At 62.9% G+C, this 57,671-nt stretch carries 46 protein-coding genes and 7 pseudogenes (1 of these 53 running past the window's edge); 21 read left to right on the top strand and 32 right to left on the bottom strand.

Going from position 1 to position 57,671, the window contains the following annotated elements; all coding sequences use genetic code 11:
• Nucleotides 1–210, top strand: the 3' portion of a protein-coding gene (locus tag EYZ64_RS02465) for a S9 family peptidase (protein WP_135451703.1). The gene continues 2,019 nt to the left of window position 1, outside the view; the window shows 210 of its 2,229 coding nt (coding positions 2,020–2,229); its start codon lies off the left edge, out of view; it ends in the stop codon at nt 208–210.
• Here EYZ64_RS02465 and EYZ64_RS02460 read toward each other — a convergent pair.
• A pseudogene (locus EYZ64_RS02460) lies at nt 171–931 on the bottom strand (helix-turn-helix domain-containing protein). The gene EYZ64_RS02465 and the pseudogene EYZ64_RS02460 sit on opposite strands and share 40 nt — an antisense overlap.
• Nucleotides 932–994: 63 nt before the next feature.
• Here EYZ64_RS02460 and EYZ64_RS02455 point away from each other — a divergent pair.
• Both EYZ64_RS02455 and EYZ64_RS02450 read left to right on the top strand, forming a co-directional pair.
• Entirely contained in the window at nt 995–2,881 is a 1,887-nt protein-coding gene (locus EYZ64_RS02455) for a S9 family peptidase (protein WP_135451702.1), read from the top strand.
• A gap of 44 nt (nt 2,882–2,925) precedes the next feature.
• Nucleotides 2,926–3,564 (top strand): annotated as a pseudogene (locus EYZ64_RS02450) (DUF3159 domain-containing protein).
• Nucleotides 3,565–4,040: 476 nt separating this feature from the next.
• On the opposite strand, the gene EYZ64_RS02445 reads toward EYZ64_RS02450, so the two are convergent.
• Nucleotides 4,041–4,736, bottom strand: coding sequence for a CPBP family intramembrane glutamic endopeptidase (locus tag EYZ64_RS02445; RefSeq protein WP_167857681.1), 696 nt, complete (start codon nt 4,734–4,736; stop codon nt 4,041–4,043).
• A gap of 443 nt (nt 4,737–5,179) precedes the next feature.
• On the opposite strand from EYZ64_RS02445, the pseudogene EYZ64_RS02435 reads away from it, so the two are divergent.
• Nucleotides 5,180–6,091 (top strand): annotated as a pseudogene (locus tag EYZ64_RS02435) (IS3 family transposase).
• A gap of 328 nt (nt 6,092–6,419) precedes the next feature.
• Here the strand turns inward: EYZ64_RS02435 and EYZ64_RS02430 are convergent.
• Nucleotides 6,420–7,064 (bottom strand): TetR/AcrR family transcriptional regulator, encoded by a 645-nt coding sequence (locus tag EYZ64_RS02430; protein ID WP_135451701.1) that lies wholly within the window; start codon nt 7,062–7,064, stop codon nt 6,420–6,422.
• Nucleotides 7,065–7,329: 265 nt separating this feature from the next.
• A protein-coding gene (locus EYZ64_RS02425; RefSeq protein WP_135451700.1) for an IS3 family transposase occupies nt 7,330–8,600 on the bottom strand; the annotation gives its coding sequence in 2 pieces (ribosomal slippage) (nt 7,330–8,327 and nt 8,327–8,600; 1,272 coding nt in all).
• A 561-nt stretch (nt 8,601–9,161) separates the two neighbouring features.
• Between EYZ64_RS02425 and EYZ64_RS02420 the strand changes: the two genes are divergently transcribed.
• From EYZ64_RS02420 to EYZ64_RS31925, 3 genes are all read left to right on the top strand, one after another.
• On the top strand, nt 9,162–10,529 hold the full coding sequence (locus tag EYZ64_RS02420) for an oxygenase MpaB family protein (protein WP_135451699.1): 1,368 nt from the start codon (nt 9,162–9,164) through the stop codon (nt 10,527–10,529).
• Nucleotides 10,514–10,846, top strand: coding sequence for a 2Fe-2S iron-sulfur cluster-binding protein (locus tag EYZ64_RS32595; RefSeq protein WP_135451698.1), 333 nt, complete (start codon nt 10,514–10,516; stop codon nt 10,844–10,846). The genes EYZ64_RS02420 and EYZ64_RS32595 overlap by 16 nt, the downstream gene beginning before the upstream one ends.
• 255 nt (nt 10,847–11,101) lie before the next feature.
• Nucleotides 11,102–11,242 carry a hypothetical protein gene (locus EYZ64_RS31925; RefSeq protein ID WP_167857643.1) on the top strand — a complete coding sequence of 47 codons (141 nt, stop codon included), beginning with the start codon at nt 11,102–11,104 and terminating at the stop codon, nt 11,240–11,242.
• Between the two features lie 207 nt (nt 11,243–11,449).
• Here the strand turns inward: EYZ64_RS31925 and EYZ64_RS02400 are convergent.
• Nucleotides 11,450–11,701: pseudogene (locus tag EYZ64_RS02400) on the bottom strand (helix-turn-helix domain-containing protein); the annotation flags it as partial.
• Between the two features lie 337 nt (nt 11,702–12,038).
• Between EYZ64_RS02400 and EYZ64_RS02395 the strand changes: the two are divergent.
• Nucleotides 12,039–12,311: pseudogene (locus EYZ64_RS02395) on the top strand (integrase core domain-containing protein); the annotation flags it as partial.
• 165 nt (nt 12,312–12,476) lie between these two features.
• Here the strand turns inward: EYZ64_RS02395 and EYZ64_RS02390 are convergent.
• The 11 genes from EYZ64_RS02390 to EYZ64_RS02340 form a co-directional block, all read right to left on the bottom strand.
• Nucleotides 12,477–12,902 carry a CAP domain-containing protein gene (locus EYZ64_RS02390; protein WP_135459757.1) on the bottom strand — a complete coding sequence of 142 codons (426 nt, stop codon included), beginning with the start codon at nt 12,900–12,902 and terminating at the stop codon, nt 12,477–12,479.
• Nucleotides 12,903–13,223: 321 nt separating this feature from the next.
• Complete coding sequence (locus EYZ64_RS02385; protein ID WP_286174573.1) at nt 13,224–13,856, bottom strand: Rv1363c family protein; 633 nt, start codon at nt 13,854–13,856, stop codon at nt 13,224–13,226.
• Between the two features lie 95 nt (nt 13,857–13,951).
• Nucleotides 13,952–14,620: an Rv1363c family protein gene (locus EYZ64_RS02380; protein WP_210115449.1), complete on the bottom strand. Its 669-nt coding sequence runs from the start codon at nt 14,618–14,620 to the stop codon at nt 13,952–13,954.
• Between the two features lie 107 nt (nt 14,621–14,727).
• Complete coding sequence (locus EYZ64_RS02375) at nt 14,728–15,576, bottom strand: ABC transporter permease (RefSeq protein ID WP_135451695.1); 849 nt, start codon at nt 15,574–15,576, stop codon at nt 14,728–14,730.
• Nucleotides 15,573–16,337 carry an MlaE family ABC transporter permease gene (locus EYZ64_RS02370; RefSeq protein WP_135451694.1) on the bottom strand — a complete coding sequence of 255 codons (765 nt, stop codon included), beginning with the start codon at nt 16,335–16,337 and terminating at the stop codon, nt 15,573–15,575. The genes EYZ64_RS02375 and EYZ64_RS02370 overlap by 4 nt, the downstream gene beginning before the upstream one ends.
• Before the next feature lie 25 nt (nt 16,338–16,362).
• Nucleotides 16,363–17,832, bottom strand: coding sequence for an MCE family protein (locus tag EYZ64_RS02365; RefSeq protein ID WP_135451693.1), 1,470 nt, complete (start codon nt 17,830–17,832; stop codon nt 16,363–16,365).
• Nucleotide 17,833: 1 nt separating this feature from the next.
• Nucleotides 17,834–18,922: an MCE family protein gene (locus EYZ64_RS02360; RefSeq protein ID WP_135459754.1), complete on the bottom strand. Its 1,089-nt coding sequence runs from the start codon at nt 18,920–18,922 to the stop codon at nt 17,834–17,836.
• Between the two features lie 56 nt (nt 18,923–18,978).
• The gene (locus EYZ64_RS02355) at nt 18,979–20,421 is read right to left on the bottom strand and encodes an MCE family protein (RefSeq protein ID WP_135451692.1); all 1,443 of its coding nucleotides are present in this window, start codon (nt 20,419–20,421) and stop codon (nt 18,979–18,981) included.
• The gene (locus EYZ64_RS02350; RefSeq protein WP_135451691.1) at nt 20,418–21,725 is read right to left on the bottom strand and encodes an MCE family protein; all 1,308 of its coding nucleotides are present in this window, start codon (nt 21,723–21,725) and stop codon (nt 20,418–20,420) included. Before EYZ64_RS02350 ends, EYZ64_RS02355 begins: the two co-directional genes overlap by 4 nt.
• A complete protein-coding gene (locus EYZ64_RS02345) occupies nt 21,722–22,750 on the bottom strand; it encodes an MCE family protein (protein WP_135451690.1) in 1,029 nt (342 codons plus the stop codon). The genes EYZ64_RS02350 and EYZ64_RS02345 overlap by 4 nt, the downstream gene beginning before the upstream one ends.
• A complete protein-coding gene (locus tag EYZ64_RS02340; protein ID WP_135459753.1) occupies nt 22,747–24,171 on the bottom strand; it encodes an MCE family protein in 1,425 nt (474 codons plus the stop codon). Before EYZ64_RS02340 ends, EYZ64_RS02345 begins: the two co-directional genes overlap by 4 nt.
• Before the next feature lie 350 nt (nt 24,172–24,521).
• Here EYZ64_RS02340 and EYZ64_RS02330 point away from each other — a divergent pair.
• The 3 genes and pseudogenes from EYZ64_RS02330 to EYZ64_RS02320 all read left to right on the top strand — a co-directional run bounded on the left by EYZ64_RS02330 (nt 24,522) and on the right by EYZ64_RS02320 (nt 28,250).
• Nucleotides 24,522–25,433: pseudogene (locus EYZ64_RS02330) on the top strand (IS3 family transposase).
• 139 nt (nt 25,434–25,572) lie between these two features.
• The gene (locus EYZ64_RS02325; RefSeq protein ID WP_135451688.1) at nt 25,573–26,835 is read left to right on the top strand and encodes a DUF418 domain-containing protein; all 1,263 of its coding nucleotides are present in this window, start codon (nt 25,573–25,575) and stop codon (nt 26,833–26,835) included.
• Nucleotides 26,836–26,974: 139 nt separating this feature from the next.
• Nucleotides 26,975–28,250: pseudogene (locus tag EYZ64_RS02320) on the top strand (IS256 family transposase).
• A 180-nt stretch (nt 28,251–28,430) separates the two neighbouring features.
• Here EYZ64_RS02320 and EYZ64_RS02315 read toward each other — a convergent pair.
• The 6 genes from EYZ64_RS02315 to EYZ64_RS02290 all read right to left on the bottom strand — a co-directional run bounded on the left by EYZ64_RS02315 (nt 28,431) and on the right by EYZ64_RS02290 (nt 36,000).
• Nucleotides 28,431–29,378, bottom strand: coding sequence for a zinc-binding dehydrogenase (locus EYZ64_RS02315; RefSeq protein ID WP_210115448.1), 948 nt, complete (start codon nt 29,376–29,378; stop codon nt 28,431–28,433).
• Nucleotides 29,379–29,801: 423 nt separating this feature from the next.
• The gene (locus EYZ64_RS02310) at nt 29,802–32,381 is read right to left on the bottom strand and encodes a PEP/pyruvate-binding domain-containing protein (RefSeq protein WP_135451686.1); all 2,580 of its coding nucleotides are present in this window, start codon (nt 32,379–32,381) and stop codon (nt 29,802–29,804) included.
• Nucleotides 32,378–33,349, bottom strand: a complete 972-nt coding sequence (locus EYZ64_RS02305) for a DUF7064 domain-containing protein (RefSeq protein WP_135451685.1) — start codon at nt 33,347–33,349, stop codon at nt 32,378–32,380. The genes EYZ64_RS02310 and EYZ64_RS02305 overlap by 4 nt, the downstream gene beginning before the upstream one ends.
• 59 nt (nt 33,350–33,408) lie before the next feature.
• Nucleotides 33,409–34,017, bottom strand: coding sequence for a TetR/AcrR family transcriptional regulator (locus EYZ64_RS02300; RefSeq protein ID WP_135451684.1), 609 nt, complete (start codon nt 34,015–34,017; stop codon nt 33,409–33,411).
• Between the two features lie 417 nt (nt 34,018–34,434).
• On the bottom strand, nt 34,435–35,289 hold the full coding sequence (locus EYZ64_RS02295) for a class I SAM-dependent methyltransferase (RefSeq protein ID WP_135451683.1): 855 nt from the start codon (nt 35,287–35,289) through the stop codon (nt 34,435–34,437).
• A gap of 93 nt (nt 35,290–35,382) precedes the next feature.
• On the bottom strand, nt 35,383–36,000 hold the full coding sequence (locus EYZ64_RS02290) for a helix-turn-helix domain-containing protein (RefSeq protein ID WP_210115447.1): 618 nt from the start codon (nt 35,998–36,000) through the stop codon (nt 35,383–35,385).
• Between the two features lie 129 nt (nt 36,001–36,129).
• On the opposite strand from EYZ64_RS02290, the gene EYZ64_RS02285 reads away from it, so the two are divergent.
• The 3 genes from EYZ64_RS02285 (at nt 36,130) to EYZ64_RS02275 (ending at nt 40,566) form a co-directional block, all read left to right on the top strand.
• Nucleotides 36,130–37,140 (top strand): NAD(P)/FAD-dependent oxidoreductase, encoded by a 1,011-nt coding sequence (locus tag EYZ64_RS02285; protein ID WP_135459751.1) that lies wholly within the window; start codon nt 36,130–36,132, stop codon nt 37,138–37,140.
• 109 nt (nt 37,141–37,249) lie between these two features.
• On the top strand, nt 37,250–37,684 hold the full coding sequence (locus EYZ64_RS02280; RefSeq protein WP_135451682.1) for an MmpS family transport accessory protein: 435 nt from the start codon (nt 37,250–37,252) through the stop codon (nt 37,682–37,684).
• The gene (locus tag EYZ64_RS02275; RefSeq protein WP_135451681.1) at nt 37,681–40,566 is read left to right on the top strand and encodes an MMPL/RND family transporter; all 2,886 of its coding nucleotides are present in this window, start codon (nt 37,681–37,683) and stop codon (nt 40,564–40,566) included. The genes EYZ64_RS02280 and EYZ64_RS02275 overlap by 4 nt, the downstream gene beginning before the upstream one ends.
• A gap of 253 nt (nt 40,567–40,819) precedes the next feature.
• On the opposite strand, the gene EYZ64_RS02270 is transcribed toward EYZ64_RS02275, so the two are convergent.
• The 3 genes from EYZ64_RS02270 to EYZ64_RS02260 form a co-directional block, all read right to left on the bottom strand.
• Entirely contained in the window at nt 40,820–41,545 is a 726-nt protein-coding gene (locus EYZ64_RS02270; RefSeq protein WP_135451680.1) for a class I SAM-dependent methyltransferase, read from the bottom strand.
• 300 nt (nt 41,546–41,845) lie between these two features.
• Nucleotides 41,846–42,085, bottom strand: a complete 240-nt coding sequence (locus EYZ64_RS02265) for a hypothetical protein (protein ID WP_135451679.1) — start codon at nt 42,083–42,085, stop codon at nt 41,846–41,848.
• A 133-nt stretch (nt 42,086–42,218) separates the two neighbouring features.
• Complete coding sequence (locus EYZ64_RS02260) at nt 42,219–42,917, bottom strand: DUF8817 family protein (RefSeq protein ID WP_286174572.1); 699 nt, start codon at nt 42,915–42,917, stop codon at nt 42,219–42,221.
• A 799-nt stretch (nt 42,918–43,716) separates the two neighbouring features.
• On the opposite strand from EYZ64_RS02260, the gene lysE reads away from it, so the two are divergent.
• The 3 genes from lysE (at nt 43,717) to EYZ64_RS02245 (ending at nt 45,744) form a co-directional block, all read left to right on the top strand.
• On the top strand, nt 43,717–44,316 hold the full coding sequence (lysE, locus tag EYZ64_RS02255; protein ID WP_135451678.1) for an L-lysine exporter: 600 nt from the start codon (nt 43,717–43,719) through the stop codon (nt 44,314–44,316).
• Nucleotides 44,317–44,372: 56 nt separating this feature from the next.
• On the top strand, nt 44,373–45,326 hold the full coding sequence (locus EYZ64_RS02250) for an alpha/beta fold hydrolase (protein WP_463741047.1): 954 nt from the start codon (nt 44,373–44,375) through the stop codon (nt 45,324–45,326).
• 91 nt (nt 45,327–45,417) lie between these two features.
• A complete protein-coding gene (locus EYZ64_RS02245; protein ID WP_135451676.1) occupies nt 45,418–45,744 on the top strand; it encodes an MmcQ/YjbR family DNA-binding protein in 327 nt (108 codons plus the stop codon).
• 24 nt (nt 45,745–45,768) lie between these two features.
• Here the strand turns inward: EYZ64_RS02245 and EYZ64_RS02240 are convergent, their stop codons facing one another.
• The gene (locus EYZ64_RS02240) at nt 45,769–47,238 is read right to left on the bottom strand and encodes an amidase (protein WP_135451675.1); all 1,470 of its coding nucleotides are present in this window, start codon (nt 47,236–47,238) and stop codon (nt 45,769–45,771) included.
• A 140-nt stretch (nt 47,239–47,378) separates the two neighbouring features.
• Between EYZ64_RS02240 and EYZ64_RS02235 the strand changes: the two genes are divergently transcribed.
• The 4 genes from EYZ64_RS02235 (at nt 47,379) to EYZ64_RS02220 (ending at nt 51,089) form a co-directional block, all read left to right on the top strand.
• Nucleotides 47,379–48,269, top strand: coding sequence for a crotonase/enoyl-CoA hydratase family protein (locus EYZ64_RS02235; RefSeq protein ID WP_135451674.1), 891 nt, complete (start codon nt 47,379–47,381; stop codon nt 48,267–48,269).
• Between the two features lie 56 nt (nt 48,270–48,325).
• A complete protein-coding gene (locus EYZ64_RS02230; protein ID WP_135451673.1) occupies nt 48,326–48,625 on the top strand; it encodes a DUF6317 family protein in 300 nt (99 codons plus the stop codon).
• Nucleotides 48,626–48,674: 49 nt separating this feature from the next.
• Nucleotides 48,675–50,519: an alpha/beta hydrolase gene (locus EYZ64_RS02225; protein ID WP_286174571.1), complete on the top strand. Its 1,845-nt coding sequence runs from the start codon at nt 48,675–48,677 to the stop codon at nt 50,517–50,519.
• A 114-nt stretch (nt 50,520–50,633) separates the two neighbouring features.
• The gene (locus EYZ64_RS02220) at nt 50,634–51,089 is read left to right on the top strand and encodes a lipoprotein LppJ family protein (protein ID WP_135451672.1); all 456 of its coding nucleotides are present in this window, start codon (nt 50,634–50,636) and stop codon (nt 51,087–51,089) included.
• Nucleotides 51,090–51,099: 10 nt separating this feature from the next.
• On the opposite strand, the gene EYZ64_RS02215 is transcribed toward EYZ64_RS02220, so the two are convergent.
• The 6 genes from EYZ64_RS02215 to EYZ64_RS02190 form a co-directional block, all read right to left on the bottom strand.
• Nucleotides 51,100–52,065: a hypothetical protein gene (locus tag EYZ64_RS02215; RefSeq protein ID WP_135451671.1), complete on the bottom strand. Its 966-nt coding sequence runs from the start codon at nt 52,063–52,065 to the stop codon at nt 51,100–51,102.
• Nucleotides 52,062–53,477: a glutamine synthetase family protein gene (locus tag EYZ64_RS02210; protein WP_135451670.1), complete on the bottom strand. Its 1,416-nt coding sequence runs from the start codon at nt 53,475–53,477 to the stop codon at nt 52,062–52,064. Before EYZ64_RS02210 ends, EYZ64_RS02215 begins: the two co-directional genes overlap by 4 nt.
• A gap of 115 nt (nt 53,478–53,592) precedes the next feature.
• On the bottom strand, nt 53,593–55,041 hold the full coding sequence (locus tag EYZ64_RS02205) for a flavin-containing monooxygenase (RefSeq protein WP_286174570.1): 1,449 nt from the start codon (nt 55,039–55,041) through the stop codon (nt 53,593–53,595).
• A 150-nt stretch (nt 55,042–55,191) separates the two neighbouring features.
• Nucleotides 55,192–55,932, bottom strand: a complete 741-nt coding sequence (locus EYZ64_RS02200) for an SDR family NAD(P)-dependent oxidoreductase (RefSeq protein ID WP_135451668.1) — start codon at nt 55,930–55,932, stop codon at nt 55,192–55,194.
• The gene (locus EYZ64_RS02195; protein ID WP_135451667.1) at nt 55,929–56,882 is read right to left on the bottom strand and encodes an alpha/beta hydrolase; all 954 of its coding nucleotides are present in this window, start codon (nt 56,880–56,882) and stop codon (nt 55,929–55,931) included. Before EYZ64_RS02195 ends, EYZ64_RS02200 begins: the two co-directional genes overlap by 4 nt.
• Nucleotides 56,883–56,921: 39 nt before the next feature.
• Nucleotides 56,922–57,671: SDR family NAD(P)-dependent oxidoreductase (locus tag EYZ64_RS02190; protein WP_502702924.1), on the bottom strand; the 750-nt coding region annotated here is incomplete at its 5' end.

Genomic DNA, 57,671 nt, shown 5'->3' with positions numbered 1-57,671 from the left:
CACCCGTATATGACGATGCGGCTGGCCGATGCACTCATCAAGGCGGACAAGGACTTCGACCTGATCATGATTCCAGGTGCCGAGCACTCGCTGATCGGTTGGCTGCACTATTCGCTACGTCGCACCTGGGATTACTTCGTGCGGCATCTGCACGGCAGCGAACCACCCGGTTACCGACTACAGCCGTTGCTGCTGCCCTCACTCGGCTGACCGGCGCACGATCTCCCCGGCCCGGCGCAGCACGTCCATCTGCGCCGGGTTGTACAGATCGGCCATCGCGTCATCGATGGCCTTCTCTGCAAAGTTCGCACCGCGCGGGGCGTCGGCGCGGGCCTCGGTGAGTCCGGGATGGGCCTGCCGGACCGACCAGATGTAGGGCGCCAGCCGCTCGGCGAGGTCCTGGTCGTGTCGCCTCGTCGGCGTCGGCGGAAAGTGTGTCCAGCTCCGATGCGGCCGGATCCTCGCGGGTGTCCCTGATCAGGTCGGCATAGACCTGTCGGCCGCGGGGGCCCAGCACCCGGCTCAGGACCACCATCAGTTTGCGATCCGCGTCGGCCATCTTGGCGACGGCGTCCGCGGGCGCGAACTCGGGCGGCAGATCCGTGGGCGCGGAGTTCTCCAGCAGCTCACCGAGCTCCTCGCGGGCCCGTTGCAGCCGATCGATGGTCGCCGCCAGCTCGGCGTCCAGTTCCCGCAACGCCTGTTCGGGATGCTCGTCGGTGTCACCCAACGCCGCGATCTGCGGGAGCGAGAACCCCAGATCGACGAGCCGTTTGATGCGGACCAACCGGACCAGGTGCGCCACGCCGTACTGCTTGTACCCATTTGACCGGCGTTCAGGCTCCGGGAGCAGGCCGACCTGGTGGTAATGGCGGACGGCTCGCAGACTGGTTCCGGCCAGTTCGGCGATCTCCCGAGTACTCCACGCCACCCGTCCATCATGCCCATGCCCGGGACTTGACTGTGCCGCTACGTCCGAGTGTGCGATGGAGGCATGCCACCACCTGATTTGCTCTCCGTCGACGATCTGTTCGCGCCGCCCGCCCGCGCGCAGGCATCGATCTCACCCGACGGCACCCGTATCGCCTACCTCGCGCCGTGGCGTGACCGCCTCAACATCTGGATCCAGGACGTGGACGACCTCGACGGCGAGCCGCAGCGCGTTACCGCCGACAGCACCCGCAGCATCATTCATTACGAGTGGACCAGAGACTCCCGCTGGCTGCTCTACCTGCAGGACACCGGCGGCGACGAGAACTGGCACGTCTTCCGGGCCGACCCGCAGGCCCCCGAGGCCGGTGCGGTCGATCTGACCCCGTTCCCGGGAGCGATGGCCGGCCACGAACTGCTCGGCGACCCGGCCAAGGCGATGGTGTACTCCAACAAGCGCACACCGACCCTGATGGACGCCTACGAGCTGGACATCGCCACCGGTGAACTCACCATGGTGGCGGAGAACCCCGGTAAGGGAGCAGGCTGGCGGGCCAGCAGCAACGGCGACTTGTTCTCCACCGCACTGACTGCCGACGGTGACGTGGAGCTGTTGCAGTGGGAGCCGCGGACCGAGACGCTGCGCTCCATCGTCACTTTCGACGGCCGTGACTACACGATGGGGCTGTACCCGATCACCGTCACACCGGACGGCACCGGCATCTGGATCGGCTCCAACGACGGCACCGACCGGACCCGCATCGTGCGCGTCGACGTCATCACCGGGGAGCAGACCCACGTCGACAGCCATCCGGTCTACGACGTGGACACCCGGGCCGGCGTGTTCACCACGCTGGCCGAGCCGCTGATCCTGGACCGGCGCACCGGCGATCTGCTCGGGGTGCGGTACCTGTTGGAACGTCAGGTGATTCAGCCGCTGGACCCGCACTTCGCGGCGGTGCTCGCCAACCTGGAAAAGCTGTCCGATGGCGACGTGAACGCCCTGAGCTCCGACCTGACCGGCCGACGCTGGGTGGTCAACTTCACCCACGACCGCGAAGCCGGTATGACCTACCTCTACGACCACGACACCGGGGACAGCCGGCTGCTGTTCGGATCGCATCCGCAGCTGGATCCCGAGGTCCTGGCAGCGATGGAGCCCGTCACCATCCGCTCGCGCGACGGGCTGGATCTGCACGGGTATCTGACCCTGCCGGTCGGGGTGCCGCCAAAGGAACTGCCGATGGTGCTGCTGGTGCACGGCGGGCCGTGGACGCGGGACGGGTGGATGTTCACCCCACCGGTGCAGCTGCTGGCCAACCGTGGATATGCGGTGCTGCAGGTCAACTTCCGCGGCTCGGCGGGCTACGGCAAGTCCTTCACAAAAGCCGCGGTCGGTGAGTTCGCCGGCAAGATGCACGACGACCTGATCGACAGTGTGGACTGGGCCGTCGAGCAGGGTTATGCGGATCCGAACCGGATCGCGATCTTCGGCGGCTCCTACGGCGGATACGCGACGCTGGTCGGCGTCACTTTCACACCCGATGTGTTCGCCGCCGCAGTCGATTACGTCGGAATCTCCGATCTGAGCAACTTCATGCGGACGCTACCCGAGATCGCACGCCCGCACCTGGCCAACAACTGGCACCTGTTCGTCGGCAACCCCGACGACCCGGACCAGCTGGCCGATATGCTGTCGCGTTCACCGATCACGAAGGTCGATCAGATCCGCACGCCGCTGCTGGTCATTCAGGGCGCCAACGATGTTCGCGTGGTGCAGGCCGAATCCGACAACCTGGTCGAGGCGTTGCGCGACCGCGGAGTCAAGGTGGAGTACATGATCAAACACGACGAGGGGCACGGATTCATCAATCCGGACAACGTGATCGACATGTACAAAACCGTCGACCGCTTCCTCGCCGAGCATCTCGGTGATGGAAGGAAATCGTGACCGACAAACTGGAGCAAGGACATTCACCGACCTTGCTCGAACGCATGGGCGGGGTGTCCGGGCTGGTGTACGCCAGCCTGCCCACGTTTGCCTACGTCATCGCGAACGCGATAGCCGGCCTGAACGCCGCGGTCGTGATATCCGTTGGCGTCAGCGTCGGTCTGATCGTGTTCCGGCTGTTGCGCAAGCAGCCCATCCAGCCGGCGGTATCGGGACTGCTCGGGGTCGTCGTCGCCGCGCTGATCGCCTACTACACCGGGTCGGCCGAAGACTACTTCCTGCCCGGAATCTGGCTCAGTCTGGCGATGGCGACCGCGTTCTCCGTATCCCTCTTGGTACGGCGCCCCTTGGTCGGAGTGATATGAAACCTGCTGCGCAGCGCCGGACCCGATCGGTCATGGCGCGCCGACACCGTGGCACTGCACGCGTTCGACGTCGCCACGCTGGCATTCGTGGCCTTGTTCTCCGCACGATTCGTTGTGCAGCAATGGCTTTACGACGGTGGCCTCACCGGCTGGCTAGCCTTCGCCCGGATCGCCATGGGCTATCCACTGCTCGGCGCGGTGTCCGTGATCGTGTACTGGGCGATCCGCCGCGCAAACCGGCAGATCGACTCAGACAACGACCGGCGCAGCACAGGGACCGGCGCGAGCGACTCGCCGGAACCCGCTGCTCGCGTCTGATGTGGTGCCGGGGCGGTCCCTGGCCAGTCGTGAGTCGTTGATTCTGGTGCAGTAGATTCCGATGCCGCCCAGGATTTGAACGGTGGTTTGGTCCAGACGTTCGGGCGAGGTTGTCGTTGCATGATTGGACCAAGGTGTGGATGTCGACGTTACGCTAACGCATTGAGGTATGGGTTCGCGGCGCAGTTTTTTGGTGGTCGTCAGCTCAGAAAACAGCGCAATCGAACTTCTGCTGCTCGCCATAACGCAAGCGTGGGACAACGAGGGTTAACGGTGCTAGCTCCAGAAGACGTTCCGGGACTTTAGAGATCGATCACATCGCTCCGCTCTATCCCCGAGACGGTTCGATACCGGACGTCGACGTCGACACCACGCGACCACAGCGTTCGGGATGGCGATCATGCCGGCATTCCAGGAGAGTTCACCGAAGATCCTCACGCGCGTCGTACCTGGTGATCATCCCCTAAGGTCCGCGGTCAGTATCCGAGTCCGTGATACAACATGCCCGAACTGTTATAGGCGACGTGTACCAGGACAGCAGGCCAGATCGAACCCGAGCGCCACAGCAGGACACCAGTGGCCAAGCCGATCATGAGGGCCAAAGGCATCACGCTGTTGATCCCATGTGCCACAGCGAAAACTGCCGCACTGAAGACTACGCTGATGCAGTTCCCCCAACGGAACAGGAAAGTGGCCAGCACGCCACGGAACAAAGCTTCTTCACCGAGCGGCGTCAAGATGCCGCCCAGCCCCACCGCCACGATAAGAGGCACTACTCCCGACCGAGCAGCGTCACGGTAAGGCTCCTGAAGACCCTCGGACCCCGGAAACAGCGGATCAAAAATTGTCGAAACCGGCCAACTAAGCCCGAAGCACACCAGGCCGATTGCGACGCCGGTCAGCAGCCACAGCAGACTCGTATGCCGCAGCCCAAACGGACGGACATCACGGATCCGAACGAGGACTGCGGCAGCAAACCCTCCCAGCGGCGCAAGCCCTGAGGTTAGGAAGTTCACATGTCCGAGGGCAATGGGGGAATCTTCCGGCAAAAAGTACGCGGTCACGCCGCCCACTAGATACAGAAGGACAGCGGTGACCGCAGCTACACCAAGTTCCAGCCAGCCGGGCCGAGCGGATCCGCTCGGCACGCCAGAGTTCTCTACAACACCCATGTGGAGAAGTATCAGCTATGCCCCAAGGGCACACTCAAGCTTCGTCGCGCGGCGACGCTACCTCAACAACATCCCATTCTCCAGACCTCCGCATCTTCTCGTTGAAGGCGAATGCTCATGTGAACAAGCAAATTTGGGCTTGGGCGTACACTTCCAACAACTGCGGTATGCAGCGCGAACTCGGCGGGGCGCCGAGCTGAGCATATTGCCCTTCGCCCTTCCCGAGTCCTGTCCGAACGATGGGCTCTTTTAGGGTAAGGGGGAAGGGCTCTAGCGCCTGCTTCAATGAGCGGTCTCAACGAAGTGTGCGCACATGTGATACCCCGAATTCCGGAACAGCCGTAGGCCTTTCGCCAGAATCCGTGAGGTGAGCCCGTCGTAGTGGTCCAGCCGTTGTGGGACTCTGATGCCCGGTCTGCAGGCAAGGAAGAATCGACAACGACATGGCATCGAACAAGCGCCGGCAGCACACGCCGGAGCAGAGTATCCGCAAGCTCGCCGAGAGCAACAAACTCCCGGCCTCAGGGCAGGAGCTGGCCAAGGTGTGCCGGCACCTGGAGATCGCCGAGTCGACCTGGCATCGCCGGCTGGCTCAGTACGGCGGCATGAAGGCCAACGAGGCTAAACGGCTCAAAGAGCTCGAGGCCGAGAACGCCCGCCTAAAGAAGCTGGTGGCCAACCAGGCCCTCGACATCGACATGCTCAACGACATCTCGGCGGGAAACTTCTGACCCCGAACCGCAAGCGCCGCGCTGTCGAGGTGCTGCGCGAGCGGTTCGGGGTATCGCAACGCCGCCGCAAGAAGCGGCTGACCGGTATCGGTGTCGCCGTCGGCGCGATGTCACCGATCCGCCCGAACGTGATCTGGGCGATGGACTTTCAGTTCGACACCACCGCCGATAGCCGCACCATCAAGATGCTCAACGTCATCGACGAGTACACCCGCGAAGCCCTCGCGATCCACATTGATCGGTCCATCGACGCCGACGGCGTCATCGATGTCTTTGGACCGCCTCGCCGCCCAACACGGAACGCCGCACTACGTCCGCTTCGACAACGGTCCCGAATTCGTGGCCCACGCCGTCAGTGATTGGCGCCAATTCAACAGTGCCGGATCACTTTTCATCGATCCCGGCTCACTGCGGCAGAACGCCTGGAACGAATCGTTCAACGGCCGCCTGCGTGATGAACTGCTCAACGCATGGCGCTTCGACTCGCTGCGCGAGGCCCGCGTGATCATCGAAGACTGGCGCCGCGATTACAACGCCAACCGACCTCACTCCGCCCACGGAGAGCTCACCCCAGCCGAGTTCGCTCTACAGTGGACCACGACCCACCAACCCCACGCCGCATAGCGACTGGACCACCAAATAGGCCCCCTCATACGCGCGTTGACCGCCGGGCATTGACACTCTTCGATGATCAGTGCCACGAGATGGCCGTCCGAGACATCGGACCTGACGACACATATAGTTGCGTCACAGTCGCCCGTACAACGGTGAAGCTCCATCGGTGACCGAATGGGAGAAGGGCCATTTCGACGTCCGATGGTCTCAGATGTCCTCGCGAGGGTAGCTGGCGTGACGAATGGGTGAGCCTGCTTCCCGCTCATGATGCCCAGTCTCGGTTACCCTGCCGTATTCACAGATGACGACACCACGACGGCGGCAAACTCATCGCCGCTCAGCGATTGCGACCCTGCGATCCCGGCTGCGATTCCAGCAGCCGGGCGTACGGCAGAGTTACCTCGTTGGCGGTCTCAATAAGAAGGTCACGGCTGATTCCACTGGGGCGGCCGATGGCTATGCGTGTCGCCACGGCAAGCGTTGCGCCGATCGAAAGGTACAGCGTCGCATCGAGCTTGTCAGAGTCTATATGGGGGACTCGGGTTTCGACTGCAAGCCGCACGAGATCGCCCAGCTGCCGCTCGGCATCAGGTAACACGTTGAATTGCGCGCCGAAAGGCAGCTCATTGGAAACGGCTTGTAATACGTCAGCGTGGGCCTCGAGCGCCTCGATCAGCGCTCTGAGAAAAGTGGTAACGGCGACTTCGCTGGACTCTATTTCCTTCATCTGAACAACCGCGTCAGTCAGCTGGCGCATTATGTCCGCTTCGGCTCGCGCGCGCATCGCCTCAATGATCGCCGCTTTGTCAGCGAAGTAGCGGTAGACCGTGCCGATGCTAAAACTTGCGACTTTAGCTATCCGGTTAGTGGAGAAACGTCTGTACCCATCTTCAGCTAGGACGCGCTCGGCGGCGTCGAGGATCGCGTCGACAGTCGCCTCCGATCGCTGCTGGGTTGGTGTGGTGCGTTGCCGACTCGGCATGACGTCTCCGTTCGTCAGCGACTACGTCCGATGGCGGTGAACTGAACAAATGTCGAGAACAACGGGTTCGCCACTACTTGGCGGCTAGGCAGCCGGCGGTCCGTTCAGCCACAAACAGTTTCCCGAGCAGTCCCGCCAGTCGAGTTCCAGGGCTTGCTCGGCAGCCTATCGTGGCCTCGGTGTCGTCCAGACAGAAACTGATCCGAACGCTGCCAACGATCCAGGATGCCACAGGTGAACCACCCCGGGTTTGATGCACACCGGTTTATGGGTGTGCAGCCTCGGATTGGGCTGTGTTCGTAGAGTAATAGTGCGTCTCGTACTCGACCGGTGGGATGCGTCCCAGGCGGTGCATGAGCCGTTCGGTGTTGTACCAGTGCACCCACTCGGCGGTGAGTAGTTCCACGTCGGTCAACCGATGCAGCGGGCCACGGCGGAACGGTGAATCGTCACGGACGGCTTCGTTCTTGTACAGCCCGATCGTGGTCTCGGCCAGCGCGTTGTCGTAGGCGTCGCCGACCGATCCGATCGACGGCACCAACCCGGATAAGGACAGGGTTTCCCCGAACTTCACCGACGTGTATTGAGAGCCTGCGTCGGAGTGGTGAATAGTGCTGCCCAACAATGGATTACCTTCACGACGCCGAAGTTCGGCGGCGTGGCGGATCGCCCGACGCACGAAGGCATCGCGCTTGCCCGCCGAGCAGGTCCAGCCCACGATCCGCCCCGCGTAGGCATCGATGGCGAACGCGGTGTACACAAACGTGCCAGCAGCCAGGCGCACGTAGGTGAAATCAGCGACCAGCAGCCGGTTCGGCGCGGGCACGGTGAACTGGCGGTCCACCAGGTCCGGTGCCCGCCCGGCGGCCGGATCAGCGATGGTGGTGCGGACCTTCTTGCGCCGGGTGACCCCACGCCAACCATTGGCCCGCATCAACCGCTCCACGGTGCAGCGGGCCACGGTGATGCCCTGACGTTGCAGGTGGGCCCACATCTTGGTCGCCCCGTACAGCGATTCGGGTGCGCGGCGACCGCATTCGTCGGGCTCGTAGTAGCCGGCCAGCACCTGCGTGATCACGGTGTCCCACAACGCCCGCGCTGACGGTGGCCGCGAGAGCCACGCGTAGAAGGTTCTCGGGGCAATCTGGCAGCCATGCTCGGACAGCACGCGGCAGATCGAAGCGACCCCGAACCGAGCACGATGCTCGGCGATGAACACACAGATCAGCGGCGTCGCGGGTCGCTCTCCCGCGCGAAGAAACTTGTTGCCGCCTTGAGGATTTCGATGGTTTCCTCAAGGTCCCGGTTCTTGCGCTTGAGCTCCCGCAACTCGCGTGCCACGTCGCTGGGCACCCCGTCGCGCTGACCGGTATCGACCTCGCTCTGGTTGATCCAGCGGCGCAGCGATTCGTACGAAACACCCAAACGCTTAGCCACTGCCTCCAAACAGGCCGTGCGGGTGTCGTACTCCTCGGCATGATCGCTGACCAACCGCACCGCCCGGGCCTTGAACTCCTCGTCGTACTTCTTCGGCATGATGCCAACAACCTTCCCTCGAAAGAAGGTGTGCATCAAACCCGGGGTGGTTCAAAGACGTTGATGGGTTTCGGTTTCGGTTGTAGTTCACCGACGAGGAGCCTGCATTTCACAAATGGATCGCGACGTTGCGGATCACTGGTTTTGGAGCTGCGCCGCGAGTACTGACTTGCGGCGGCGATAAACGCTGACCCAGCCATGAACTCGCCGAGGCTACGACTGAGCATCCGTATTTGAACATGTTCCGGGAGATATCTTGTGGCACATGGCGATGAACTCAGGCCGAGCGCACGACGCGGGCGAACGGGGGGTGACGGCCGTGGTCCCTGTGCAGTCCTCGTGGGGGTGGCTTTCTGCCATCGTGATTCGCTTCATGTGGCAGCCGGGAAGTTGATGTGAAGGTGAGCTGTGGTGGTAAGAGTGGGCCTGGAGGCACGACTTTATCGGCGCGGTTTCTTGTATCTGCAGGTAGGCGCGCGGTTTGAGCGCGGCGCTGCCGGGGGTTTGGCAGGTTCGAAAGTGAGTAGTAGGTGAGTACCCAGCCCTTTTAGGGTTGACGCCATGACCACCGGAATCTCGAATACAGACGCGTCGACGAGCGTCGGGGCTGAGCTAGATTATGTGTATCGGCCCGGAATGTCGTACCGGGGCGCACCTCCACGCATGTCGTTAACTGTTGGCTGGCAGGAGGATCGTTTTTTGGGATCGATAGTTCCGGACCGGCTCACGGCCGAACAGCAGGATTTGCTCGATCGGTTCGTCGACCACTACTGGCAGGGCGATGCGCTGATGGACCCCGTGGCTGAGTACATCCGAGATCATGGTGCAGATGGTCGGCGGCTGCTGGACCAGATACTCGATCAAGGCATTGCCTCTGTTGACGACGCCCCGCAGGTGCTCGTCGACTTGTTCGCCGGTCTGGACGTCAAGCCAGAGTGGTTCGATCCCGAGGACTGGGAACGCGGTCGGCGCCTGTGGATCGACTCCTCCGCCGCCGGCATTGCTGGCATGTTCCTGATGGACAGTCTGGGAACGTTTGTCGCTGATGAGGTATCGATGGCAACCTGGGCAACGGGTCGGTTTCAGAACTCGTTCACTTTGCGCAACGTTGAGACCTTGCAGTGGTTCTATGAAGCTACCAAGCCCGAGTTCATCGACCGTTTCAGCGAACCGTTCAAGGCGACCGTACGTGTGCGTCTGATGCATGCTCAGGTCCGGCTTGGTCTGCGCAGGTTGTGGGGCGACGAACATTTCGCACATCACGGGAACCCGATCTCGACTGCACAGACTATGGGGGCCGGGGTTTCGTTCGGGCTCATTCCCCCACTGATCGATCACCAGCACGGCCGTGTCAGAACCATCTCCGAACTCGACTCCGTAATGCGCTACTGGTCATACATCAGTTACGTATTCGGGGCCGCACCAGACATCATTCCTATGACCGCCATCGACGGTGCGATCATCGCCGACTACATGGGCAGGCACGCAGGTGGCCCGTCATATGCGACAGTCGGGTTCGGTAATGTCGCCGACGAGGCGATCGAGAACATGCCGTTCCAATCGCGCGTCCCCGCCAAGATCTATGCCCGCTACGGCATCGCGGCCGCAGCCTACTTCGCGTCAGACAAAGTGGCGCAGGATCTCGTCAGCGGGGCGCCGCGGTACCGCAAGCTCTGGAAACTCTGGGTTCCCCTCATGCGTGCGCAAATCAAGCTAGTCGTCCAAACCAACATCGCCTACCGTCGGCTGCTTGATGCGCTGCCCGACGCGCAGCGCCGGCTTGCGAACCGCGCACGGCACTACGACAAGCGCTATCACTACGTGGTACAGAAACAGAAAAAGTCGCTACACACCGGCTACACACATCACGATACGACCATCGCCGCTGCATCTGACCCTGCCAGTTTCGGTAGATGCCCGGTTCGATGATGCGATTGTTCTCGAAGCAGAACACATCACCGACCCATCCCAATTCACCGTCTGGATACACGATCCGGTTGCTTCGGGTCGGCACGACCGTCGAGACAGCGGGTGGCGGGCCCATTCTCCCCGCTCTCGAAAGGGCTGGAATTCACCCTGAATTCTTCTGCCGCAACGGAATCTGCGGGACATGCAAAGCGCACGTGATCCGAGGAACGCCGATACACGGGGACGCCGTACTGACCGATGACGAGAAACATCGTGGTGACATTCTGATCTGCGTATCGTCGGCCACCCCCGGTTCAACACTGGTACTCGACCTGTGATTCGTTCGAAATACACAGCTGGACAATTAGTTTGTGAAACGTCTCGGGCCCGGGACAAACGCGTTTTGTCGGCGCTGGACGTCGCTGCATCCGATCCAGTCTTTCGATTCCTAGACATCTGCCGCGCCACCCGACGCAAGCCGACGGAGGAATCCTGGCTGTCGATAAGCAATCGTCAGGTGAGCCCGTCGTAGTGGTCAAGTCGTTGTTCGACTCTGATGCCCAGGTGTTTGAGCAGGAAGAATCGACAACGACATGGCATCGAACAAGCGCCGGCGGCATACGCCGGTTCAGATCATCCGCAAGCTGGCCGAGGGCAACAAGCTGCTGGGAGGCGGCCAGGAACTCAAAGAGGTTGAGAGGGACCCATTTGGTGGTCCCTCTCAACCGGCCTAGTTCAGTTGGTCCGCATCAAACGGCTGACCGATCTCGGGTTCTCGCTTTCCCAGGTCACCGCGATGGGCGACTCAAACGATCATCCCGGGCGGTGCCGTCACCGCGATCATTCAACAGTCAATGCCTGCTACGCCGGTCACGCAGCGTTAGCAACGACCTCCATACTTGCCGTGAGGCCGCCATGTTGGGGAGCTTAGGTTCCCCCAACTCCTCGAACAGGTCGCTCACGGGAACTCCAAGCGCATCTGCGAGATCGAAAAGCAGCTCAAACAGCAATCCCCGCTTGCCGTGCTCGACGTTGATAAGCACGTTGCGGGTGACACCCGACTGAAGAGCGAGCGCTTCTTGGGTGAGTCCTTGTTGGAGCCTCAAGGTCCGGATCCGCAAACCCACCGCGCGCCTGCGGCGCGCCCACAACTCGGCTCGATGAGGATCTGTCTGACTGGGTCGGGTCGGCACGCCTCCACTACCCAGCGAAGCAACCGAATAGCCTGCCCTATTAGTAGGGCAGGCTATTCGGTTGGCAGATCAGACAGGGATTTTCGGAAGTAGTACAGCAAGAGTGGGCGGATCCAACAGCCGACGCTGACACGCCACGTTCAGTTGGGTGCTTAAGGAAGGCAACGCCCGCCAGATCCGGGGGACACTCAGACCATCAGGTTATATATTCATTGCGCCTCAATAGGATTCGGACCGCACCACCGTAGCCAACGATTACCTAGAACAGCCGAACACTGCGCGTCAGGTCCCGCTGGGACCAGTCCACATTGACGTTCGGGGCGTTTGGCATCGCATGGCCGGCATCGATGCCTCGATCCGGGCCACCGGCAACTCTTACGACAATGCCTTGGCCGAGACCATCAACGGGCTGCACAAGACGGAGCTGATCAAGCCGTTCGGGCCGTGGCGCTCCGTTGACCAGGTCGAAGTCGCACCCTTGGAATGGGTGGACTGGTTCAACCATCGCCGCCTCTACGCATACTGCGGGGACATACCACCAGCCGAGTGCGAGGCGTTGTACTACTGCCACCACCGAACTCAACCAACCGTCGAGTTCTCAAACCAGTGAGTCTCCGGACAAGCCGGGGCGATTCAGTGCGCCTAGATGAAGGCGTCGAACAAGCGCATCGCCGTGTAGGACTCAAGGAGTGTTCTGAACCGCAATCTGAGTTGATCACCCACGAGCAATAACCGACGGCGCCGCAAGCCGCTACGTGGGCGCACGGTGCGGGGATCACGCGGTGGGGGCACCGTAGACGGCGACCACGACCGTACGGTCCAGTGAGTTCTCCGACCACACCCCGATCGCCGTGTTCGCGCAGTCCTTCATGATTGCCAGATAATCCGGTCGGTTGTACCACTGCCTGATCAGTTCGATACCGCTGATGGCCAGGGCCGGATTGATCGCCACAGTTTCTGAGACTCGTCCACGGAAACCCGCTGCTTCACCGCGATTTTGGGCCGTGGAGCCGTTTGAGCCCACGTCGCTGTCAAGCGCGCGATTGGTCAGCACGTCGACGGCGTGCCACTGGGCCGCTAGGCGAAGCCGCTGATCGACGGTCACGTCGTTGGTACACCCCGCATGTTGCTGCACGGTATATACATTCGACACGACGCTGTTGTTGAGCCTGCGATTGTCCGCACGGGCCGAAGGTGCCATGGCAACTATCAGAGGCAGAACGAGCAACACCGTTGCCGCGGCCACTCTCACGCAGCGAGCATGGACTCTCCTGCCAGAAGTGTCCATCAGAGAGTGGGACCATATCCCGTGGAGGACCGCCGCGACATTCAGATACTTTCGGGCCGAAGTGGTCACGATCAATTAGCATTCGCTGTTACTGATGGCAAAGCCATTGCAGATTCCCCTCACCGCAACACATTGGTGTCTGCCACCCTAACTGATTGGTGACAGTTGTCAACTAATGTGCCCGCTCCCGCTGGTTCTCGCCACAGACGTGCTGCTGCCATGCATGCGCGGAAGCTATATGGGTGTGAATTCTGATACCAACCAACGCCCATCTGTCTTCACAAGAGATTCCCTGACTGCCGAAGTCGAACTCGCAGTCGGATCTTCTCCGACAGTCATCGACTGATTCACGAATAGCATTACCACTACGCGCTTTTCCTCAGCAGAGATGACTGCCGCTGCCGGCACGGTCGCTACTGCTGTCACACGCTGTTGCTTAGCCCCTGGGATGACCACATCGTTGATCAGTTGGGTGTATGCGTCCTTGAAGTCGCCGGTCAAGTTCTGGCGCGCAGCGCCCAGTTGGGTCTCGACAGTGTCAGGCGCGTAGGAGAGCATGGCGATCGTAGCGTCCGTTGCGGCTCGGACCGACTCCGCGGCAGCGGTCTCTGCTCCTCGTGCGGAGCCTTCGGCCCATTTGAAGTATCCAGCGGCGCTCGCGAGGAGCATCGCAAGTATCGGCAAGGCCGTAAAGATCAGAATGTGCAGCACTGGCCGGCGTCGTGGACACTCCGTGGGTTTTGTCTCGTCACATCCGGACGCCTCGTTGTCCACCCCTTCCACCGCTACGGTGCTCTCGGCCGGATCCGATGCGCCTGTAGGCTCGGCGGCAGTGGGGATGCTCTCATCTCGGCCCTGTTGCTCCACTGAGGGTTCCGCAATTGAACTCGGTGCGTCAACGACGTTTGTGGAGGCGGTTGACTGTCGGTCACGTTGGCGCCCAGTGCGTTTCGTCGAACGGCTCATGGTACGAAGTCCACGTTGGAGACCTTGGCGGAGCCGTCGGCCTCTTGGACGCTGATTCGCATGCGCCACTGTCGCCGCCCATCGTCTTGGTTCGCGGCGTTCGTGGTATTCACCGCGACCGCCACCAGTATCTGGGCCGAGCCATCGCCGGCCGACTCGATGCCCGCGTCGACGATCGTGCCCTGCGACGTAGACTGCGCTTTCCTGACGACTTCAGCGAACGGTGCTGATCGTCGTTGGAAGTCATCGTGGAAGCTACCTGTAGAGCTGTCGAGGATTCGTTGGATGTCCGCGTCGATCCGGGTGTGGTCGATGGTAGTGAGGTTGAGGGCGCCTTGGCGAGCGACATCGAGGAAATGGGTGCGCTCAGCCGTTTTTTGATGCAACTGGTGAGCGCGATAGCTGCCCCAGCCGGCTACGCCACCGAGAATCACCAGGACTCCCAGCATCAATATTGCGGCAGTAAACAGGGACGCGCGCGATGGGGTGGCGGCGGTCGGTGTGAGCTTGCCGTCGACCTCGCCTGGAACCGCCGCCGAGGGCGATGTGTCAGTTCTCTCGTCGCGCCTGGGCCCGTGGTCGTGTGGCGATTCAGCGCCCGCCCGCGGGTCATCGGCGTCGATGAGGTCCGAGGTCTGGTTGCTGGAGTTCTCGTCGACTGTCATGCTTGATTCTCCTTTCGATGGTTGCGCTGTACGCGTTTGGGAGCGAAAGTGACTGTTCGCTTGGATATCTCGACTCGCTGCGAGCGACTCACAGGGGCACGGCGCACCTAGCCGGAGAGATGCAGGTCTGGTGATTGGCCGTATACGGTCAACGTGACCACCAAAGTCACCAGGACGGCCGCGATCAGGGATGCTCGCACAGCGCGGCCGACAGCTTCTCCGACTCCGGCGGGACCGCCGCTGGCGGTGTATCCGTAGTAGGTGTGTACGAGCATGATGACGATCGCCATGGCCACCGCCGTGAGGCATGACCACAGTAGGTCGAGGGGGTTGAGGAAGGTGTCAAAGTAGTGGTCGTAGACGCCGGTCGACTGCCCATAGATCGTTGTGGTGCCGACACGGGCGGCCAGGAACGACATTAGGACCGCGACGGCATAGAGCGGGACGACAACGAGAACGCCAGCCAGGACTCGGGCGGATGCCAGGTAGGCGACCGCGCGGATGCCGATGACTTCGAGGGCGTCGATTTCCTCGTTGATGCGCATGGCTCCCAGCTGAGCTGTGGCCCCGGCGCCGATGGTGGCGGCGAGGCCGATTCCTGCGGTCAGTGGTGCGATCAGCCGGACGTTGAGATAGGCCGAGGCGAACCCGGTCAGGGCTTCGATGCCGACGCTCGACAAGGAGTTGTATCCCTGAACCGCAATCAGTGAGCCCGCCGACAGCGTGAGGAAGCCGACGATCACGACTGTGCCGCCGATGACTGCCAGAGCGCCAGTCCCCAAGCTCATTTGAGCGATCAATCGCACTAGTTCGCCGCGGTACCGGCGTAGAACTTCGGTTGTGGAAGTGATTGTCTTACCATGGAACTCGGTTTGCATTCCGAGGTGTGTGCACGCGTCTGTCACTCGTGCCCCGAGGCGACGAACTTTGGGAAATAGTGTGCTTGGCGCGGTCATGCGGTGGCCTTGACGCCGACGGCGGTGGCGACCACGTTGATGAAGAACAGGGCGACAAACGAGAAGACGACGGTCTCGTTGACGGCATTTCCGACGCCTGCTGGACCGCCGCCGACCGAAATGCCTTGGTAACAGGCGATGAGACCGGCTGCCAGACCGAACAGTGCTGCTTTGATCAGCGCGATGAGGACTTCGGGCAGACCGACAAGCAGAGTGAGTCCGTAGACGAAGGCTCCAGGGGTAACGTTCTGGAAGTAGACCGAGAAGGCAAACCCACCGATCAGACCGACGCAGGTGACCAGCGGCGACAGGAGTACGGCCACCAATGTCGCCGCCAGGACCCGCGGGACAACCAGTGCGGCAACGGGATCGATGCCCATGACCCGCATGGCGTCGAGTTCGTCGCGGATGGTGCGCGCGCCGAGGTCGGCGCACATGGCGGTGGCGCCGGCACCAGCGACCACCAGAACAGTAACCACCGGTCCGATCTGAGTGACCGCTCCGAGCGCTGCTCCGGTCCCGGAGAGGTCGGCAGCTCCCACCTCCATGAGCAGGATGTTCAGGATAAATACGGTCATCACCGTGAAAGGGATCGAGAGAAGCAGCGTCGGCATGATCGACACGCGTGCAACGAACCAGGCCTGTCGGACGAACTCGTTCCAGGCGAACGGCCGACCCGCAATGGCTCGAAGTGTGTGTGCGGCCATCATGAAGAAGCCACCGATACCTACTAGCGGCTTAGTGAGGTCAGGTGTTCCCATCGGTTTTACTCAACATCCTTTGCTGTCATGGCTTTCCGACTGTTGTCGTGAGCATGTCCTGCCATGTCTTAGGGCCGCCATTGGTTCCGAGATTGGCTTGGATGTAGCGCAGTCCGTCGGGTCCGATGTAACTACCGTCTGCCGGGTTGTAGTCGGCGATGGCCAGCGCTGTCGGCGGTGCTGTCGCGGGAGGTAAGCCATCAGGTGATAGCTGGGTGCCTGGCGCAAGTTGAGGTACATCTTGCCCGGTGTAGGTGGCGTTGGGATCGCCCTTCCAGTTGTTCCCGTCGTTGAGCGGTACGTAGTCCTCGTCGCTTTCACACATCCACACTGTGGGTGCCCGTTTCCACGGCTTGGTCTCGCACGGGATGTTGCGTGCACCACGGACATTCCACGGCGAGTCTTGGGGGATGCGGCAGTAGAAGTCGCCAGGTGTCCGGCCGGGATAGTCTTCGAGAGCTGTCGCGCGCCGCTGGGTCGCCGGTAAGTATCCGGTATTGCAGGGTGGAGGTACATTCAAATTTGTGGCCAGTTGCTGGTAGGCGCCTCTGAAGGGTTGTTTGGTGGCATAGTTAGCGATGCCGACGCCACCGAGGATTTGAACTCCCTGCGGAACGAGCACTAGTAGTTGTTCGAGGTTAGGCGCGAAGACGATGCCCACGTGCGTGGCGTTGACCAGGTTGGCCATGAGGACCGGCAGGGTGGGCTTGACGCGGTCGAACAGTGCCTGCGTTTGCTCAGCGGAGGGCGCGGTGTTGCGCAGTAGTGAGGACACGGCCTCGTTGTGCTGTTGCAACTGACCAGTGATGGTGCTCATGTGTGATGCCCAGGCACTCACGGCATCTGCGGTCTGGGTCTGTGTATCAAGCAGCGGTTTGAAGTTGTCGATGGCATTGGTGAGTTCGGGCAGTGTGTTCTTGGCGTCGATCGCCAAAGTCGTCGAACCATCTACGATGCGGGTGAATTCGGCGCTCAGTCCACCCAGAGCTGTGTAGCTTTCGTCAATGAGCGAGGTGAGGTTGTCGCCGGGGATAGCGGCCAGCGCGGTATGCGTGGTGTCCAGCAGGGTTCCGATATCTGGTGGTGTCGAGGTGCGCTCGACCGTGATGCGGTCGCCGCCCCGCAGCGCTCGTGTCCCGGCGTCGGCACGGGGCACTAGGGCGACGAACTGTTCGCCGATGACTGATTGGCTATGCACTTCGGCGGTGACATTGGCGGGGACGTCGGTTCCGTTGTCCAGGGACAAAATTGCCTGCACTCCATTCGGGGTCAGCGTGACGTCGTCAACCCGTCCCACCGGCGTGCCTCGGTAGGTCACGTTGGCCCGTCGGTATAAGCCCCCGCTTTGGTTGAGGTCGACGGTTACCCGGTAGTGACCCGCACCGAACAACAGCTCGGGGAGTCTGCCGAAGCCGACGGCGAGGATGCTGGTGGCAGACACGGCGATTGCCAGAAAGACTCCGAGTTGAAGCTTGATGTGTCGTTGCAGCCGCATGTCAGGATCCTTGATCGGTGCGATAGGGAACGACCAGCGGGTTGCCGTAGGTGTAGGGGCTGGGAAACTGTCCGATGGTTCGGCCCCATTGCATTTCCAGTTCGGTCAATTTGCCTTCGAAACGGGTACCGGTAAGAAACGCTGCGTCCAGGCGGCTGAGGGTCAGGTCGATGATCTGCGTCTGATTGGCGTAGTCACCGCGCATCCATTTGCCGAGCGTTTCTTTGGGGAATGGGAAGGTAGCCAACATGCTCATTGACCGAGTCAGAGCGGGTCCGGCGTCTCCTAATGACGCCAAGACCGGCTTGAGGTCGTTCAGTTCGGCGACAAACGCCTCCTTGGTAGCTGCGGCCGCATCACCGGCGATGGCAGCGAATCGGCCGAGCTGGTGGAGTGCGTCGATCAGATGCTCCCGCTCGGCGTTCATCACGGCGACCGCGTCCGGAATGGTCGCCAGGGCTTGGTCCACCACCGGCTTTTGAGCGGCGAACTGCGCTGCAACGTTGTTGAGGCCCTGGCTGGCGTCAATGATTTCGTCGGTCTGGTTGTTGACGTGGCCGATGAACTGATCGATCTGGGTGAGAAGGTTGCGCAGGTCGTCGGCTCGTGTGCCGCTGAGTGCCGTGCCCAGCTCCCGGGTGATGTCTTGGATCTGTCCGAGGCCTCCGCCGTTGAGCAGCATCGCCAGGGCGGCCAGCGTTTGTTCAGTCGTCGGATAGGCGCCCGCCGACGACAACGGGATTACTGCACCGTCTACGAGTCGTCCGGTCGGCGATACTCCGGCCGGCGCTGCCAATTCAATGTGCAGGGAACCCAGCAGACTGGTTTGGCCTATTGTCGCGGACGTGTTGGCAGGCAGTGCGACATCCTCGTCGAGGCGCATCGTAACGAGCGCATGCCAGCGCTGCCGTTGCACCTGAGCCACCGAGCCGACAATTACGTCACCCACTTGGACGGGTGAGTTGGGTTGCAGGCCTGAGACATCCGGGATCTGTGCCTGTATCTCAAAGGATCCGGTTCCGTAGCCCGCGGTGGCGGGCAATGGCAGCGAGTTCAGACCCCGCCAGCTGCAGCCAGTCGCGAGCGTCATCACTAGGACTGCCACCAGGGATGCGCGCCGATGCTTGGAAACTCTGTTGTAGCGGATCACCTTCCACCACCCGGGCTCATCATGCCGGCGAGACCTTCGTCGGCATTGGTTGTGACCTCACCCGGGTACGAAGCATGAGTGCTTGGCGCGGAGTTAGCCGTGTCCTGAGCGGTGGTGCCTTCAGGAACTGCTGCGAGGTCCGTTGCGGGGTGAGGCGGGACGTAGTCGGGCCGCAGTCGGTCCTCGCTGTACGTGATTTCGTTGGGACGGGCCATAGCCCCTGCAACAGGGATAGGTACGGTGACCGCCGTGGCCGTGAGTATTGGCAGCAGGTAGGGAGGGAACGGGATGGGTATTGCGGAGGGAAGTGGGATCGGAATCGGTAGGTTGGCTAGACTGGCGGTCGTCCCGAACGGTGGGAAGTTGTATTGGCGGTTTTTGAATATGGGTGCCATATATTGGGCGCACAACTTCGCGGATTGTTCGTAGTTCTTTCGCGAGGCGGCCTGAATTGAGCCGCAGATGAATTGCAGCGGGTTAGCGAACTGGTTGAGCACGTTAACGGCGGCCACCGAACCTGTAGCCGGGTAGTAGGTGTTGGTGAAATTCGCCAAGGAGTTGGGTAGGACGTGCAGAAGCTGCTTGATGTCGCCGAGGCTTTCGTTGATTGACGTGGTGACAGCAGCGAGTTTGTCGACCGAGGTACCTAGGGTGTCTCGGTTGTTCGCGACGAAGGCCGAGACATCGTGGATCGCCGAATCCAACGCTGTCACAGCGTTTCCGACTTCATTGGGGTCATTGGACAGCAGTGATGTGACAGCGGCGAAATTGGTGTTGAGCTGTCCCAGTACGTCGCGGCTGGACCGCAGCGCCGCCACCAGCAGTGAGAGGTGCCTGACTGTGCCAAAAACATCACCGCTGTGATCGCCGAGTGCCGAGGTGGCCTGTGACAGCTTTGTCAGAGCGTCACGGACAGCGACACCTTGGCCGCGTAGATTGTCGGCTCCGGTGTTGATGAACGAGCCCAACGGAGACACTCCTCCTGGCTGAGTGGGCTGCAGACTGTCGGTCAGCTTCTGCAGCTGGGCGCGCATGTCGTCCCACTCCAGTGGTACGGCGGTGCGGTCAAGGGGAATCACCGCGTTGTTCGCCATCACCGCGCCGTCGGTGTAGGGCGGGGTGAGTTGGATGACGCGTGCACTGACCAGGGCCGGGGACAAGAGGGCCGCGCCGGCATCGGCCGGTACCGGGTACTGCGCGTCATACCAGAGCTTCACCTCGACATGGTTGGGGCCGGCGGTGATGCTGTCGATTTCACCGACCGGCACACCCTGAATACGCACCTGATCGCCGGGATAGAGCCCGGTAGTATTGACGAAGTACGCGGTCAGGTGGATGCGTTGGACCGTGTGAAACACATTGCTTGCGTACAGAATTCCTCCGATAAGCACGACGACGAGTGTCGTCGCGAGTGTGAACCGGGGGGTTGGTTTACTCATGGCGCCTCACCCGCTTGAGGTGGGCCGGGCGGCGGCGGAATGAGATCGACGGTCGTCGGCTTCGGTTCGGTGCCATCTGGTGTTGCCGGGTCATAGCCTGCTGGAGGGCCGGGCGGCGGTCCGCCGGGAGGAGGTTGCGGTGCCGGCGGCGAATAGGGATATCTCGGGTCACCGAGGTGCCCAGTAATGGCGTCCGGCACGGTGAGATTCGGTTCGCCGCCTTGACCGGTCCGTGGGTATGGGATCGGCAGCGGCGGGGTTGCCTGCTGCCCCACCGGGGGATCGCTGAGCTGGGAGGGCAGCAACACGTTGGGATCCAGGCCGAGGTCGGAGAATGCCGCGTCGATGAACGGTTGCATCAGCTGGCCCGGAACGAGATTGGCGACGTATGCCTTGAAGAAGGGCCCACCAGAGACCGCCTCCCCAAGACTTAATGCGTACGAGCTCAGGAGCTTGATCGATTTCCGCATGTTGTCCTTGTTGTTGTCGACCATCGCAAGCACACCGTTGAGTTTGTCCAAAGCGGGCTTGAGCTGATCCTTGTTGTCGGCAACGAACCCGGAAAGCTGTTGTGACAACGCGGTGATGTCGTTCGAGATTCGATCGATGGCGCCGCTCTGCGTCTGCAGGTGATTCAGCAGGGCGTTGGTGCCGTGAACCAGTCCGACGATCTGGTCGCTACGTTCGGCGAGTACCCCTGTGACCGAGTTCGCGTGGGCGAGCAGACCGCGCAGCTCGTCGTCGCGTTTGTCGAGGGTCGTAGAGAAACGGGCGACCCCATCGACGGCAGCGGCGACATCGGCGGGTGTGTCTGCGAACGCCTGAGAGAGCGTGACCAAGGAGTCGTTGAGCTGACTGGTGTCCAACCCACTGATGGCCGCCGAAACGTCGCCGAGTGCCTGCGGCAGCTCGTAGGCCGGCGCGGTCCGTTCAGCGGGAATCGGCGCTACGAGTTCGCCATCGCCGCGAGGCGCAACCGCAAGAATGCGCGAACCCAGCAGTGTCTTGGTCTTGATCACCGCTTCGGTGCGCTCACCGAGGCGGATGTCGCGGCTCACGGTGAAGTCCACGACAACGCGACCCTGCTGCAGCGAAACGCTTGTCACCTCGCCCACCTGGTAGCCAGCAATCTGCACGGGCGAGCCCGGAGCCAAGCCGCTCGCTTCAGTGAAGTAGGCGCTGTAAGGGCGGTCAGTCCATATCGCGAGGTCGTCGTAGTTCAGCGCACCAACGGTCACCAGCAGCAGCGCCGCCAAGCCGACGGCACCTACGGCTCGTGGATCGCGTTCCGTCATCGATTTCACTTTGGTGCGCACCGTCCCGTGGTCTGGTTGGCGACGCTCACATAGACCGGTTGGCCGCCCTTGCCGTTGACTTTGAGGACGAGTTGGCAGGTGTAGAAGCTGAAAAAGTCCCCGTACATGCCTTGCCGGGCGAGTATCTGATAGGTCTCCGGCAGCGTAGCTAGCATGTTGGTGAAGTAGTCATGGTCGGCCACGACGATGCCCGCAGTGCGATCGAGCTGCGGGGTGAGGCTCCCAATGGCGGGCCTGGCCTGGGTCAGCAGATCGGCGATCGTGGTCGCGGCGGCGTCGCTGGAAGCTAGTGCCCGGCTGAGGTCTTCCTTGTGGTCAGCCAGCGTCGTGACGAGCGTGGACAAGTTCCCCACGCCCTTGTCGAACAGTTTGCTCTGCTCACTCACCGAACCTAGAACGGTGTTGAGATTGGTGATCACCTGCCCGATGAGTTCGTCTCGATCGGCAAGGGTCCTGGTCAGTGTTGCGGTATTGCGCAGGAAGGACCCGATCGTGCCGCCCTGCCCTTGCAACGCGGCGACTAACTCACCGGTCAGAGCATTGACATGCTCAGGGCTCAGCGCTCGAAACAGCGGCCGGAACCCGCCGATCAGCGCATCGAGGTCCAGTGCCGGAGCGGTGCGGTCCAGCGGAATGGTGTCGCCGGCATGCAAGCGCCGTGAGCCACCTGCGCCCTCCTCAAGAGTTAAATAACGGCCTCCTACGAGGTTTTCGTAACGCACGACCGCGCGGGTCCCCTCGGTTAACGCCACGTCGTCCTCGGCGCTGAACGTCACCACGGCCGTCGTGTTGTCCTTGATGCGGATGTCGGCCACCTTGCCGACCTCTACCCCGGCGATGCGCACGAAGTTGCCTTTCTCCAGGCCGGTCACACTCGCAAACTCAGCGTGGTACATCCGCGTCTGGTCGAACCGCAGCTGTCCAAATACCGCGACTACCGCGAATCCGGCCACCAGACATACGGCAGTGAACGCGCCGAATCGCCAAGCAGGACCAAGGATTGCGCCCTTCATGGTTGCCCCGGTTCAGAGCTGGGCGCCGTGCCGGGAAGAGGCTGCCCGGTGCCGTATGGCGGTGGCGGGTTGGGCACCCCGGGTATCGGCGGCGGCGGCGCACCGGGGGGCGGAGGGGCCCAAAGGGGTTGTCCGTCGGGGCCAAACAGCGGGGCACCGTACGGCGGCGCACCTGGGTAGGGCACCGGCCCGATGGCCGGCGGTTTGTCTGCGCCGTAGATCCGTGGTGGTTCGGGGACAGCCTTGGTGACCGGGAAGAAGTTCACCCCGTACGGGTGGGCAATGCCGGGGTTGGGGCGCCAATCCAATCCGGTTCCGTAGCCAGTGTCAGTGACAAGAGCCCGCACCGGGAAGTTCAAATCGGGTCGAGGGAGTGAGCCACAGCCAGGCTTCCCGTCCGGGCCCCCCTTAGCGTTGATCTTGGGCAGGTTCTGCGGATAGCGATAGGGATCCTGGGCAAACCCCAGTCCGACATCCACGATAGTGGAGCGTCCGTCAGTGCCCCCGGCGGTGTCATACGCGCCTCCTCTGATGAGGTATTCCGCACCCTGCAGCGTGCAGGTGTATTCCGGGTGATACTTCTCAAACAGGGCCGTGGTCGGACGCAGATCGTTGATTGCGCGCACAATGCTGTCACGGTTCGGCTCGAGAAGGTCCTGACCACTGTGGGCCAGACCGATGGTGGCCAGCAGAGCTGCGGTGAGATCAGCGGCCTGACCGCTGATGGTCGCGCTGGTGGTGCTCACCGAGGATAGTGTGGCCAACAGATCAGGAGCCGCCGTGGCATAAACGTCGGCTGCTTCGGCCAGCGATGTGAAGTCACCCCTCAGAACATCCATGCGCGGATTGAGTGCGGCCAACACGTCGGCGGCATCCGATGTCGCTTGCCCGATCTCCTCACCTCGGCCGCGGAGGCCGTCGGCCAGGGTCGTCAGCACAGCGTTGAGCTTTTCGGGTTGAACGCGACGTAGAACCTGCATCAAACTATCGAAGACGGTGTTGACTTCGGTGCTCACGTTCACCGCACGAACGACCACTCCGTCCGAGATACGTTGGGAGGAAGCATCTGTCGGGACGATCAGGTCGACGTACTTGGCGCCGAAGACCGTGGTGGCCCGAATACGTGCCTGCACATTCGCGGGAATGAAACGCACAGTATTGCGGTCGAGGCTAAGTCTCAACGTGGCCTGACCCACGGTGGGTTTGATGGTGTCAACCTTCCCAACGTCAATGCCGCGCATTTTGACCCTGCTGCCGGGAGCGAGCACGAGCCCGGCACGGTCGGCACGCAAGGTGACGGTGACGCCGCCGGAAAAGGCGCCCGTGAACGACGCGACTGTGGTTCCGCCGATCAGTGCGAGCACCAGGACGAGCCCCAGTGTCCACCACCACGGATGAACGCGCGTATCTCCGAGTTGCATCAACACCACGGACTCCGCACCGACTTCGGGTTGAGCACCATATGACCTCCAGCAGCAATCTAAAGATTGTTGACAGTTGCCACCAATGAATAGTGACATCTGTCAACATAGGGAACGTGGGACAGCTTCGTCAAGATGTGGAATGCCATCTGGCCTCAGGCCGTAGGCAACTGCCGTCGGACGACGAAAATGCCACTGGGCACTACGTATTCCATAGACCGATTGAGTATCCCGGGAACCCATGCGCGGCACAGACACTGCATCGCTGGGTGAGGTGAGCCCGTCGTAGTGGTCCAGCCGTTGTGGGACTCTGATGCCCGGTCTGCAGGCAAGGAAGAATCGACAACGACGTGGCATCGAACAAGCGCCGGCGGCACACGCCGGACCAGATCACCCGCAAGCTCGCCGAGGGCAACAAACTCCCGGCCTCAGGGCAGGAGCTGGCCGAGGTGTGCCGGCACCTGGAGATCGCCGAGTCGACCTGGCATCGCTGGCTGGCTCAGTACGGCGGCATGAAGGCCAACGAGGCTAAACGGCTCAAAGAACTCGAGGCCGAGAACGCCCGCCTGAAGAAGCTGGTGGCCAACCAGGCCCTCGACATCGACATGCTCAAGGACATCTCGGCGGGAAACTTCTGACCCCGAACCGCAAGCGCCGCGCTGTCGAGGTGCTGCGCGAGCGGTTCGGGGTATCGCAACGCCGCCGCAAGAAGCGGCTGACCGGTATCGGTGTCGCCGTCGGCGCGATGTCACCGATCCGCCCGAACGTGATCTGGGCGATGGACTTTCAGTTCGACACCACCGCCGATAGCCGCACCATCAAGATGATCAACGTCATCGACGAGTACACCCGCGAAGCCCTCGCGATCCACATTGATCGGTCCATCGACGCCGACGGCGTCATCGATGTCTTTGGACCGCCTCGCCGCCCAACACGGAACGCCGCACTACGTCCGCTTCGACAACGGTCCCGAATTCGTGGCCCACGCCGTCAGTGATTGGCGCCAATTCAACAGTGCCGGATCACTTTTCATCGATCCCGGCTCACTGTGGCAGAACGCCTGGAACGAATCGTTCAACGGCCGCCTGCGTGATGAACTGCTCAACGCATGGCGCTTCGACTCGCTGCGCGAGGCCCGCGTGATCATCGAAGACTGGCGCCGCGATTACAACGCCAACCGACCTCACTCCGCCCACGGAGAGCTCACCCCAGCCGAGTTCGCTCTACAGTGGACCACGACCCACCAACCCCACGCCGCATAGCGACTGGACCACCAAATGGGCCCCTCTCACCAGTAGAAACGATGCCCTTGGGGCAACAGTCAACCCGCAGCGATAACCGTGAGAGCAATCGCCTATCGCGCTTGACCGTGCCCCAAGGGCACGCTCTACCTTTCCCCGCATGAACGCAGAACCTCCGTCCTCGGGGCCTCTCGGACATGCAGTCGCAGCACCGGCATCGGTGCGGGCCAAGCGCAGTATCGCACCCGACTTCGCCCGCGGCCTCATGCTTGTCCTCATCGCAGTGGCGAACGTGCCCTACTTCATCCTCCACCGTCCACACGGCGTCGCGGCACACTCCGCGGAAGGGTCGTGGGCAGACCGAGTTGCGCAAACCCTGGCAATCGTCGGTATCGACAGCCGCGTCTACCCGATGTTCGCCTTCCTCTTCGGCTACGGCATCGTCCAGATGTACACCCGGCAACTCGCCTCCGGCACCGACCCCAAGGACGCCCGTAGGGTCCTCCGCCGGCGCCACTGGTGGATGATCGCCTTCGGCTTCGTCCACGCCGCGCTGCTGTGGTTCGGCGACATCATCGGCGCCTACGGCATCGCCGGTCTGCTCCTGGTCTGGCTCTTCCTCGACCGCCCGGACCGCACCCTGAAAATCTGGATCGGCATCTTCCTGGTGATCCCCACACTGCTGACCATCGGATCACTCACCGCCGGACTCCTCGGATTCTCGGCACCGCCCAGCACAGGCACCGGCGCAGCCGCAGGCCCCGAACGAATCAACGAAACCACCGGATACCTCGACGCCGTCCTGGCCCGGATCGAAGGCTGGGCCGTCTACATCCTCCCCGCGGCACTGTTCGGATTCATCATCCTCCCCACAATCCTCCTCGGCATGCTCGCCGCGCGCCACAAGATCCTCGACCAACCGCGGAATCACGTCGCCCTCCTCAGGCGCGTCGGGTGGATCGGCATCACCGTCGGCGTAGTGACCGCGCTACCCCTCGCGCTCCTCAACCTCGACGCCCTCGGGATCAGCCGCGAAGACAACTGGATCCTATTGCCCCTGCACACACTTGGCGGACTCTTCGGCGGACTCGGCTACGTAGCGATGTTCGGCCTGATCGCCGTCCACCTCGAGAACCACCGCGATCGACAACGCGCAGGGTCGTTCCCGTGGGCCGTACAGGCACTAGGAAAACGATCGATGAGTGGCTACATGTTCCAATCAGTAGCCTTCTCCCCCGTCCTCGCCGCATGGGGCCTCGGCCTCGGCAGCCACCTCTCCAGCTGGTCCGCGGCCCTCTACGCAATAGCTGTCTGGGGCCTGAGCGTGTTCCTCGCGACCAGGCTGGAACTAGCGGGCCGGCGCGGCCCCGCAGAATGGCTCCTCCGAAAACTCGCCTACCCCAAACCCACGCTGGCCCCGTAGCCGGGCATAGTGAGTGGGTCTGCTCCTGGTGCGTCGCACACCCAATGCTGCATCGCCACCTCTGGTCTTCGGGGGACTGTGGATTTATCGGTGTTTCTGGCCTGACACGCTGAGGATGCTCGGCGAGGAAGGTGCCGTGATGACGACACTGGATGATGTGGCGAAGAAGAAGTCGGAGCCTTCTGCTGAGCAGCAGGCTGCGCTGGAGTTGGTGCGGCTGGCTCAGGAACAGGGGCTGTCGCTGACCGGTCCGGACGGGCTGCTTAAACAGCTGACCAAGACGGTGCTCGAGACCGCGCTCAGCGAAGAAATGACTGAGCACCTGGGCTATGAGAAACACGACCCGCCCGAGGCAGGGACGGGCAACATCCGTAACGGCACCCGCGCCAAGACGGTGTTGACCGATACCACTGGCACCGTCGAGATCGATGTGCCGCGTGATCGTGAGTCGACGTTCGAGCCGCAGATCGTCAAGAAGCGTCAACGCCGGCTCACCGGTGTTGATGAGGTCGCTTTGTCGCTGTGCGCCAAAGGGCTGACCACCGGGGAGATTTCGGCGCACTTCGCCGAGATCTACGGCGCCTCGGTGCCCAAGGAGACGATCAGCCGGATCACCGACAAGGTGATCGAGGAGATGAACGATTGGGCTGCGCGGCCCATTGATGAGACTTACGCGGCCATCTTCATCGACGCGATCTCCGGTGATGGTCCGCGACGGCCAGGTCGCCAACCGACCGTTATACGCCGCGATCGGGGTCACCCTGGCCGGTGAGCGCGACATCCTGGGGTTGTGGGCCGGCACCGGCGGGGAGGGCGCGAAGTTCTGGATGAGTGTGCTCACCGATCTGCGCAACCGGGCGTCAAAGACACGTTCTTCGTGGTCTGTGACGGCCTCACAGGATTGCCCGAGGTGGTCGACAACGTGTGGCCGCAGGCGATCGTGCAGACCTGCATTATTCATTTGATCCGCAACACGTTTCGGGTCACCTACCGCAAGTATTGGGATGAGATCAAGCGGGATGTGAAACCGATCTATACCGGTCAATGCCGCGGCGGCCCGTGCGGCGTTCGACGATCTGACCGAGAAATGGGGGCAGCGGCATCCGGCGGTGATCCGGTTGTGGGACAAAGCCTGTGCGGAGTTCATTCCGTTCTTGGACTACGACGTGAAGATCCGGCGGGTCATCTGTTCGACGAATGCGATCGAGTCCCTCAACGCGCGCTTCCGCCGTGCGATCAAGGCCCGCGGGCACTTTCCCTCAGAGCAGGCCGCGATGAAGTGTCTGTATCTGGTGACGCGTTCCCTGGACCCGACCGGGGTGGGCAGGGCACGATGGATGATGCGGTGGAAGCCAGCGCTCAACGCGTTCGCGATCACGTTCGGCGACCGATTCCCGGCAGCCGAAACCTACTAATAGAAACCGCCGGAAACACCATTAACGCGATAGCCCCGCCCGGCGCGGCACGCGGATCGTCGTGGAACGGCACTCCAGGTGTTCCGCGTGGCAGAGCTGCAGTCGGTCAGAGGTGAGCCGGAAACAGTTTCCGCTTCACTCGGAGGCGGTGTGGGCGCCGGGTCCGACTACTGCCGTCGTTCAGCGAATACGATCATCGTGCTCAACGGAGAACACTGTCCGCCCCGAAGGTCGTGGTGCGCCTGCTGCGATCCAGGCGGCCAACTCGGTCCAAGGCTTGACAATTAGCTCGCCGAACTGAAGTTCGCGGTCCGCTGCAAGGTATGCCATCTCCTTGGCCAGTTCGGGTTCCGAACCGAGAAAGAAGCTCGTGATCGCTCGGTCGGATGTCGCGGGGTCCGCTACGAAGGCGCCAAAGGGGAAGCGTTCATCGGCTCCGGCAGCGTGTCCGAGGGCGATGACCGTTCCCCCGCGATCGAGCAGCGCATAGGTCTGGACAAGGTGCTGTCCGCCGATCATGTCAATCGCGCCGTACACCCCCGCATTGACTGAGGCCAGGGTCGTGTGGGTTTCGTGCGCGCCGAGGCGACGGAGTTCCGTATGTTGCGACCGGTCGCGTGCCACGGCGATGACAACGGCTCCTGAACGCACCGCGAGCTGCACGGCAAACCGACCAACCGCGCTAGTGGCACCGACAATGAGTAGGCGTCTCCCGAGGAGCGAGCCGAACCGCCGCACGGCGCGCAACGCGCTCGTCGCCGGCACCGGCAAGGTCGCAAGCTGCTCCCATGGAGCGTCGGCGGGAGCCACGGCAGTCATTGCATGAGGCACTGCCCGCCGTTGCGCCCAGCCCCGGGCGGCCAGCCCAAGAAACACGACGCGTTCACCAACGCTCGGCCCATGCCCGTCGGCGGCGGACTGCAGGACAATCCCACTGCCGTCCCACCCCGGTATCGAACCCGGCGGCGCCGCAGTCAGCGCGACGAGGTCCCCAGGGTTAGGCGCGAACGCCTCAACGCGCACAACCAGTTCGTCCGGCAACGGCGCGGGCTCATCCACCTCGCGCAGAAGCAGCCCACCAAGTGGTCCTCTGCTCGTCGTCCATGCCAGCACGTTGATCTCCCTCATTCGTTCCTGTCGTCTTCGCTGAAAGTCAACCAGCGCAGCATCAGCCACATTCCAGACACCGCAATAGAGCCATCTCTCCCTGGGACATGGAGTTCGTTGTCCACTTGCCCCGACAACTAAACGACGTCAGGCAGTCGACGCTGCTGGGGCTTCTCGCCGGCGTGGGCGCGGACGGCGGCCCGACGTCACCGGCACCGTCGACCTCTCCCCCCGTGACTCAGTTGGTGGAGCGCCGCTCTTCTGCAGTCACCGAACGTCAGATCTCACACCGATAGGCGGATCCCAGTCAGCCGCGGTGACATTGCAACTTCGGAAGCCCCAACAGCACCCTTCAGGTGCCAGGTCGAGAATGTCTCGCGATCGCGCGATCACAGTCAGTCCGACGTGCGGCGCCGATCAGCGAAAGTGAGTGTGCTCGGACGCTCAGGCGTTCATGGCGTTTTGCACTCCTGCGCCGTCTTGTGCGGATTCCTCGGAGATGATCTGGACCAGACCCGAGCTGCCGTCGATCTCGACCGCTGTGCCCGTAGGCAGTAGCGTCATCGCACTGGGTACGGCGGTGACGGTTGGGATGCCGTACTCACGGGCGAGGATTGCTCCGTGACTGAGCGTGCCGCCGGTCTCAGTGATCAGGCCAGCTAACAGCGGGAACACAGAGGTCCAACCCGGGTCAATGGTCTTCGCGATGAGCACGTCACCAGCGGTGATGTCGGCAAGGTGGGACATCTCAGCGATGCAGCGTGTTCGACCGCGTGCGACACCTCTGGACACACCGATTCCGCTGATTCCGCTGCCATCACTACTAGAGACCGCGTCACCCTCGGCGACCTCTCCTTCGGTCTCGATGTCATCGAACAGGTACGTCGCGGACATTCGACTCCGGTAGGTCAGGTAGTTGCGCCGACGCACTTCCAGGTCCGTTCGGTCGATAGGATCTGCGTCCCCTGCCTCTGTAGCTACTGCGGAAAAGAACTCCTCACCCAGGAGCAAGAAAACATCGTCGGCACTGTCCAGGAGTCCTCGATCAGCCAAGCGACGGGCTTGTTCGAGGACCAGTGCACGGAGATGGGCGATGAGGTAGTCGAGATAGTAGCGCTGGTTTTCCCGGTAGACGGTGAAGGTTTGCGTGCGCTGGCACACCCATTTCAGAATCTTCACGCGGAGTGATCCAACCGGTTTGCATTTGATCCGCGCGACCGCCGTCTCGAACGCCTCTGTGCGGCGCGCCTCGGCCTGCTGCTCGGCCAGACGTGGATCTGTTGGTGCGGTGTCGCCGGAGATTTGCGCGCGGATCAATCCTAGGACGCCTTCAGGCTCGTCACTCCATCGTGGTGAGGCAATCTCTCGACTGGAAGAGCGGTGGCCGTGATTGAGTAGGAATGTCTGGAAGGTGCCAACAAACGGAGCTGCTTGAAATGAGTCCTGGATTTGCGCCCACGTCTGTTGGTTGCGGAGGGCGCTCAACAATTGCGGGTCGCTGCGCGCCTGCATGGCGAGTTCCCAGATCTCGGTGTTGATACGAGCCGTGTACGTACCTGGCAGACCGCTGATCAGGGCAGTGTAGAGCTGCCCGTCGTCGTCGGCTTGAGAGGAAAGCAAGCTAACCAATAGGCCGTGCAGGAGATGATTGTGAAAAGCCATGCCCCATCGAATGATACGGAAGTGTTGTTCGGCCAACGTATCGACTTCGTCGACTTGCCTGCGCCATTCGGTGAGACTTAGTGCTGAGTAGTCTTGGCGCAGCTTGGGGACGATATGAGTGTCGATCGTCGCACAATGCTGTTGCATCGCCTGCAGGTTGGCCTGAGCTGATCCACGTCCATGGTCTCGGTATGGAGCCAAGGCGTAGCCGGCGGCCAGTAGCGGTTTCCAAGGTTCGGCGTTGATGCGGGCCATCCACATCGGCGTGAAGAGACTGCCAAAGAGTTGTTCGCGCATCGCTTTTGGGAAGGCACGTGCCATTGCCGCGGCATACTGCCCGTTCATATACATGTACCCGTTGACGAGTTTGAACGGTTCGAGGTTGACGATGTCGTTTCTGCCTTGCATGAGTGGCATCTCGATGAACATGGGAATGTTCATCCATCGAGCGGTCAGTGCCGCTGACAGCGGCAACGCGTACTCGGACTTGTACTCATCGCCCCACTTTCGCGACCACACATTGTCCGGCTCGGCCTTGGGCAGATTGGTAATGGCGCGATCCTGCAGTGAGTACACGCGGCCGTCCTCGATAGCCCACTCGAGATCGCGCGCCTCGCCGATCCCTTTCTCGACACGCCGGGCGATTTCGTAGAGTGCTGCCAGATCGGTCTCGTTGAGCGTGGATTGGCATTGGCGTTCGGGCTCGACCTCGCGATCGTGCAGGTGGGTGTCATACACAGATTCGAGGGTTTTGGTCGCAATGCGTGTGGACCGTATGTGCCCCGTCGAGCGTTCCAAGACATAGTGGTCGGGATCGACTTTGCCCGAGACGATCGACTCGCCGAGGCCCCAAGCGGCATCGATCACGATCTCATCGGCAAATGGGCGCTGCGGGTTGGCCGTCAGCAGCACACCGGCAACCCGTGGCCGAACCATCCGTTGCACCACAAGTGCAATACCGCCCTCTGAACCGATCTGGCGTTCACCGCGATACACGTCGGCGCGGCTGGACTCGTGCGCTTGCCAGCAGTGGCGAATCGCCGCGCGCATCTCTTTGAGACTTGCTACGCCGAGCTTCGTTTCGTATACACCGGCGAAGGACGCGTCCTCGAGATCCTCAGCGACTGCGGAGCTGCGAATCGCCCACACTGCGTCGGGGTGCACGGCAGTGGTCGCGTCCCACCACTGTTCTATTTCTTCTAAACACTGCTTGCGGGTCGCCATATTTTGGGACGCCGTCGCCGGGATCACCCATGCCTCAGGCACGGTCAGCCCGGCGCTCAGCAGCCGAACCAATCCGGCAGCTTTCCCTCCGACCTGATCGATAGGCGCATCACTGCTGGACGTCAATCGTTTGATCATCTGACCTTCCCCTTCAGGGCATTCGCCAACACCGGTGCGAGATCGGGTATGCGCTGCAGCGTTCCGCGCCAGCCGGCATGCCAGGCGTGTTCCATGACGCCGACGCCGGCGTGCCGGACACCGTCGATCGAGGTTTCGAATCGTGCCGGGGTTTCCTGGATCAGCAATCCCTGCTTGGCTAATGGGACCTGCGCCAAGGCGGAGGCCCGCACGACGTAGGTTTCACCGTCGACGTCGGTGAGGACTAGCCGCGCGGCCCGCGGCACCTGCGGGATGCGAGTCCATTCGTAGTCGACCTGCACCGCGGTCAGCGGCCGGTTCACGCCGCCCCGATGTACGAATCCGGTCGGCGTGGCGGTGGTCCCGTGCAGCAGTGTCGCGTTGAACCCGAAATGCGGCCCGAAGGAGGCGGTCACCCACTCCCAGCCGGTGATGGCACCCCATTCGCGGACACCCCAGGATTTGTCACGTTGACCGAACCCCTCGATGTCGTACTGTGCGGCACCCACACGGATACGACCGGTCACCGTGCCGGGCTGTTCGAAATGGTTGGCCGCCACCGGCTCGCCGGCCGCCGATCCGTACGTCGTCGGACCGTCGTGGTAGTCGTATGGTGCGGACAGCGCTGTCCAGGTGAGATCGATCTCGTTGCGCCCTGACAGGTGAATATTCCACCGCTTCAAGGGTTCTCGCATCGAGAAGGACAGCGCGCCCGCCCTGATGCCGAATTCTGCTGAATGCGTAGCCTGGGCGTCGTACGGCAGACCGACACCCGGGTAGAGGTATTCGAGCCTGCCGTCACGGACCGTGAACAGCGCACCGTCGACGCGGCCGGCGTGTGGGTTGAACCCGATGCGGGCCAGCCCGAAGTAGCGGCCCTCCAAGTCTGCCCAGTTGAAGTAATAACTCTCCTGCCAGGCCGACTCCGGTCCCGGCGCATGGAGCTGTTCGTCAGCCGCTGCGATCACCAGCCACCCCTTTATTAGTTGACAGTTGTCACCATAGCAATTTGGTGACAACTGTCAACTTAATCTCGGGGTTTACGAAGGCCGTCGATGATGACGTCCACGGTTAGATAGGCCAGCTTCAACGCCGCTTGCGAGTTGCTCTTTGATCCGCGCAGATCCTCGGGGACGCTCGCCAATCCCCCGATTCCCCAGGTGGTGAGGAAGAAGTAGACAGTGCCGATAGCACCGGCCCGCATGACTCCACTGTCCTGCAGTTGCGCCAACAACGCCGAGCTAAGGGCTCGGGTCGGCGCGATGTAGCGCTCCACCATGTAGTCGAAGCGCGGGCCCGGGTGGGAGCTCTCCTGCTGGATGATCCGCGCCAGGGCCGGCCGCTCAAGTGTGATGCGTGCATAGCTGCGCATCACACGTCGTAACTGGTCCAGCGGTTCCTGCTCGGGACGCAGACCGGAGGCGGCCAGGGCGCTAGACAGCTGCATAAAGCCGTGGTCGACGGCCGCTTCCCACGCCGCCTCTTTCGAGGAGTACCGCCGGTGGATCAGATTGTGACTGATACCCAGATGGCGGCAAAGCTCACGCAGGCTGGTTCCCTCGTAGCCCAGATCGGCGAACGCATCCAACAATCGGTCGAGCAGGTCAACTTCAGCGATGATCTTGGGGCGCGCCATGACGCCAGCGTATTGCCCTGCCAGAACCTTATTTGCGCTAGCTCACGAATCAGCAGCCGTGGCCGGCCTCACGGAACGGTGATGAGACCTCGCCGCCGTCGAGATGCAGCGAACATTGACAAGACACGCGTGGCTACTTTGACCGTGTCGCAGAGGCTTGTCCATTTCCGTTGCAGATCTTGAATCCCGGTTTTGCGGAGCATGGTCTCGCCACCGATACAGCGTCACCTCGGCGAATTCCTTTAGTCGGCGCCACGTCAAGCGATCCGACGGCCGACAGTCATAAAGGAGGACTTCGGGATTCGGGCGCACGGCATCATTTTCGGCTCGCCACTACGCAGAACACACACGTTGTATCCGGTGGACAACTTGTGGCGGCAGTGCGGCTCTGCCGGGTGAGCAAGCGCTCCTCGGCGCTCACGTGCGGCGTGCGACCCACACGGCGCGCTCAGTGCGTACTGCAAGGTCATCGCGACCCAGGATGCTGTGTGGGCCTTCGATGTCGAGCAGCTGATCCATCGCAATGAGGTCATCGACCGAGAGCGCGTCGGCCGCGGCCCTGCGCATACCGCGGAGACTGTGGAGTGCGTAGCGGCCTACCGCCTCGGATCGGGAGTGCTCGATGTTGACGGTGATCGTGCGTTCAACTTCGACGGTGAATCCGGCAGCGGTGAGCCTGGGCCCCCAGTCGGCACCCCGGTGGGGTAATTGGCCGGCGTGGCGGCGGTCAATCGCGCTGTGGCAGCGCGTCTCTAGGCCAGGCTGGCCCATTGGGGCATCATCGGGCAGAAACCGGGGGAAGCCGGCGAGTTCGACAACGGCGAGGAGTCCGCCGGGGGCGAGAGTGTCATGGACCCGGCGCAAAGTGTCGTCGGGATCGGCCATGTGGTGCAGGGCGGCCGACGCCCACACCAAGTCCGGTTCGCCGAGGTTCGGCCATGTCGCGTTGAGATCGGCCTGAACGGTGCTTACGCGGTCGGCCACTCCAGCTTCGCAGGCCCTTTCTCGCACGCGCCGCAGGTGACTGACCGCGGAGTCTACGGCGGTCACGTGCGCCTCAGGGAAACGTGCGAGCAGGGCGAAGGTGCCCGCGCCTGTCCCGCAGCCCAAATCCAGGATCTGGTGAGGGCACACGTTGACGGGCAGCAAAGCGGTGATGGATGCGGTGTGCTCGGCGAGTAGTTCCGCGTCGAGGTCGAGGATTTCCGCCTGGTCCTGGACCCCACACCGATCTGCGCCGTGAGCGCCGCGGTCATGCGCGGATAACGTCATGCGTCGACGGTAAGTCGAGGCATGCGCTTCATGCACCACGTCTTGCGCGGCCGGCAAGGCGAAGGTTGCTCGAGCCGACAGATGCGCAAGTAGTCAGGAATACAAGCGGGCGATCCGATCACCCTGGCCGTTGTTCCCTGCGGTCGTCTCCTTATCGGATTGGTGCGCCCGGCGGGCGTCGCGGTCGAAGATGCCCAAGATCTCACACGGTCCACCCTCGGCGCCGATCGCGTGCGGCAGCATGGTGGGAAACTCGGCGGCCTCGTTGGTTTCCACCCGTAAACGACGGTGGCCGAGCATCAGCACCGCGGTGCCGGACAGGACAACGAGCCACTCTTGCCCCGGGTGAGCACGCATGCGTGCGGGATTCTCCGGGGGCGGGTTCGTCATGCGCATGCGTACCACGGTCATGCCGGAATTCGCCTTGATCGGCCACCGCATTACCCCGTGGGCCGCATCGACCGTCGGGTGAGAGATCACGTCGTCGGCCTCGGTTTCGACCAACTGGTCCAGCGAAGTGTCCAGGGCTCGAGCGATCGTGACAAGTTGGTCCAGGGCGAGGCGTCGTGAGCCCGTCTCGATGCGACTAAGCGACGACGGACTAAGTCGTGCCCGGGTGGCCAACTCATCCAAGGACCAACCCTGCGCAACACGCAGAGCGCGAATGCGTTTGCGCACCAGGCTGTCCAGATCACCACTTTCTTGCGTCATAGGCATGATCATATGTCGATATGGCAAGGCGTGCCTACGCTCATCACATACCGACCGGCGACCGGTCTGGACCCCAACTAACACGAGAAAAAGGGTGGGACGACGCCTGTGACAACTGCCGACAGAGTGATGGACCTGCTGCCGGGTGATGTGGTTGACGCCGTGGTGATCGGCGGCGGGGCCGCAGGCCTTAGTGGCGCATTGATGCTGGCCCGCTTGCGCCGCTCGGTCATCGTGATCGACTGCGGCACTCCCCGCAATGCACCCGCCGAGGGCGTGCACGCCCTGCTCGGCCTGGACGGCACACCGCCGGCGGAACTGCTGCGCCGCGGCCGCGAGGAAGTGCGGCGCTACGGCGGGCGAGTCGTAGCCGGCGAGGTAACCTCCGCCGCCCCGGATGCGCCCTCAGCGGAGGGAGATCCGCGCTTCACCATCACGCTCTCCGACAGTCGATCCGTGCAGGCGCGCCGCGTGCTGGTCGCCACCGGACTGCGAGACAAACTCCCCGACATCCCCGGACTGGCCCCGCATTGGGGCAAGGGCGTCGTGCACTGCCCGTTCTGCCACGGGTGGGAGGTACGCGATGAACCCATCGGCGTCTTGGCAGGAGGTTCGGGCTCGATCCTTCACGCGCAGCTGTTCCGCCAGTTGACCGAAGACCTCGTGTACTTCACTCGCGGCACCGAGCTGGACGAGGACACCCGTGCTCGATTCGCCGCCCGCGGTATCCGCGTCGTCGACACCCCGGTCGCGGAGATCCGGTCCGACGAGACGGGCATCACGGGTGTGCGGCTCACCGACGGACAGGTCGTGCCCCGACGCGTCGTGTCGGTACTCACTTGGATGCAGGCCCGCACCGACGGTCTCGATGGCTTGCGGCTGCCGATGGCGGATCTGCCGGGCGGCATGGGCCGCGGCTTGGTCACAGGAATGGCAGGAACCACCGATGTGCCGGGTGTGTGGGTCGCCGGCAACGCCACTGATCTTGCTGCGCAAGTCGGCGCGGCTGCGGCTGCAGGCGCCCTCGCTGCCTCGCACATGAACGCCGACCTAGCCATCGCCGACACGAATGCGGCCCTGGTTGCCGTGCGGTCCCGAACCCCTCCCCCCGTTTTAGGGCGGGAGGAGAACAGTAGATGACGCTCCCCTGGCCGCCGACGACCGATGGTGTCGACGAACTAGGAACTCGCACTGGGAAAGTCATCGCGATCGACAGGTCCGATTACGCAAGCGTCGGCGAAGGCATTCGGTGACTCGTCTCGTCAAGCGTGCGTGGATTCCGCTGCTCATAGTGGTTGTCGTCGCGATATCAGGATTCGTGGTCCATCGCATGCACGGCATGTTCGGGTCCGACAACGAGGTCACGCGCCCCGGCGCCGGCCTCGCCGAAGACCCCGAGCCGTTCAACCCCAAAGTTGTGAAATACGAGATCTTCGGGAAGGAAGGCGCCGTGGCGACTATCAACTATCTCGATCTAGACGCCCAGCCGCAGAGGGTGAGGGATACCCCTCTGCCCTGGTCGGTCACTCTCAGCACCACTGCGCCCGCGGCGAGTGTCACGATCGTCGCCCAGGGCGACGGGGACAGCATCGGCTGCCGCATCACCGTCAACGACGAAATTAAGGACGAGAACACGTCCGTAGGCGTAAGTGCTCAGACTTTCTGCCTGGTGAAGTCCGCATGAGCGACAACCGTATTGCCGCCCACCCGGCCATTCCTCGGTTCCTTCGCGTGTTTTGCGTGCCGGTATTGCTGGGATGGCTGGCGCTAACCGCCATTGTCAACGTCGTCGTGCCCCAGTTGGAGGTCGTCGGCCAGGAGCACGCGGTGTCCCTGACTCCAGACGACGCGCCGTCGCTGCAGGCAACGATGCTGGCGGGCAAGGTCTTTGAGGAGTTCGACTCCAATAGCTCGGCGATGATCGTGCTGGAGAGCGAGAAACCACTCGGCGAGGAAGCACACCGCTATTACGACGGCCTGATCAAGAAGCTCGAAGCCGACACCACGCATGTCGAGCACGTCCAGGACTTTTGGGGTGATCCGCTGACCGCGGGGGGCGCGCAAAGCCCCGACGGCAAGGCGACTTACGTCCAGCTCTACCTCGCCGGCAACCAGGGTGAGACGTTGGCCAATGAATCCGTCCAGGCGGTCAAGAACGTGGTAGGCGCTACTCCGCCGCCGCCCGGTTTGAAGGTCTTCATCACCGGACCGGGTCCGATGGCCTCGGCCCAACAGGACGCGGGCGACAAGAGTCTGCAACTGGTTACAGCAGTGACCATGGGGGTCATCGTGTTGATGTTGCTGCTTGTCTACCGCTCTATCGTCACTGTGGTCCTAGTCCTGTTCATGGTGATGTTTGAGCTGATGGCCACCCGGGGCGTCGTGGCATTTCTGGGTTATCACGAAGTGATCGGGCTCTCCACGTTCGCAGTCAACCTGCTTACCTTGCTCGCGATCGCTGCGGGCACCGACTACGCGATCTTTTTGATGGGCCGATATCACGAAGCACGTCGAGCCGGCGAGGACCGCGAAACCGCGTACTACACCATGTACCGAGGGACCGCTCACGTGATCCTAGGCTCGGGTCTGACGATCTCCGGAGCAACCTTCTGCCTCAGTTTCACCCGGTTGCCGTACTTCCAGACCATGGGTGTGCCCTTGGCGATCGGCATGCTCGTCGTAACAGTGGCCGCGCTTACCATGGCACCCGCCCTGCTAACCGTGGCAAGCCGATTCGGCCTACTGGACCCTAAACGCACCATGAAAACCCGCGGCTGGCGCCGGGTGGGCACCGCTGTCGTCCGCTGGCCGGGCCCAATTCTGGTGGCGTCCATTGCGGTCGCCCTAATCGGTCTCCTTGCTCTACCTTCCTACACGACCAGCTACAACGATCGCGCCTACTTGCCTGCCGACATCGAGGCCAACGAGGGCTACGCGGCGGCGGACCGACACTTCTCTCAAGCCCGCCTCAATCCCGAAATGCTCCTGCTCCGAGCCGACCATGACCTCCGCAATTCTGCGGACATGCTCATCGTCGACCGGATCGCCAAGGCCGTCTTCCACCTTCCCGGCATCGCGCGGGTGCAGACCATCACACGACCACTGGGCACACCAATCGAACACACCTCAATCCCATACCAAATCGGCATGCAGGGCGTCACCCAACAGCTGAACCAGTCCTATTCGGAAGGGCGCACCGCGGACCTTCTTGCCCAGGCCGATGACATCTCCAAGACGATCGACATCCTGAGACAACAGATGGAGCTGCAGAAGCAGAACGCCGCAGCCCAAAATGAGCAAACAGACGCCTTTCGCGACATCGTTCCGATCGTGAACGGTTTACGCGACAAGATCGCCAACTTCGACGACTTCTTCCGACCGCTGCGCAACTACTTCTACTGGGAACCTCACTGCTTCGACATCCCCTCCTGTGCTGCCATGCGATCGGTGTTCGATGCCATCGACGGCATCAGCCAACTCTCCGACCAGTTCGGAACTATCACCGCCAGTTTGGACAAGCTTGCTGCCACTCAAACGAAGCTGAATGCCCTGCTTCCGCCCCAAATCGCCAGTCAGGAAGCCAACCGCCACCGGATCCTGACCAACTACGCCACGCAAAAGGGTCTGCAAGACCAGCAAGATCAGCAGGATCAGACGAACGCGATGGGTGAGGCGTTCGACAAGTCCAAGATCGACGATTCGTTCTACCTTCCCCCTGAAGTCTTCGACAATCCCGACTTCAAGCGGGGCCTAAAACAGTTCGTGTCGCCAGACGGAAAGGCAGTGCGCTACATCATCTCCCATCAGGGAGACCCTGCAACCCCTGAGGGCATCACTCACATCGCCCAGATCAAAAATGCCGCGTTCGAAGCGATCAAGGGCACACCTATGGAAACGTCGAAGATCTACCTCGGCGGCACCGCGGCGACCTACAAGGACATGCAAGATGGCACCACATACGACCTGATGATCGCTGCCGTATCCGCCCTCTGCCTGATCTTCGTCATCATGCTGATCATCACCCGCGCAGTCATGGCCGCTTTGGTGATCGTCGGTACGGTGTTGCTCTCGCTGGCTGCTTCGTTCGGATTGTCCGTACTCATCTGGCAACACATCATTGGACTTCAGTTGCACTGGATGGTCCTCGGCATGTCCGTGATCATCCTGCTCGCCGTCGGGTCGGACTACAACCTACTTCTAGTGGCCCGCTTCAAGGAGGAACGCGGGGCGGGGTTGAAGACGGGCATCATCCGGTCGATGGCCGGCACCGGCAGCGTGGTGACATCAGCGGGTCTGGTGTTCGCCTTCACCATGATGACATTCGCGGTGAGCGATCTACGAGTAATGGCTCAGGTGGGGACCACGATCGGCCTCGGTCTACTCTTCGACACCCTGGTGGTGCGGTCCTTCATGATGCCAACCATCGCCGCGCTAATGGGTCGCTGGTTCTGGTGGCCACAGAATGTACGGACCCGACCAGCCCGGCCAGCGAGGCAGTTGGTAGGCGTGGGATCGGCGGGGCGGCACAGCTTAGATGAAGTACCCCAAGGCCAGGGAGCGGAATGAGTTGGCTCAGACGACGGGTGCCGATCCCTGCTGAACCCCGTCGATTTTTGCCAATCATGTTCACACATATGACATTAACGAGCAGGTCACCGCCTTTAGCAGACCCTTGGCGGAGAATCCGTTGGGGCTTGGTCGCTTCCGCGTTGCACGGAACACGGATCGCACAAGGAGATGTCGAGATCGGTGGCCCGCACCCGGGGACGACTGTTGGAACCGGAGTGCGAGGCCGCTCGATCGTCGACGGCATTGCGTTCTATGACCGTTGCGCCCAGACCAGCGCTGATCGGAGCGTTCGAACCCTACCGTCGTGGTCGGTGATCTCACGCTGCGGCACATTGTCATCCACCCTGACCAGACTCCAGCTCTCGTCGAGCACCTTCATCACGTCAGCGGTAGAGAAGAACACGGCTTCCGGCATTTGGCCGCCCGCGAAATCTGCATTGGATGGGTGGTGGCCCACGATCAGCAGCGCTCCGCCCGGACGCACTGCCGCAGCGAGCCGTCGGAACAGAACTTCCCGCTGCGCAATGCCGTGCAAATAGTGCGCCGAAACTAGATCGAAGGCACCCTCTGGCGGCACCCAGACACTCAGATCCGTTTGCTCCCAAGTGATTCGACGCGCAACCTCGGCGCCCGTCTGCTCGGCGTGCACGCGCCCACGCTCTAGTGCGCTGGCGATGAAATCAACCGCACTGACCGTCCAGCCGTGGCTAGCCAGCCAGATGGCATCCAATCCTTCACCGCAACCGGCATCGAGTGCTACCCCCGGCGGCAGCTGCTCGGCAGTACCAGTCAACGTCCAATTGGGTACGGCTGGCCGTCCCTTCGCAGTACGGCGAGCGGATTCCCACCGCTGTTCCCAGAATTCCTGGTCCAGCCCCGGTACCTCGATGCCATGTCGCCGAGCGGTGTTGGTAGCGCGTTCATTCCGTCGGCTTTCCGTCTCAGCTGAGGACAATTTCTCGTTTCGCTCGTTCATCCTCAATCCCATTCAGTAGTTAGGTTTTTCGTTGTTGACGAATGATCGCTTTCAGCGGTTCGCTGAGTGCTCACACTCAATCTGTTTCACTGTACGAACGCAGTGCGAGATAGACGGACTACTTGCTAGACACGCAAAACAGGAACACGTGCAGGTGCCCAGCGAGCAACTCCTGGTTGCATTGCGACGGGCGATCGAGCCGGCCCCTACGTGCGGCCGACAACACTCGGCGAGGGGACCGCGCCGCAACGATGCCGAGCAAGCCCCGAGTGCAGGCCAGTCGATCGGTTGAGCCGACGGTCACGCATCGTTGAGACAAGGGATATTCAGCACCGAAGTGCCCTCACCGGTGCGCAGCAGAAAGTCCGCAATGTCACTGGCACTCGCTTCCTCAGGCAGCCACGCGAGCAGGGATGCGAGATGCTCAGTGAGCAAAGCGGTCTCGCGATCAGGGGTCGCGAACTGCGGATAGACAGCGCCAACGTGTGCGCGGCGGCCAACCGGAGGTACAACGACCAGATTCGGCACTTTCGGCGTCATGCCGACACCCTATGAGTGTCGTGCACGTCGTACGGCTACCCTTGCCCATTCGGCAAGGCAGTACCCGCTAGACATGCCGTACACGCGAATCAGCAAGACGTGCTGACAAGCCGACCTGCCTCCTGGATTCTGCCTACAGGCCGGTTTCAAGCTCCGTTGCCCGGCGAAGGGCGTCCGCCAGTTCTGGTCCGCTGGCCCCGACCGCCCTTGCGCGGGCCAGCAGTTCCCGGGCCAGGTCCTGCTCACCTTGGCGGACCGCCACGTCTGCCCGCAGCACCAGCAGCTTCACCAACTGGACCGCGGTCGGCTCTTCGTCGGTCCGATGCAGAGCCCGGTCAAGGACTTTCACCGCCAAACCCAGGTCCTGCTTGGCATCGGCGTACAGCGAGCCCATGTGGATCGCCCGGTCGAACGAGCCCTTCGGCAACGGCCGATGCTGCTGGTCCTCGCTGATCGGTTGAGCAATCTGGATCGTGTTCCCACCCGGATCGATCATCAGGAACTGTCGCACCCCGTAGCTCATGTCCGTCAACGCACCGACCCGCGGAACCCCGTGCACGGGCACTGCCCCGAAGGCATCCTGCAGGCCCTCTGTGAAGAGCGCATAGAGCAGGTCGACGTCATCGGTATCGACTAAGCAGCCATGCGCGGAAGTCATCGGATCGAGTTCCTTGTCTCCGTAGAAGTTCAGCTCGATCCCTCCACGCCTCACACTCAGAAATTGGTATGGCGCCGCCTGTTGGAACGTGATCTCGAACCACAGCGCTGTGTAGAAATCGGCCACCGGCTCGATCGCCGGGGCCATCAGCCTTGGAATCGTCTTCTCCGTCATGCGTCCCGAAGGTAGACAACGACCTCTGTGCACGCCCATGAATGTGAGAACCTCAACTTCCCCTGGTCATAGGCAGCGCAGTGCTATCTACAGGCCGCCGCCACGGCCGACCACGACGTCAACGGTCGATCGACCGACTTGAGCAGGACGGCGAATACCGCAGTCCCCTAACACAATTGGCCGGGCTCAAAAGAACATCACTCGGTGAGCTTTTCCGACGGCACCTACCCCATCGAATAACATGCGCGCGTCGACGAATCGCGGTGGTCGCGGGCGCTGGAACGTATCAGGTGCAAGGACTGCTACACACCCGATCCGGACTTGGAAGCGCTACTAGCTCGGTACTCCTGGCAATCAAATCAAAGGGCGACGGGCTCAACGACATCGGTCACGGAATCGACTTTCAGTTCTTCTACCAACGGCTTGACGTGGGTGACCACGGAACCCGCCGTTTCTCTGCTCGTCGCTGATTTCGTTGGTGACGAGCCGTTTTACTACATCTCTGGCGACGATATCCTCATCGATACCCCGACCACCTCCACGCTGTGCAATGTCGCCGAACAGGTAGACGTCGGAGGCAGCGGACTCGTCACCCGCGCATGTGACCCCACTGAGGCTGTAACTCGCTGACGGGTTCTGACGGGGGCTGTTCGGAAGTTGAGCCCGGATCTGTGGCAAGCGAATGACCCTCAGCAGCCAACTCACGCCGCGCTATCGATCCCCGTTCCATAAGTTCTACTAATCCAGCTGAAGAATCATTAGCTGTACTTGATCACCGCACGTCCATAGCCTCAAACGCATGGCTTCACCCGTCCTCGTCGGATTCCTCACCACCATGGCGTTGATCGCCGCGATCGGCGCGCAGAACGCCTTCGTGTTGCGTCAAGGCATCCGTGGCGAGCACATCGTCGCCGTGATCGCGGTGTGCACCGTCTCCGACCTGATCCTGATCGCCGCGGGCATCGCCGGCGTCGGCGCCCTGATCACCGCGCATCCCGACGCCATGACGGTGGCGAAGTTCGGGGGCGCGGCCTTCCTGATCGGCTACGGCGTCCTCGCCGCACGCCGCGCCTTCCGGCCCTCGACCCTCAACCCGTCCGAGCGCACCCCGGCCCGACTGGCCGAGGTACTGGTCACCTGCCTGGCGCTGACCTGGCTGAACCCCCACGTGTACCTGGACACCGTGGTGCTGCTCGGCTCACTGGCCAACGAACACCGGGAGCAGCGGTGGCTCTTCGGTGCGGGCGCGGTGGCCGCGAGCGCAGTGTGGTTCACCGGCCTGGGCCTGGGTGCGCGACGGCTGGCCGGACTGTTCGCCACCCCGATGACCTGGCGCATCCTCGATGGCGTCATCGCCGTGATGATGATCGCGCTCGGCGTCAGCCTCGCGGTGTCCTGAGCACCGGTCGCCGTCACCTCAGCGCGGTCAGAATTCGTCGGGCGAGTGTCGATCGGATTCTGGGCATGCGACAGAATTACGAGGTGAGTCCCATGTTCCGCCGTGAACCGCCCCCGGCGCCGCATCCCATGGCGGACGCTCCAGCCTGGTTCACCTCCGCGCTGGGACAGGCACCAGAGCACTCCACGATCGACGTCGACGGGTGCCCGATTCATGTGCGCACCTGGGGTAACCCGGACAAGCCCCCGCTCGCGTTCGTCCATGGCGGTGGAGCCCACTCCGGCTGGTGGGATCACATCGCTCCGTTCTTCGCCCGCACCCATCGGGTCATCGCGCCTGATCTGAGCGGGCATGGCGACAGCGGAACGCGCACCGAATACGCGCTGTCGATCTGGGCCCGGGAAGTTCTCGCGGCGGCGGAAGCCTCGGGATCCTCGGCGCGGCCCACCATCGTCGGTCACAGCATGGGCGGCTGGGTGGGCGCCTCGGCCGCCACCCGCTACGGCTCGCAGATCGACAGCATCCTGGTCATCGATTCGCCGCTGCGCGACCGCGCACCGGAGGAAGTGCCACTACGCAACCGTCGCCGGGACACGGCCGGATACCCATCCGAGGAAGACATCCTGGCCCGATTCAGGGCCGTGCCGAAGCAGGACGTGACGCTGCCCTACATCGGTCACCACATCGCCGTGGAATCGATACGCAAGACCGACGACGGGTGGGTGTGGAAGTTCGACCCCGACATCTTCGGCGGCCACCTGCTCGACGAAACGTCCGCCGATGAGGAGATCCTGGAGAAAGCCTTTGCCCGAATCCCTTGCCGGGTTGGGTATTTGCGTTGCGAACGCGGAGTGGTCCCGCCCCCGATGGCCGACCAGATTCGCTCGATGCTGCAACTGCGGGGCCCATTCGTAGAACTCGCCGAGGCCGGTCACCATCCCATGCTGGATCAGCCCCTGCCGCTGGTGGCGACGATCCGGACCCTGCTGGAGTTCTGGTCGATCACCTGAGCAGGTTGCCCCGCCGAGGTGTCTGTCACGTCATCGCGCCCCGGTAGGCTGCCGGAGCGGATACCCATGCGCGATCGGAGGTCCGATACCCGTGCTCGACGCCGACGATGTGCGCAGCATCGCACTCTCTTTCCCTGAGACCACCGAGAAGGAGCGCTGGGGCCATCCGACCTTCGACGTGGCGGGCAAGATGTTCGTCACCGTGCCCGACGACGAGACCTCATTTGCGGTGCGCTGCCCCCGGTTTGACCGCGAGGAACTGATCGCCGCCGAACCGCACAAATTCTGGGTCCCCCAACACGAGGCCGCCTCGTCCTGGGTGCGGGTCCGGTTGGCTGAGCTGGAGGATCGGCGAGAGCTCCGCGATATTCTGCTCGACTCCTGGCGGCAAGCCGCGCCCAGCCAGCTGACCGAGTAGCTACGTGCTGCCGGGCGCACCGGCTCAGACTGGGGCGAACCGACCGGCCCAGGGCATCGCCTGCTCGAGCTGGGCTCCTAGCTTGAGCAGCAGCGCTTCACCGGCAAGCGGCGCGACGAACTGCACACCGAGCGGCAGACCTTCCGCCGTCCAGTGCACGGGTAGCGAGATCGCTGGGCGGCCAGTGATATTCGCCAGTTGCGTGTAGGGCACCCAGCCCAGGTTCTTGTCCACCATGTCGTCGACGATCTTGGTGTAGCGCAACATGCTTGCGGTACGGGTCTTGATCAGCGCATCGGCGGCACGCTGCAGCACCACCGGCAGATCGAACTCGCCGATCCGCGGAGGCAGGGTGGCCAAGCTGGGCGTCAACAGCAGGTCGTAGGACTCGAAGAACGTGCTCAGCCGCCGCGTGTGTTCGTGGCGCCGCTGCACCGCATCCAGATAGTCGACACTGCTCGCGGAGCGACCGAGCGCCGCCATGATGAGCGTGTCACGTTCGAAAGAGGCGTCACCCGCGCCGGTCAGCCGCTTGGCCTCGGCGACCTCCCATGCGCTGTAGACGAACCAGGTCAGCAGGAAGTCGCGAGCAAGCGCGGCGTCGTCGAAGGGCGCTTGAGGCAGTTCCTCGACATGGTGGCCGAGTTCGGTCAGCACGGCAGCCGTTGCCTCGACGGCCGCGTACGCCTCGGGGTGTGGTGCCGGGTTGATCGCCGTCGGCACCCGCAGCCCGATCCGCAGTTTTCCGGGATCCGCCCCCACACACGACGCGAACGGCTCAGCGGGCAGGCCCGGCACGTACGGCCCCCATGGTTCGCCGCCGCTGAGGACGTCGAGCATCGCCGCGGTGTCGCGAACCGTCCGGGAGACGACGCCTTGAACGGCCGCGCCGTGCATGGATTCCCCGGTCGCCGGACCCGACGGCGTCAGCCCACGGCCCGGCTTCAGCCCGACAAGTCCGCAACTGGCCGCCGGAATGCGTATCGATCCGCCGCCGTCATTGGCGCCGGCGCAGGGCACGATGCCCGCTGCAACGGCGGCCGCAGATCCTCCCGAACTGCCGCCCGGCGACCTTGCCAGATCCCACGGGTTCCGGGCCGGCCCCCAGACCTCAGGCTCGGTGATTCCCTTCGCCCCGAACTCGGGGGTGTTGGTTTTCCCGAAGATGACCAGGCCGGCGTCGATCCAGCGCTGTACGACCGTGGCGTGCTCGGTGACGTTCAGCGACATGAGCGCACGTGAACCAGCCGAGGTGGGCAAACCGGCGTAGTCCTGCGCCAGATCCTTGATCAGGAACGGGACCCCGGCGAACGGACCGGTCAGATCGTCCGACGGCGAAGCCGGAACGTCGCGCACGATGGCGTTGATCTTCGGGTTTACCGCCGCTGCCCGTCCCCGGGCCGCGGCGAGCAGCTCCGCCGCCGAAACCCGCTTGTCAGCAACCAGTTTCGCCAAGGATGTGGCGTCGTGCGCACGGTACTCGTCGAAGTCCATCCCACGAACGTAGACCCCGTTGACGTTGCGCGGTGCTCTACCGCCGGCGAGGAACATCGGACCCGCCGTGAGGGGTCGACGCTGCCGAAGAATCCGACTTGGGCAAGCTGGGTACCAAACCGACCCGAGGAGGAGCATCCGTGGACTTCACGACGATCCGGCACGAGCTCGACGACGGGATCCTCACCGTCGTCCTCGATCGCCCGGAGAACCTCAATGCCTTCACCGTCGAGATGGCCGACGAGTTGGAGCGCACCTTCGTGTCGGTCAACGACGACGACGCGGTACGTGCCGTCATCGTGACCGGCGAGGGCCGGGCGTTCTGCGCCGGCATGGACCTGTCGAGCGAGGGCAATGTGTTCGGCCTCGACGAGACGAAGTCACCCAGCCTGGCCGACATGGCCGACCTCGACGACCCCGAGCTTCGGCGGGTCAGGGATACCGGCGGCCGGGTGACCCTGGCGATCTACGCCTGCCGCAAGCCGGTGATCGCCGCCATCAACGGGGCCGCCGTCGGGATCGGCGCGACGATGACGCTGGCCATGGACGCCCGGCTCATGTCCACGAAGGCCCGCTTCGGGCTGGTCTTCGGAAAGCTCGGCATCACACCGGAAGCGTGTTCGACCTGGTTCCTGCCCCGGATCGTCGGCATGCCAACAGCTTTGGACCTGGTGTACCGCTCCGACATTCTCACCGCAGACGCGGCCCGCGAGATCGGGCTGGCGCAGGCCGTCCACGAACCGGACGCATTGATTGCCGAGGCCCGAGCGCTGGCCGACGTGTGGACGCGCGACCGCTCACCGGTCTCGGTCGCCCTCATGCGGCAGATGCTCTACCGGAATTCCGCCGAACCGCACCCGGTCGACGCACACCGGGTGGATTCATTGGCGATGTTCTACACCAGCATCGGTGACGGCCACGACGGCGTGCGTGCCTTCCTCGACAAGCGGCCACCGCAGTTCTCCGGGCGGGCTTCCGATATGCCGCCGTTCTATGAGGAGTGGACCGCCGGCGGGGAAGCCCGCGACTGATCCCCCTCCTAAAGAGGTGCGATTGAAGCGTTGCTGGCGGATTTAGACTCTTGTCCATGGGTGGGGCGTTGCGTGTCAATCCAGACTCGCTGCGCAATGTCGCGCGCGCTCAGGCTGACGTGGGTGAGTTTGTCTCAGGTCTGGCCGCCGGCCAGTCGCTGCATAGTGCGAGCACCGGAGTGTCTGGTCTGCTCAGTGAAGGCGCGTGTCAGTTCGCCAGCTCCCTGGTGGATACCGCGCTGAACGCAGTCCGCGAAGACCTGACCAAGCACTCCGACAACCTGTCAACAGCGGCCGATCGCTACCACCGCATGGACGAGGAGTTCGGGCGTCGCTTACGCAGGTTCGCCCAGTGAACCCCCGCTCAGCGCCACGACCAGCCGCATCCGCGCTGAGGCTCACGTCGTGACGGTGACAATTCCGCAGGTTCAGGGATCGCACCCCGAGACGCTGACCGCATCCGCTACCGAACTTGGCCAGAAGGCAACGGGTTTGGCCGCCCAGATCGATAGTCACCGCGCCAACATCGACGGGTTACGGTCAGGTTGGCAGGGCACTGCCTCTGATGCGGCGATCGCGAAAGCGCAACCGACTTTGGCGCGCATACAACAGATTCACGACGCTCTGAACCGGGCTCAATCCGTCATGCAAGAGGGCGGCACCGCCCTGACTCAGACCCGCACGAGTCTGCTCGGGGCGGTCGACCAGTTGACGGCTCAGGGCTGGCAGGTCGCACCCGACGGCACGGTGTCGGTACGTCCCGGAAGCATGCTGGATGCGTACGCGAAGATGAGTCCGGCCATCGCCACGAAGCTTGAGCAGCTGGCCGCCACGCACTCGGTGGGCCTCAAGACACAGTTGGCGAACTTCGACACCGCCGACCGACAGCTCAACCAGAGCCTTCGCACCGCTGTCGGTGGGCTGAATTCCGCACCGCAGAACTTCGGGCCCGGCGGTCTCCCACAAGCGCCGCCATATGACACCGGCGCCGAGATCCCGGTCGGCAAGAGTACCGAGGAGGTCAACAAATGGTGGGACTCGCTGTCTCCAGAGAAGCGGCGGCAACTGCTCGATGATTGGCCGGAGAAGTTGGGCAACCTCAACGGCGTTCCGATCCAAGACCGCAGCACGGCGAACCTGTCGATCCTGATGCAGGATCTCAATCGTCCCGCCGAGGTGGCCAGAGCACGTGGCGTGACGAAAGAGGAAGTGCTGGCTCACCCCGAAAAATACGGCATGGCTGGGCAGATGATGACCCGCTACAACAACGCCGTCGAAGTCGCCGAGGCCTTGAAGGTGGACGCAGACAACGCCGTGGACGCTAAAGGTCGCACTCCTGAAGTCCTGCTGATGAAGTACGACCCCGAGGCATTCGACGGTGAAGGATCTGCTGCGATCGCGATCGGCAATCCCGATAAGGCCGCGAACACCACCGTGATGGTGTCGGGGCTGACCACCTCGGTGGCCGGCGGAACGCTGTCCGACGGGAACGGGGCGAACGTCTACAACGAGGCGAACAAAGCGGATACGCACAACTCGACAGCCGTCGTGCAGTGGATGGGCTACAACGCCCCGGACCTGGACGCGGACCTGGACACCAACATGGTGGGGGTCAGCGAACCGTTCATGGCCCGCGCGGGGGCGGAGCTTCTGGCCCCCGACGTCAACGCACTCGCCGTGACACACGAAGGAAACCCCGCGCACACCACCGTCATCGGTCACTCCTATGGCTCAACGACGGTCGCCGACGCCGCGGCAGGTTACGGAATGCGCGCCGACGACATCGTCCTCGTCGGCTGCCCCGGCACAGACCTAGCCCAGTCGGCAGCCGACTTCCACCTGCCGCCCGACGGCCACCTCTTTGTCGGCGCGGCATCGACCGACTTCGTCACAGGAATGGGTAGCGAACACGTCAACATCCCCGGAGTCGGCCTCGGCAACGACCCCGCCATGGACGGGTACGGCTCCACCCGATTCCACGCCGAGGTAGCCGGTATCAACCTCGACCCGCTCGACATCCTTGATGAGCACACCTCGTACTTCAACAAGGGATCGGAGTCTCTGTACAGCATCGCCGACATCGTGTCCGGACACGGGAACGACCTCCAACAGCACGGGATGACCGCTCCCCACCGGGGGCAGATACCCGTGTGGCCGTCCCCCCTGCCGTTCCCCCTACCGGGATCACAACCATCGGTGGGGTTCGATCCGGAGCTGGTGCACAAATCCAACAACGACCACTATCACTGAGGTAGTGAGCCGTGGAGACCGAGAGAAGCAGGGCAACGACCATTGACACGCGTATGGATTCGAATCGCCGGAACGCTAGCGGGGCTGCTGTGCCTGGTGGGATGCTCTGGCACCGTGCTTAATCCGATATCCCCCGAGGAGGCGCGCCGCCAGGTCATCGATGTGTCTGGTCAGGTCATTGCCGATCTCGGCGCCGAAGTGGCTGACGCGAAGTTCGGCTACGACTCGTGCAACGACTACGGCAAACCACCGTTCCAAGGCCACAGCAGGCTCAAGTTGTGGATGCCCGGAGCCGACCGGTCGCGTGAGGTTTCATCGGACTCGGTGCTGAATAGATTGCGACAATACGGTTGGCAGATCGATCCCGACTTTCATTCCCACGCCACCACATTCAAGCGCAACGGGGTCGATGTGAGTGTGTGGGTGATACCGCCGCCCGAGCCGGACCAGCCACCCGTTGCTCACGTGATGATCGATGTCTCGGGCGAGTGCCGCGACAACTTCGACCACCGAACCAACCAGACGAACTCATTGTCCGAGGACATCAAGGGAGAACTCGCCTCGGGATGATGTGCCGGGTTCAATCCTCAGGCGGCGCGAATCCCACTGTCGTGTAGGCCTCGTCCGGGATGGCAGCACGGTCTTTGTATATCGACCAGGTGCAGACGGGACTCCCCTGCCCCTGGATCGGCGGGCTGATCACCCGCAGCGGAAAGCCCAGTCGCTCGATGGGGGCACGTTGCTGCAGCTGGCAGCAGTGTGCGCAGTACAGACACACGCCGACGGTGTTCCACGCCCAATCGTGCTGTCGGGTGGTCACCGCGAACTGCGCTGCACCGGAATCGGTTTCGTAGGTGCGCCCGCCCGATCCACATGGGGCGAAGGTGATGACCCAGCGGTCGTGCTCCTCGATGATCGAGAACGAGCCGTCGCGGTCTGGACCGGTGAGATGGCCGCGGGTCGCCTCGAAGATGTCGAGTAGCAGACGCTCTGTTGACTGCTCCCACACCATGGCATCCGGATGGTAGATCCGCGCGGACCGCTCGTACATCTCCGACAGCAAGCTGTTCCAGAGGTCGCCGATAAACGCCTCACCGAGTGCGTTTGACGCGAGATCGAACAGTCCGCAGATGGCATCGCAGGCCGCATCGTGATGTTCCTGCCAGACACCGCGAGCGCGGGCCAGCAGGTCCCGCGCCGCGTCGGATTCGCGCCGCTGACAGGCTTGGGCGAACGCGTCGATCAGGCTGACGTAGCTGCGCCAGCCGTCGTCGAGTTCCCCCCGGCCGGACGCGGGGTGAACTGCCGCGGGCGCAACACCATGAGAAACCAAGACACGCGGGATCTCGGTCAGCCATACACCGAACAGGTCGTAGGCCTCCTGCGCCTCCTGGATGGTGATGCGCCCGTACTCCTCGGCCGCGGTGAAATCGGCCGAGGACAGCGCCTCCTGTGCCCGTGTATAGCTGGACCGCCCTTGTTCCAGTCGACCGTCGGCTCTGACCAGGTGGCCTAGCAGTTCGCTGTGGACGACTGCGCGGCTCATGTGCGCTCGAAGTAGCGATGCCGTTCCCAGTCGGTCACTGTCTGGGTGAGGAAGGCGTTCAGTTCACCGCGACCGACAGTCAACAGGTGACCGTGTACCTCGGCCCCGAGCGAAGACTTGGCGGTGTCACTGCTCGCGAACAGATCTATCGCCTCGGGTAGCGATGTCGGTAGCTGAGGCAGGTCGGTACGTGCATAGCCGTCGCCATCGATGAGTTCGGGCAAAGGCAGCCGACGCTCGATTCCGTCGACGCCAACAGCGACAGCGGCAGCGATAGCCACGTAAGGGTTGACGTCCGCCCCCGGAATTCGGTTCTCCACGCGGCGATGCGGACCCTGGCCAACCAATCGGAATGACAGCGTGCGGTTGTCGTTGCCGCAGGCGACAGTGGTCGGAGCGAACGAATTGGGCTGGAAACGCCTGTATGAATTCAGATTTGGCGCGTACAACAGACACATCTCTCGCGCAGCCCCAACCAACCCGGCAAGGAAGCCTTCGAATAGCTCGTTGTCGCCCAGAGGGGTTGAGCCGTCAGCGGACCACAGACTGGTGTGGATATGGCATGAACTCCCCATTCCCGCCGCGTCCCATTTGGCCATGAACGTGGCGGACTTGCCCATCCGCGTCGCGATCGCCTTGACACCGAACTTGTAGATGAAGTGGCGGTCGGCCATCTCTAGCGCGTCAGTGTGGGTCAGGTTGATCTCCTGCTGCCCCAGCCCGTACTCGCAGGACAATGCCTCGATGGGAACGCCGGCCTGCTCCATCTGTTCAACCACGGCGTCGATGAACACTTCGTTGGAGATCGCTACCAGGGGATCGTATGCACCCTGGTATCGCGACGCCGGGGACAGCTCCTGGTAGCGGGACCGCCATCCGTCCTCATAGCTCTGCTCGAAGAGGTGGAACTCGAGTTCGGAGGCACACTGGACCGTGGCTCCGTGCTCAGCCAATCGGGCCAGCTGACGCTTGAGGACCTGCCGGGGCGCAATCTCGAGCAGCGCGCCATCGGCGAGCACAGGATCGCAGATCACGAACGCGGTGTCGGTCATCCACGGCAAGACCCGTAGCGTGCTCAGGTCGGGTTTCAGATAGCAGTCCGGGCCGCCGTTGCTGAGTCCACCAACATGTTCCAGGTCGGGGTTGAGGTCTTGCTCGATGTCAAGCTGCCAGACCATCAACGGGATGCGAAATGCCGTGTAGTCGTCAATATGCTCGAGGAAACGGCGCGCGGGAAGGTGTTCACCCAGCGGCCGCCCGATATTGTCAGCGGCCGCCAGGAAGACCTTGGTAATTCGGCCCGCGTCCACGGCCTCTCGCAGCGCTTGCAACGACCAGATGCCGTGAGGTTGCGAAACACCGTTGACACTGAGGCCCTCGGGGGTGAGCGAATGGTTGGTGTGAACTGTCATGTTGATCTCCAAACTAAACAGCTATTGGTCCATTTTATATTGCTTTTACGGGATCGGGTCAAGATTGCCTTTTCCGAGAACAGGAACGCAGCAGCCTGATGCATCCCGGTTTCCATCACGACCGCGAAAGTGCAATCCTGCGTAACAATTTGGCCGCCAGGATGTATGTGCTCGGGCTCGCCGGCCACTGCGAGATGACCTTGCCCGTGCGGTTGGCACCGGCCCGGAAGTAGCTTTCGGTGACGGCCCAGACCGTCTTCGCCAGGCGGTTCTGCGCCCAGTCGTTGTAGATGTAGAAGGCCGACCGGCGGACCTCGATGCGCCGCTTACCTTCGCGGGCCGCTTCGGCGATCGCGGCTGCAGCGAAGTTGGCCTGCGCCTCATAGAACGCCACGAGCGGAACGACGTTGGTGTTGGGTCCGAACATGATGAAGAAGTTCGGGAAACCGGGCACCATCATGCCGAGGAAGGCCTCGGCGCCGTCGGTCCAGGTGTCATGCAGGTCGGCGCCGTTCTCGCCGGACACCTGGTAGGTACTCAGGTACTTGTGCGCCTGGAACCCGGTGGCCAGCACGATCATGTCGAGTTGGTGCTCCTCGCCATTGGCGTCGACGGCACCGCCGGCCGACAGTCCCTTCACCGCATGGGGCACCAGCCTGACCGTCGGGCTCTTCAGCGCCTGGTAGTAGGTGTCGCTGATCACCGTTCGGCGGCCCTCCATGGGGAAGTCCGGTGTCAGCACGTCCAGCAGATCCGGCCGATCGGCCATCTCGTGGTGCAGGTAGGCCAGGGCAGCCGTGCGGCGCTTTCTGTTGAGATGGCGGTCTTCCCGGGCGTGGCGGGCAAGGTGCTGACGCAGGTCGTAGCGCAGCCACAGCCGCAGCCGCCGATACGCGTAGACCGGTGCGAGTTTGTTGAGTCGACGCTCGAACGGAGTGAAATCCCGGGCTTCTTTGGGCAGCATCCAGTTCGGCTCGATCTGGAACACCGTCACCGCCGAGGCCACCTTCTCGGCCTCGGTGACAACCTGAACCGCTGACGAGCCGGTGCCGAGGATCCCGACCGACTTGCCGGCCATGTCCAAACCGTCCCGCCACTCCGAGGTGTGGCAGATCGGACCGCCGAAGTCGTGCTCCTCCCGGACGAATGGCGGCTTCGCCGGGGTATTGAGGAACCCCACCGCGCTGATGACATGGTCGAACCGCCCGTGATCAACCTGCGACGCCGTCGACACGGTGTAGTCCTGCCGTTCGTCCGACCACCGTACGTGCTGGACCTCCTCGCTGAACCGCATGTGCGGGACGAGATTCCACTTGTTGGCCACATAGTGCAGGTAGCCGAGCAACTCGCTCCAACCGGCGTGGGTACGGGTCCAGTCGTAGCGTTCGAACGAGAACGAGTAAATGTGGGATTCGAGGTCCACCTCGGCCCCGGGATAGGTGTTGTGTCGCCAAGTCCCGCCGAGGCCGGGGGACCGTTCGAAGATCACGAAGTCGTCGATGCCACGCTTCTTGAGCGCGACTGCCGCCGCGATCCCGCTGAAACCGGCACCGATGACTGCCACTCGGGGACGGAAAGTTCGGTCCGCATTCATGCAGATCACCTGCCTTCGATTGTTGTTGTCGGCTACCGGATTCCGGATCGCCTGGTTATTGGGGGCTTGTTCTCGGTCCTTCAACGGCGCTGCCCAGGATGGGTTGAGGCCCTGTCCGGGCTATCTGAGCTGGGCGGACCATCCGCCATCGACGACGAGTTCGGTTGCGGTGACGAATGCCGCGTCATCCGACAGCAGGAATGCCGTGGCATTCGCCACGTCGTCCGGCATTCCCAAACGGCCCAGAGGCGTTCGTCGTTCCATGTCTGTGCGGCGTTCCGGTGAGCGTTCGTAGATCGGGGAGATCATCGGTGTGAGAATCGCCCCGGGGCATACGGCATTGCACCGAATTCCCTCGGGTGCGAGCCGGACCGCCATCGCGCGCGACAGCGACACCACGGCGGCTTTGCTCGCCTGATAGGCGTCCAGCGGCGAGTCCATGGTGCGCAGGCCGGCCAGGCTGGCGATGTTGACGATGCTCTTGCCTCGTCCCTTGCGCAGGTGCGGCAACGCGGCGACAGTGAGACGGCGCAACGCGTGCAGGTTGACTCCCATGGTCAACTGCCAGGCCTCATCGTCGTTGATGTCGAATATCGATCCGTCGCGGTCGAAGAATGCCAAGCCCGCGGCATTCACCAGATAGTCCAGGCCGGTTTCGCCGATGGTGGTGAAGAGCGGATCGTACGCCGAGCCGGTGGCGAGCAAATCCATGGAAACGTAGGTGACCTCGGAGTCAAGCTCGGGAGCCGCCAGCGGGGCGACATCGGTCGCCACGACTCGGGCGCCGTCGGCCCGCAGCCTGGCCACGATCGCGCTGCCGATGCCGCCGTTCGCTCCGGTGACGAGCGCTGTGCGCCTCATGCCGGCGCACCGATGCTCGGTCGCAGAGCTCGGGCCAGGCGCTCACCAGCGAGCTGCATGGCGTCGGTCGCGAGCGGGAAAATCTCGTCGAGCCCGAAGAATCCGTGGATCATGCCGGCGTACTCACGGTTGACCGTCGGCACGCCTGCGGTAGCCAAGGCCTCCGCCAGCAGTAATCCTTGCGGCTTGATCGGATCGCACTCGGCGAGGATGACGGTGGCCTCGGGCAGGCCCGACAGATCCGCATTGAGCAGCGTCATCCGTGGGTCCGAGTGGTCCTCAGGAGAGGTTAGGTAATTGCTTTGGTGCCATAGACATTCGTCGCGTTCGAGCATCACGCCTTGGTATTGATCGTCAAACCCGATCGTGAGATCTGTCGTCGATGCCGGGTACACCAGCAGCTGATGGCGCAGGGCGGGGATCAGCTCGGTGTCCCTGGCGTGGATCGCGACCGCGCAGGCCAGGTTTCCGCCGGCGCTGTCCCCGGCGACCGCGAGCCGCCGAGTGTCGACCCCCAGGTCCGCGACGGTAGGTGCGCCAACGGCCCACAGCAGTGCGTCAACCGCGTCGTCGACGGCGACCGGGAATCGGTGTTCGGGTCCGCGCCGATACTCCACCGACAGCACAGCCGAGCCGGCAGCGTTGGCCAGCAGTCTGGTCGTGACGTCGTGGGAGTAAATGCTGCCCATCAGCCATCCGCCGCCGTGGTAGTACACGGTCAGCGGGAGATCGCCCCCGGAATCGGGGAGATACATCCGGCCACGGATCTGGTCACCGTCGCGCGTCGGGATCGTCACATCGACGACACGCGCGATGGCGGGCTTGCTCAGCCCGGCGAATGCCGCTTCGAAGTTCTCGCGGGCGATGGCAACAGGCAACAGGTGTGCATTGGGACGGCCCGAGGCGCGGGCGTCATCGAGCATTTTCTGTGCTACCGGATCGATGGGCATGGGATTGGTGCTTCCTTTCTGTTCTGGTGTCGGCACGGCTCAAGTCAGTGCCAGTCCCCCATCGACACACAGCTCGGTGCCGGTGATGTAGGAGGCCTGGTCGCTGAGGAGAAAGCCGACGGCGGAGGCGATTTCAGCGGGCTGAGCCCACCTTCCGGCCACCGTTCGTGTCGACAACTGGGGTGGGAGCGTCGAGGTGTCCCCGTGCTCTGCGGCCATCGGGGTGGCCACGAATCCCGGGGCGATGCTGTTGACCCGGATATGTGGGCCCAGCGCTCTGGCTGCGGTGCGGGTCAACATCGCAAGCGCGGCCTTCGACGCCGCGTAATGCGGATTGGGGTCTGGATTGGTCAGCGCGATGACCCGGCTGGCCTCCATTGAGGTGATATTGACGATGGCGGCCGGGTCCCCGGCTGCCAGCAGCTGCGTGCTCGCATCGATCACGTTGTAGGCACCAACCAGGTTGACGTCCAGAACCGACCGCCACTGATCGGCGTCGACGCCACGAAACCCGGTGTGCGCCGGGATACCGGCGCAGTTGACCAGATAGTTCAGCCGCCCCTCCGGAAAGGCTCGCCACAGCGCCGCTCGCACCGCTGCGGCGTCGCGCACGTCGACCGCTTCCCTCACCACAAGCGTGTCTGCGGACGCCGGCTGCGGCTCCCGCAGATCCATTGCCAGCGTTCGGATTCCGGCGCGCGCGAGCAGGTCGACCGTGGCGGCACCGATGCCTGATGCGGCGCCGGTGACCACCGCGTTGGCGCCGCTGTAGGTCAACGTCGTCGATCG

It is taken from the genome of Mycobacterium sp. DL99, from assembly GCF_004762045.1.
GTDB lineage: Bacteria > Actinomycetota > Actinomycetes > Mycobacteriales > Mycobacteriaceae > Mycobacterium.
The sequence above is the reverse complement of the archived record's forward strand: the minus strand, read 5'-3'. Positions and strand labels throughout refer to the sequence as shown.

Bases quoted from the DNA above. Each gene is read 5' to 3' on its own strand.
- EYZ64_RS02360 (WP_135459754.1), bottom strand. From the start codon at position 18,922: ATGACGCTCGCGACTGGCTGCAGCTGGCGGGGTCTGAACTCGCTGCCA.
- EYZ64_RS02380 (WP_210115449.1), bottom strand. From the start codon at position 14,620: ATGACAGTCGACGAGAACTCCAGCAACCAGACCTCGGACCTCATCGAC.
- EYZ64_RS02290 (WP_210115447.1), bottom strand. From the start codon at position 36,000: ATGACGCAAGAAAGTGGTGATCTGGACAGCCTGGTGCGCAAACGCATT.
- EYZ64_RS02420 (WP_135451699.1), top strand. From the start codon at position 9,162: ATGACCACCGGAATCTCGAATACAGACGCGTCGACGAGCGTCGGGGCT.
- EYZ64_RS02375 (WP_135451695.1), bottom strand. From the start codon at position 15,576: ATGACCGCGCCAAGCACACTATTTCCCAAAGTTCGTCGCCTCGGGGCA.
- EYZ64_RS32595 (WP_135451698.1), top strand. From the start codon at position 10,514: ATGCCCGGTTCGATGATGCGATTGTTCTCGAAGCAGAACACATCACCG.
- EYZ64_RS02285 (WP_135459751.1), top strand. From the start codon at position 36,130: ATGGACCTGCTGCCGGGTGATGTGGTTGACGCCGTGGTGATCGGCGGC.
- EYZ64_RS31925 (WP_167857643.1), top strand. From the start codon at position 11,102: ATGGCATCGAACAAGCGCCGGCGGCATACGCCGGTTCAGATCATCCGC.
- EYZ64_RS02370 (WP_135451694.1), bottom strand. From the start codon at position 16,337: ATGGGAACACCTGACCTCACTAAGCCGCTAGTAGGTATCGGTGGCTTC.
- EYZ64_RS02270 (WP_135451680.1), bottom strand. From the start codon at position 41,545: ATGAACGAGCGAAACGAGAAATTGTCCTCAGCTGAGACGGAAAGCCGA.
- lysE (WP_135451678.1), top strand. From the start codon at position 43,717: ATGGCTTCACCCGTCCTCGTCGGATTCCTCACCACCATGGCGTTGATC.
- EYZ64_RS02445 (WP_167857681.1), bottom strand. From the start codon at position 4,736: ATGGGTGTTGTAGAGAACTCTGGCGTGCCGAGCGGATCCGCTCGGCCC.
- EYZ64_RS02230 (WP_135451673.1), top strand. From the start codon at position 48,326: ATGGGTGGGGCGTTGCGTGTCAATCCAGACTCGCTGCGCAATGTCGCG.
- EYZ64_RS02210 (WP_135451670.1), bottom strand. From the start codon at position 53,477: ATGACAGTTCACACCAACCATTCGCTCACCCCCGAGGGCCTCAGTGTC.
- EYZ64_RS02195 (WP_135451667.1), bottom strand. From the start codon at position 56,882: ATGCCCATCGATCCGGTAGCACAGAAAATGCTCGATGACGCCCGCGCC.
- EYZ64_RS02295 (WP_135451683.1), bottom strand. From the start codon at position 35,289: ATGACGTTATCCGCGCATGACCGCGGCGCTCACGGCGCAGATCGGTGT.
- EYZ64_RS02325 (WP_135451688.1), top strand. From the start codon at position 25,573: ATGAACGCAGAACCTCCGTCCTCGGGGCCTCTCGGACATGCAGTCGCA.
- EYZ64_RS02275 (WP_135451681.1), top strand. From the start codon at position 37,681: ATGAGCGACAACCGTATTGCCGCCCACCCGGCCATTCCTCGGTTCCTT.
- EYZ64_RS02315 (WP_210115448.1), bottom strand. From the start codon at position 29,378: ATGAGGGAGATCAACGTGCTGGCATGGACGACGAGCAGAGGACCACTT.
- EYZ64_RS02215 (WP_135451671.1), bottom strand. From the start codon at position 52,065: ATGAGCCGCGCAGTCGTCCACAGCGAACTGCTAGGCCACCTGGTCAGA.
- EYZ64_RS02390 (WP_135459757.1), bottom strand. From the start codon at position 12,902: ATGGCACCTTCGGCCCGTGCGGACAATCGCAGGCTCAACAACAGCGTC.
- EYZ64_RS02345 (WP_135451690.1), bottom strand. From the start codon at position 22,750: ATGAAGGGCGCAATCCTTGGTCCTGCTTGGCGATTCGGCGCGTTCACT.
- EYZ64_RS02240 (WP_135451675.1), bottom strand. From the start codon at position 47,238: ATGGACTTCGACGAGTACCGTGCGCACGACGCCACATCCTTGGCGAAA.
- EYZ64_RS02355 (WP_135451692.1), bottom strand. From the start codon at position 20,421: ATGAGTAAACCAACCCCCCGGTTCACACTCGCGACGACACTCGTCGTC.
- EYZ64_RS02260 (WP_286174572.1), bottom strand. From the start codon at position 42,917: ATGACGGAGAAGACGATTCCAAGGCTGATGGCCCCGGCGATCGAGCCG.
- EYZ64_RS02430 (WP_135451701.1), bottom strand. From the start codon at position 7,064: ATGCCGAGTCGGCAACGCACCACACCAACCCAGCAGCGATCGGAGGCG.
- EYZ64_RS02310 (WP_135451686.1), bottom strand. From the start codon at position 32,381: ATGATCAAACGATTGACGTCCAGCAGTGATGCGCCTATCGATCAGGTC.
- EYZ64_RS02265 (WP_135451679.1), bottom strand. From the start codon at position 42,085: ATGACGCCGAAAGTGCCGAATCTGGTCGTTGTACCTCCGGTTGGCCGC.
- EYZ64_RS02455 (WP_135451702.1), top strand. From the start codon at position 995: ATGCCACCACCTGATTTGCTCTCCGTCGACGATCTGTTCGCGCCGCCC.
- EYZ64_RS02340 (WP_135459753.1), bottom strand. From the start codon at position 24,171: ATGCAACTCGGAGATACGCGCGTTCATCCGTGGTGGTGGACACTGGGG.
- EYZ64_RS02200 (WP_135451668.1), bottom strand. From the start codon at position 55,932: ATGAGGCGCACAGCGCTCGTCACCGGAGCGAACGGCGGCATCGGCAGC.
- EYZ64_RS02365 (WP_135451693.1), bottom strand. From the start codon at position 17,832: ATGCGGCTGCAACGACACATCAAGCTTCAACTCGGAGTCTTTCTGGCA.
- EYZ64_RS02300 (WP_135451684.1), bottom strand. From the start codon at position 34,017: ATGGCGCGCCCCAAGATCATCGCTGAAGTTGACCTGCTCGACCGATTG.